The organism is Nocardia callitridis, from assembly GCF_039543305.1.
GTDB classification, from domain to species: Bacteria; Actinomycetota; Actinomycetes; order Mycobacteriales; family Mycobacteriaceae; genus Nocardia; species Nocardia callitridis.
Genome location: NZ_BAABJM010000001.1, coordinates 1989705 through 2041235 on the forward strand (window position 1 = coordinate 1989705; position 51531 = coordinate 2041235).

52 protein-coding genes and 1 pseudogene (1 of these 53 cut by a window edge) are annotated in these 51531 nt (G+C 66.4%); 32 read left to right on the plus strand and 21 right to left on the minus strand.

Annotated elements, in window-relative coordinates; translation table 11 throughout:
* Positions 1-36, plus strand: partial view of a TetR/AcrR family transcriptional regulator gene (locus ABEA50_RS08555; protein WP_345494532.1) — the final stretch only. The gene continues 888 nt to the left of window position 1, outside the view; only the last 36 of its 924 coding nucleotides appear in the window; its start codon lies off the left edge, out of view; it ends in the stop codon at positions 34-36.
* Between the two features lie 115 nt (positions 37-151).
* On the opposite strand, the gene ABEA50_RS08560 is transcribed toward ABEA50_RS08555, so the two are convergent.
* From ABEA50_RS08560 to ABEA50_RS08570, 3 genes are all read right to left on the minus strand, one after another.
* Positions 152-424 carry a hypothetical protein gene (locus ABEA50_RS08560; protein ID WP_345494533.1) on the minus strand — a complete coding sequence of 91 codons (273 nt, stop codon included), beginning with the start codon at positions 422-424 and terminating at the stop codon, positions 152-154.
* Between the two features lie 201 nt (positions 425-625).
* Entirely contained in the window at positions 626-817 is a 192-nt protein-coding gene (locus ABEA50_RS08565) for a DUF397 domain-containing protein (RefSeq protein WP_345494534.1), read from the minus strand.
* The gene (locus tag ABEA50_RS08570; RefSeq protein ID WP_345494535.1) at positions 807-1694 is read right to left on the minus strand and encodes a helix-turn-helix domain-containing protein; all 888 of its coding nucleotides are present in this window, start codon (positions 1692-1694) and stop codon (positions 807-809) included. The genes ABEA50_RS08565 and ABEA50_RS08570 overlap by 11 nt, the downstream gene beginning before the upstream one ends.
* A gap of 1080 nt (positions 1695-2774) precedes the next feature.
* Here ABEA50_RS08570 and ABEA50_RS08575 point away from each other — a divergent pair.
* Positions 2775-3200, plus strand: a complete 426-nt coding sequence (locus tag ABEA50_RS08575; RefSeq protein ID WP_345494536.1) for a DUF4254 domain-containing protein — start codon at positions 2775-2777, stop codon at positions 3198-3200.
* 194 nt (positions 3201-3394) lie between these two features.
* Entirely contained in the window at positions 3395-3868 is a 474-nt protein-coding gene (locus ABEA50_RS08580; protein ID WP_345494537.1) for a hypothetical protein, read from the plus strand.
* Positions 3869-3975: 107 nt separating this feature from the next.
* Here ABEA50_RS08580 and ramB read toward each other — a convergent pair whose 3' ends face one another.
* Positions 3976-5382: an acetate metabolism transcriptional regulator RamB gene (gene ramB / locus ABEA50_RS08585; protein ID WP_345494538.1), complete on the minus strand. Its 1407-nt coding sequence runs from the start codon at positions 5380-5382 to the stop codon at positions 3976-3978.
* Positions 5383-5476: 94 nt separating this feature from the next.
* On the opposite strand from ramB, the gene ABEA50_RS08590 reads away from it, so the two are divergent.
* From ABEA50_RS08590 to ABEA50_RS08610, 5 genes are all read left to right on the plus strand, one after another.
* Complete coding sequence (locus ABEA50_RS08590; RefSeq protein ID WP_345494539.1) at positions 5477-6988, plus strand: ATP-dependent DNA ligase; 1512 nt, start codon at positions 5477-5479, stop codon at positions 6986-6988.
* A gap of 100 nt (positions 6989-7088) precedes the next feature.
* On the plus strand, positions 7089-8291 hold the full coding sequence (locus ABEA50_RS08595) for an inorganic phosphate transporter (protein ID WP_345494540.1): 1203 nt from the start codon (positions 7089-7091) through the stop codon (positions 8289-8291).
* A gap of 11 nt (positions 8292-8302) precedes the next feature.
* Positions 8303-8587 (plus strand): hypothetical protein, encoded by a 285-nt coding sequence (locus tag ABEA50_RS08600; RefSeq protein WP_345494541.1) that lies wholly within the window; start codon positions 8303-8305, stop codon positions 8585-8587.
* Between the two features lie 10 nt (positions 8588-8597).
* Positions 8598-9170, plus strand: coding sequence for a DUF3349 domain-containing protein (locus ABEA50_RS08605; protein ID WP_345494542.1), 573 nt, complete (start codon positions 8598-8600; stop codon positions 9168-9170).
* Positions 9171-9179: 9 nt separating this feature from the next.
* Complete coding sequence (locus tag ABEA50_RS08610) at positions 9180-9458, plus strand: DUF3349 domain-containing protein (RefSeq protein ID WP_345494543.1); 279 nt, start codon at positions 9180-9182, stop codon at positions 9456-9458.
* Positions 9459-10295: 837 nt separating this feature from the next.
* On the opposite strand, the gene ABEA50_RS08615 is transcribed toward ABEA50_RS08610, so the two are convergent.
* The 5 genes from ABEA50_RS08615 to ABEA50_RS08635 are packed head-to-tail and all read right to left on the minus strand — an operon-like array spanning position 10296 to position 15178.
* Positions 10296-11123, minus strand: a complete 828-nt coding sequence (locus ABEA50_RS08615) for a class II fructose-bisphosphate aldolase (RefSeq protein ID WP_345494545.1) — start codon at positions 11121-11123, stop codon at positions 10296-10298.
* A gap of 55 nt (positions 11124-11178) precedes the next feature.
* Complete coding sequence (locus ABEA50_RS08620; RefSeq protein ID WP_345494546.1) at positions 11179-12129, minus strand: hexose kinase; 951 nt, start codon at positions 12127-12129, stop codon at positions 11179-11181.
* Positions 12126-13274, minus strand: coding sequence for an N-acetylglucosamine-6-phosphate deacetylase (locus tag ABEA50_RS08625; RefSeq protein WP_345494548.1), 1149 nt, complete (start codon positions 13272-13274; stop codon positions 12126-12128). The genes ABEA50_RS08620 and ABEA50_RS08625 overlap by 4 nt, the downstream gene beginning before the upstream one ends.
* A complete protein-coding gene (locus ABEA50_RS08630) occupies positions 13271-14206 on the minus strand; it encodes an ROK family protein (protein ID WP_345494549.1) in 936 nt (311 codons plus the stop codon). The genes ABEA50_RS08625 and ABEA50_RS08630 overlap by 4 nt, the downstream gene beginning before the upstream one ends.
* Before the next feature lie 57 nt (positions 14207-14263).
* Entirely contained in the window at positions 14264-15178 is a 915-nt protein-coding gene (locus tag ABEA50_RS08635; RefSeq protein ID WP_345494550.1) for an SIS domain-containing protein, read from the minus strand.
* Between the two features lie 158 nt (positions 15179-15336).
* Here ABEA50_RS08635 and ABEA50_RS08640 point away from each other — a divergent pair, with 158 nt between their 5' ends.
* Genes ABEA50_RS08640 through ABEA50_RS08655 form a run of 4 tightly spaced genes read left to right on the plus strand, consistent with a single transcriptional unit; the run spans position 15337 to position 19202 of the window.
* Positions 15337-16587 carry an extracellular solute-binding protein gene (locus tag ABEA50_RS08640; protein ID WP_345494551.1) on the plus strand — a complete coding sequence of 417 codons (1251 nt, stop codon included), beginning with the start codon at positions 15337-15339 and terminating at the stop codon, positions 16585-16587.
* Position 16588: 1 nt separating this feature from the next.
* A complete protein-coding gene (locus ABEA50_RS08645) occupies positions 16589-17497 on the plus strand; it encodes a carbohydrate ABC transporter permease (RefSeq protein ID WP_345494552.1) in 909 nt (302 codons plus the stop codon).
* Entirely contained in the window at positions 17494-18405 is a 912-nt protein-coding gene (locus ABEA50_RS08650) for a carbohydrate ABC transporter permease (RefSeq protein WP_345494553.1), read from the plus strand. Before ABEA50_RS08645 ends, ABEA50_RS08650 begins: the two co-directional genes overlap by 4 nt.
* On the plus strand, positions 18402-19202 hold the full coding sequence (locus ABEA50_RS08655; protein WP_345494554.1) for a DeoR/GlpR family DNA-binding transcription regulator: 801 nt from the start codon (positions 18402-18404) through the stop codon (positions 19200-19202). Before ABEA50_RS08650 ends, ABEA50_RS08655 begins: the two co-directional genes overlap by 4 nt.
* Here the strand turns inward: ABEA50_RS08655 and ABEA50_RS08660 are convergent, their stop codons facing one another.
* The 3 genes from ABEA50_RS08660 to ABEA50_RS08670 all read right to left on the minus strand — a co-directional run bounded on the left by ABEA50_RS08660 (position 19203) and on the right by ABEA50_RS08670 (position 22906).
* Positions 19203-20453: a saccharopine dehydrogenase family protein gene (locus ABEA50_RS08660; protein ID WP_345494555.1), complete on the minus strand. Its 1251-nt coding sequence runs from the start codon at positions 20451-20453 to the stop codon at positions 19203-19205. It lies immediately after the preceding gene.
* 16 nt (positions 20454-20469) lie between these two features.
* Positions 20470-22002: an ABC1 kinase family protein gene (locus tag ABEA50_RS08665; protein ID WP_345494556.1), complete on the minus strand. Its 1533-nt coding sequence runs from the start codon at positions 22000-22002 to the stop codon at positions 20470-20472.
* 160 nt (positions 22003-22162) lie between these two features.
* Complete coding sequence (locus tag ABEA50_RS08670) at positions 22163-22906, minus strand: TetR/AcrR family transcriptional regulator (protein WP_425577576.1); 744 nt, start codon at positions 22904-22906, stop codon at positions 22163-22165.
* Between the two features lie 363 nt (positions 22907-23269).
* On the opposite strand from ABEA50_RS08670, the gene ABEA50_RS08675 reads away from it, so the two are divergent.
* The 5 genes from ABEA50_RS08675 (at position 23270) to ABEA50_RS08695 (ending at position 27357) form a co-directional block, all read left to right on the plus strand.
* Entirely contained in the window at positions 23270-24487 is a 1218-nt protein-coding gene (locus ABEA50_RS08675; RefSeq protein WP_345494727.1) for a DUF445 domain-containing protein, read from the plus strand.
* Between the two features lie 102 nt (positions 24488-24589).
* Positions 24590-25168, plus strand: coding sequence for a helix-turn-helix domain-containing protein (locus ABEA50_RS08680; RefSeq protein WP_345494558.1), 579 nt, complete (start codon positions 24590-24592; stop codon positions 25166-25168).
* Complete coding sequence (locus ABEA50_RS08685; RefSeq protein WP_345494559.1) at positions 25165-25842, plus strand: heparin-binding hemagglutinin; 678 nt, start codon at positions 25165-25167, stop codon at positions 25840-25842. The genes ABEA50_RS08680 and ABEA50_RS08685 overlap by 4 nt, the downstream gene beginning before the upstream one ends.
* A 68-nt stretch (positions 25843-25910) precedes the next feature.
* Entirely contained in the window at positions 25911-26216 is a 306-nt protein-coding gene (locus ABEA50_RS08690; protein ID WP_345494560.1) for a DUF2516 family protein, read from the plus strand.
* Between the two features lie 91 nt (positions 26217-26307).
* Positions 26308-27357: an alpha/beta fold hydrolase gene (locus tag ABEA50_RS08695; RefSeq protein WP_345494561.1), complete on the plus strand. Its 1050-nt coding sequence runs from the start codon at positions 26308-26310 to the stop codon at positions 27355-27357.
* A gap of 317 nt (positions 27358-27674) precedes the next feature.
* On the opposite strand, the gene purU is transcribed toward ABEA50_RS08695, so the two are convergent.
* Positions 27675-28595, minus strand: coding sequence for a formyltetrahydrofolate deformylase (gene purU, locus ABEA50_RS08700; RefSeq protein WP_345494562.1), 921 nt, complete (start codon positions 28593-28595; stop codon positions 27675-27677).
* Between the two features lie 129 nt (positions 28596-28724).
* Here purU and deoC point away from each other — a divergent pair, with 129 nt between their 5' ends.
* Entirely contained in the window at positions 28725-29393 is a 669-nt protein-coding gene (gene deoC / locus ABEA50_RS08705) for a deoxyribose-phosphate aldolase (RefSeq protein WP_345494563.1), read from the plus strand.
* An 8-nt stretch (positions 29394-29401) separates the two neighbouring features.
* Here the strand turns inward: deoC and ABEA50_RS08710 are convergent, their stop codons facing one another.
* A complete protein-coding gene (locus tag ABEA50_RS08710; protein ID WP_345494564.1) occupies positions 29402-30136 on the minus strand; it encodes an LmeA family phospholipid-binding protein in 735 nt (244 codons plus the stop codon).
* Positions 30137-30247: 111 nt separating this feature from the next.
* On the opposite strand from ABEA50_RS08710, the gene ABEA50_RS08715 reads away from it, so the two are divergent.
* A complete protein-coding gene (locus tag ABEA50_RS08715) occupies positions 30248-30883 on the plus strand; it encodes a type IV toxin-antitoxin system AbiEi family antitoxin domain-containing protein (RefSeq protein WP_345494565.1) in 636 nt (211 codons plus the stop codon).
* Between the two features lie 2 nt (positions 30884-30885).
* On the opposite strand, the gene ABEA50_RS08720 is transcribed toward ABEA50_RS08715, so the two are convergent.
* From ABEA50_RS08720 to ABEA50_RS08730, 3 genes are all read right to left on the minus strand, one after another.
* Positions 30886-31698, minus strand: coding sequence for a class I SAM-dependent methyltransferase (locus ABEA50_RS08720; protein WP_345494566.1), 813 nt, complete (start codon positions 31696-31698; stop codon positions 30886-30888).
* Complete coding sequence (locus ABEA50_RS08725; RefSeq protein ID WP_345494567.1) at positions 31668-32189, minus strand: DUF2505 domain-containing protein; 522 nt, start codon at positions 32187-32189, stop codon at positions 31668-31670. Before ABEA50_RS08725 ends, ABEA50_RS08720 begins: the two co-directional genes overlap by 31 nt.
* A 143-nt stretch (positions 32190-32332) precedes the next feature.
* Entirely contained in the window at positions 32333-32818 is a 486-nt protein-coding gene (locus tag ABEA50_RS08730; RefSeq protein ID WP_345494568.1) for a DUF2505 domain-containing protein, read from the minus strand.
* A 39-nt stretch (positions 32819-32857) separates the two neighbouring features.
* Here ABEA50_RS08730 and ABEA50_RS08735 point away from each other — a divergent pair, with 39 nt between their 5' ends.
* Both ABEA50_RS08735 and ABEA50_RS08740 read left to right on the plus strand, forming a co-directional pair.
* Complete coding sequence (locus ABEA50_RS08735) at positions 32858-33937, plus strand: UDP-N-acetylmuramate dehydrogenase (RefSeq protein WP_425577577.1); 1080 nt, start codon at positions 32858-32860, stop codon at positions 33935-33937.
* Positions 33938-34021: 84 nt separating this feature from the next.
* Complete coding sequence (locus ABEA50_RS08740) at positions 34022-35245, plus strand: L,D-transpeptidase (protein WP_345494729.1); 1224 nt, start codon at positions 34022-34024, stop codon at positions 35243-35245.
* On the opposite strand, the gene mscL is transcribed toward ABEA50_RS08740, so the two are convergent.
* Both mscL and ABEA50_RS08750 read right to left on the minus strand, forming a co-directional pair.
* Positions 35242-35736 carry a large conductance mechanosensitive channel protein MscL gene (mscL, locus tag ABEA50_RS08745; RefSeq protein ID WP_345494569.1) on the minus strand — a complete coding sequence of 165 codons (495 nt, stop codon included), beginning with the start codon at positions 35734-35736 and terminating at the stop codon, positions 35242-35244. The two genes, ABEA50_RS08740 and mscL, sit on opposite strands and share 4 nt — an antisense overlap.
* A gap of 307 nt (positions 35737-36043) precedes the next feature.
* On the minus strand, positions 36044-36778 hold the full coding sequence (locus ABEA50_RS08750; RefSeq protein WP_345494570.1) for an SDR family NAD(P)-dependent oxidoreductase: 735 nt from the start codon (positions 36776-36778) through the stop codon (positions 36044-36046).
* 95 nt (positions 36779-36873) lie between these two features.
* Between ABEA50_RS08750 and ABEA50_RS08755 the strand changes: the two genes are divergently transcribed.
* From ABEA50_RS08755 to ABEA50_RS08790, 8 genes are all read left to right on the plus strand, one after another.
* Entirely contained in the window at positions 36874-37695 is an 822-nt protein-coding gene (locus tag ABEA50_RS08755; RefSeq protein ID WP_345494572.1) for an alpha/beta fold hydrolase, read from the plus strand.
* Between the two features lie 68 nt (positions 37696-37763).
* The gene (mshA, locus tag ABEA50_RS08760) at positions 37764-39212 is read left to right on the plus strand and encodes a D-inositol-3-phosphate glycosyltransferase (protein WP_425577550.1); all 1449 of its coding nucleotides are present in this window, start codon (positions 37764-37766) and stop codon (positions 39210-39212) included.
* Complete coding sequence (locus tag ABEA50_RS08765; RefSeq protein WP_425577551.1) at positions 39209-39712, plus strand: type III secretion system chaperone family protein; 504 nt, start codon at positions 39209-39211, stop codon at positions 39710-39712. Before mshA ends, ABEA50_RS08765 begins: the two co-directional genes overlap by 4 nt.
* Positions 39713-39776: 64 nt before the next feature.
* Positions 39777-40682, plus strand: coding sequence for an ROK family protein (locus ABEA50_RS08770; protein WP_345494573.1), 906 nt, complete (start codon positions 39777-39779; stop codon positions 40680-40682).
* A gap of 58 nt (positions 40683-40740) precedes the next feature.
* Positions 40741-41478, plus strand: coding sequence for a phosphoglyceromutase (locus ABEA50_RS08775; protein WP_345494574.1), 738 nt, complete (start codon positions 40741-40743; stop codon positions 41476-41478).
* Between the two features lie 190 nt (positions 41479-41668).
* Entirely contained in the window at positions 41669-43714 is a 2046-nt protein-coding gene (locus ABEA50_RS08780) for a CocE/NonD family hydrolase (RefSeq protein ID WP_345494575.1), read from the plus strand.
* Between the two features lie 260 nt (positions 43715-43974).
* Positions 43975-45210, plus strand: a complete 1236-nt coding sequence (locus ABEA50_RS08785; protein WP_345494576.1) for a sensor histidine kinase — start codon at positions 43975-43977, stop codon at positions 45208-45210.
* Positions 45207-45896, plus strand: coding sequence for a response regulator transcription factor (locus ABEA50_RS08790; protein WP_345494577.1), 690 nt, complete (start codon positions 45207-45209; stop codon positions 45894-45896). Before ABEA50_RS08785 ends, ABEA50_RS08790 begins: the two co-directional genes overlap by 4 nt.
* Positions 45897-46003: 107 nt before the next feature.
* On the opposite strand, the gene ABEA50_RS08795 is transcribed toward ABEA50_RS08790, so the two are convergent.
* Both ABEA50_RS08795 and ABEA50_RS08800 read right to left on the minus strand, forming a co-directional pair.
* Positions 46004-46336, minus strand: coding sequence for a hypothetical protein (locus tag ABEA50_RS08795; protein WP_345494578.1), 333 nt, complete (start codon positions 46334-46336; stop codon positions 46004-46006).
* Positions 46337-46428: 92 nt separating this feature from the next.
* Positions 46429-47265 carry a hypothetical protein gene (locus tag ABEA50_RS08800; protein ID WP_345494731.1) on the minus strand — a complete coding sequence of 279 codons (837 nt, stop codon included), beginning with the start codon at positions 47263-47265 and terminating at the stop codon, positions 46429-46431.
* A 109-nt stretch (positions 47266-47374) separates the two neighbouring features.
* Here ABEA50_RS08800 and ABEA50_RS08805 point away from each other — a divergent pair, with 109 nt between their 5' ends.
* From ABEA50_RS08805 to ABEA50_RS08815, 3 genes and pseudogenes are all read left to right on the plus strand, one after another.
* On the plus strand, positions 47375-48403 hold the full coding sequence (locus ABEA50_RS08805) for a Ppx/GppA family phosphatase (RefSeq protein ID WP_345494579.1): 1029 nt from the start codon (positions 47375-47377) through the stop codon (positions 48401-48403).
* 1622 nt (positions 48404-50025) lie between these two features.
* Positions 50026-50280, plus strand: a pseudogene (locus ABEA50_RS08810) (hypothetical protein); the annotation flags it as partial.
* Between the two features lie 86 nt (positions 50281-50366).
* Complete coding sequence (locus ABEA50_RS08815; protein ID WP_345494732.1) at positions 50367-51233, plus strand: sugar phosphate isomerase/epimerase family protein; 867 nt, start codon at positions 50367-50369, stop codon at positions 51231-51233.
* The last annotated feature ends 298 nt before the right edge of the window (positions 51234-51531 follow it).

Consider the following 51531-nt stretch of genomic DNA (forward strand, 5'->3'; position numbering starts at 1 on the left):
GTGGTGCTCAAGCTTTTGGCGAACAACGCAGGGTGAGCCTCCCGCCCGGTGGAGAGCTAGGTCCCGACCCACCGCTCGGCAAATGGTTGGCTGGGCACCAATACGCCGACTGTCGGAAGCGACGCGATGGCGTCGTGACGTCGGCCAGAATTTACGCGGTGCCGGTGAATTCGGTGTCGTCGTCGATCGTCGGTATGCCGTAGACCACGAGCGGCTTTTCCGGAAGTAGCCGGGTCGAGGTGTTGTGCACGGCCTCGCGCAAGTACGGAGTCACGTCGGCGACACCGATATTCGCGAGACGGATGGACCACTTTTGTCCGATTGCTTGCAGATACGACTTGGTGTCTTCGACGTTCCCCGACTCGGAAGGTTCGCCAAGGATCAAGTCGGCCAACTCGTAAACGGCGATGATGCGGGCGTACACGGCGCGAGGGTGCTCATCACGAACGCGGCCCCACTCTGCGCGGTTCGCGAATACGAAACCGTCACCAAAAGCCGCTGAGTACGCAAAGTGTCGCGTAGCTCTCCCAGATGATCACCAGGACATCGGCGCAGCGATTGTCGGAAGGAGGCGCCGGGATGTCCTGGTGATCTTGGTAGGCGGGTGGTGGGGAGATGTGATGGGCTACTTGGGGTTTGGTGTGGTCTTGAGGAAGGTGGTCCACTCGGCGGAGGTGAAGATGAGGGCGGGGCCGGTGGGGTTTTTGCTGTCGCGTACGCCTACGTGGTCTTGGAGGAAGGCTACTTCGACGCACTCTTTGGTGCCCGAGGAGCGGCTGCTCTTGAACCACTGTGCACCGGACAGGTCAACGCTCATTCTCGTACTCCCTTGCAATCTTCCGGAACGCCTCGCGGGTCGCAACTTCGTTGAGCGCCTTTGCCTGAAGCGCCTGGTGCGCATGATAATAGCGGTCGACAGCAACTGGTTTCTCCAGATACAGGTCGCCCAAGAGATTCTCCAGATAGACAACTGTCGGCTCTACAGGTTTGCCATTCGATGACTCTCCGAACGCGAGGATGACGAACGGTGAGATCGAGGCACCCAATGGTGTACCGGCAGCGAACGGCAGGACGCGAATGGTGACGTTCGGCATCGTGCTGGCGTCTGCCATATGCCGCAGCTGTGCCGCCATGACCTGCGGGTTGCCGACAACGCGGCGTATCGCAGCTTCGTGCACGACCACTTCGAGGGTGGCTGGCGTCCTGGATCGAGTGACTATCGACTGTCGGCGAACTTTAATCTGTGCACGACCCGCGAGCTCTGCGGCCGAATCTGTTGGTGATGCGATGCTTGCGAGGATTCGCGCGTAGTCCACGGTTTGCAGGAGGCCTGGCACCAAATCGGGCTGATACGCGGTCAAGGTCCGGGCTGAAGATTCCAAACCGACATAGACGCTGAAATTTTCGGGTATCAGTTCACCAAATTCATGCCACCACGACTTCACGTGCGCCTGCTGGGCAAGACCGACGAGCGCGGCTGTCATCTCCCTACTCACGTCATACAACTGGCACAGCTCGCGCACATCCCGCCAGCGGATTTTCTCCGCATTCCCGGTTTCCAAGCGCTGCAATGTGGATTCGCTCCACTGCATGAGGTCCGCCGCCTGGACGATCGTCAGATTGTTCTCTTGTCGAGCCTCTCGGAGATACCGTCCGAGTTGCCGTCGAGTCAGAGTCGATCCTGTTTCACTCATTGATTCCCCCACGGTGAATGAGGTCGAAACCCCTGATGAATGATGAGCTGAATCCGCTGGAGCCGAGCTCTGCGGAGACCGAAGAGTTTTCTCGAAGCTTCACGAACGACATTGTGCGGCAACATGGCTCGTGATGTTCTTGGTTTCGTGATCGGCGCGAAATCGCGCCGCCGACGCATTCGAGACACCTGCTCTGTGATCGGAGAAAGATCTTCCATGAACCACATTCCCTTTGGCGACACCCCAGAGGATCGATGCCACTATTACCGCCGGGTCTGCGATCTCCCCGCCGTAGTGGAACCCCCCGATTCGGACCGAATCATGATGCGTGCGGGCCGAGTAACCGGCATGGCCATGCCCGCCCGATTCGGCCACTGGTTGCGAACGCATTTGCGCGACCTCGGCCATGCGACGGGACCCATTGTGGGACACCCACGCTCGAGCAGGTGGACATTTCTCGTCCGACCCGACGCCCCGAACGAACTGTCCCTCGATGTGGAAATGCTCCGATTCAACGTCTCGATAATCCGAAGCGGCGCCATGATCGCCTTACCCTCGCCCACCACCCAACCGGGCGCGATCCGCCAATGGATCGAACCACCCCGCAGCACCTTCCGTCCCTCCGCGAGCCTCCTGATCACCGCAGTACGCGCCTCGACCATGGTCCTGTGGCACCGTGCGTCGACTGAGCAGCGGCGCCGCGATGTCGGATAGCGCGGGTGCGATAGCGGATCGTGCGATGCCGGATGGCGCGGCCGTGCTGGTGGTTGGTGCGGGTGCGATAGCGGATGGCGCGACGTCGGATGGCGTGGATGCGATAGCGGATGGCGCGATGTCGGATGGCGTGGATGCGATAGCGGATAGTGCGATGTCGGATGGCGCGGGTGTGCTGGTGGTTGGTGCGGGCGCGGCGGTGGATGGTGCGTGTGCGATGTCGGATAGTGCGGTCGTACTGGTGGATAGTGCGGGCGCGATAGCGGATTGCGTGCGCACTGCGATCGAACCACCACGAGTACAACCGCGCGGCACGCATTCCCAAGTGCGCGGAGTCACCGTCACGGCAACGGGTGGGTCGGCGACGTGATCCCAGTATTCCCGCCGAAAAACGCACTCCTGCAAGCTTGTCGAGGAACAATCACCGCCGACCACCCCCTCTTACATTGGGCCCACCAACTCACCGAACTCCACGAACGCAAACGCGCGGCCCCGGAGTCCACCCACCCCGACGTCGACCGCCACCGCACCACCCTGATCACCACCATCGACCACTGGATCACCAACAACCTCCCACCCACCCACGGCAGCGCCATGATCCACACCGAATCCGCAGGCACAGTAATAGACCGCCTAGCCAACCTCACCTCCCACGCCTACGCCGCCCTCACCAGCCCCCACGAACAAGACCTCTGGAAAACCTGGGAACACCTGGCCCAGTTGGCCATCGGCTACGAAGACCTAGCCACCGACGTTCACACCGGCCGCCGCCGCCTACCCGGCGCGCGATGAACACCTGCGTCGCTACTTTCCGGGCCGAGCGCCTGACTGTGCGGTCATACGTTCCGGCCTAGATCAGCACTTGCCGTGCACAATCCACCGCCGCGGGTGTTCCAGCCTGGCACGCAGGGAAACGGCGTCCGGTGGCCCGGACTAAGCCGCAGAATGTGTGCGTGAGGGCTGGCTCGAAACCACCGTTGTTGTTCTTGGACGTCGATGGGACGTTGCTACCGCGTCCTGCGGCGGCGCCTTCAGTAGAGGAGATCGACTGGTCTGCATGGCAACAGCCGACGAACCCGGCCTTGTCCGGGTTGACTCGGGTGCTCGGCGACAGGCTGCTGGGGTTGGGGTGCGAATTGATGTGGGCTACCGGGTGGGGTGACGACGCCAACCGTGTCATTGCCCCGATTCTCGGTCTGCCGCAGCTTCCGGTAGCGAGGTTGCCTGAGTATCCCGGCGGCGACTACTACGACGATGAGTTGCACTGGAAAACCCGGACTTTGGTCAGCCTGGCCGAGGGGCGCCGTTTCATCTGGATCGATGACGAGATCAGACAACAAGACATGGCCTGGGTGAGAGGCAACCACTGTGGCAGGGCTTTGCTTCATCGAGTGGATGGATTTCGCGGGCTGCTCGACACGGACTTCGCGGTCCTGACCGAATGGCTGCTGGCAACGTAGCTGGTGGCCGAGAGCCGTGCCGCTCCAGCTGTTCGTCCATTGGTACCGCGTGGTCGACCTCGTTGATGCCGGGACACAGGAGAGTGTGCGCCCGACCGAGTGACGTGCTACTTCAACACGTATGGCGATACTGAACTCCGATGCTCACTGATATCGAGCACCTTCCCCAAGGGCGGAAACGCGCGTTGCGGACAGTTCGCGCGCTCACACACGCGACACCCGGCGCCGATCGGAGTCGGCTGCACTTGGTCGAGGTCGATGCCGTCGGCGTAGGTGACGCGTCCGGCGTGGCGTAGTTCGCAGCCGAGGCCGATGGCGAAAGTCTTGCTGGGTTGGCCGTAGCGGGTGGCGCGGCGTTCTACCGTGCGGGCGATCCAGAGGTATTTGCGTCCGTCGGGCATCTGCGCGATCTGGGTCATGATCTTGCCGGGGTAGGCGAAGGTTTCGTAGACATTCCAGAGGGGGCAGGTGCCGCCGCTGGAGGAGAAGTGGAAACCGGTGGCGGACTGGCGTTTCGACATGTTTCCCGCGCGGTCTACGCGGACGAAGGAGAAGGGGACTCCGCGTAGTTCGGGGCGTTGCAGGGTGGAAAGGCGGTGGCAGATGGTTTCGTAGCTTTGGGCGAAGAACGCGGAGAGGCGTTCGATGTCGTAGCGGAATTTCTCGGCGACCTCGTGGAACTGGGAATACGGCAGGACCGTCGCGGCGGCGAAGTAGTTGGCCAAGCCGAGCATTGCCAGGCGGCGAGTGTCTTCGGACGCGAAATTGCCTTCATCGACCAGCTTTTCGAGTAGTTCACCACATTCGAAGTAGGCCAATTCGGCCGCTAGCTTGAAGGTGCGCTGACCGCCCGAGAGGTGCGGCGCGATCTCGAGCTGCCTGGTGGCGGGGTCGTAGCGGTGCAGGACTCCTTCGCCGAGGTCGATGCGCTCGATGATGTGCACGTCGTGCGAACGCAGGGTGCGGGCGATCTCGGTTTTCACGTCGCCGCCGTGTAATCGGATACGTGCGGTGAGTTCCTCTGCGGCGGTATCCAATTCGTGAATGTAGTTCTGGCGTTGGTAGAAGTAGTCGCGCACTTCCTCGTGTGGCTTGCTGATCGCACCGCTGCCCGCGCCGTCGGCGAAGCGATCCTCGGTGGCGGCGGCCAACTGGGCGGAGGTATTGCGGTAGCGGTTGTGCATGTTGACCAGGGCGCGCGCCATGGTCGGATGCGCCGACACGATATCCGCGATCTCCTGGGTGTCGGCCTCGATGCCGAGCTCCTGGTCCATCGCGACCTCTTGGAGTTCGGCGATGAGTCTGGTGTCGTCCTGGGAGGAGAAGAAGGTCGCGTCGACGCCGAAGACGTCGCCGATCTTGAGCAGCACCGGCACCGTCAGCGGGCGCACGTCGTGCTCGATCTGATTGAGGTAGCTCGCCGAGATCTCCAACTTCTGGGCGAGTGAGATCTGGCTGAGCCCCCGCTCGGTGCGCAACTGGCGAAGGCGCGCGCCGACGTAAGTCTTGGCCATGTGACCGAGAATATGCCTGTTTCGCAAGCTTGCCAAGAAAGCATTAACAGCTGATTGCCGCACATTGTCATACCGACCGGCTACCGTCGAGTTCGTGCTGTTCTCGCATGTCGTCCGCGTTTCGGCGGCCGTCCGCGCCACCACCTCGCGCAAGACCAAGATCGCGACGCTGGCCGAGCTGTTGGGATCGGCCGCCCCGGAGGAACTCGCGCCCGTAGTCGCGTGGGTGTCGGGGGAGCTGCCGCAGGGGCGCCTCGGCATCGGCTGGCGCACCCTGACCGCGCTGGAACACGGCGCCGCGCAGGACGAGCAGTTGTCGGTGATCGAGGTGGACGATGCGTTGCGCCGCATCGCGGAGACGAAGGGCACAGGCGCGCGCGCCACCCGCGTCGAGTTGCTCGCAGGACTGTGGGCTACCGCGACGCGGGACGAGCAGAGTTTCCTGCTGCGCCTACTCAGTGGCGAATTGCGCCAGGGCGCGCTCGCCGCCCTCGTCGTGGAGGCCGTGGCGGTGGCCGCGCGCGTACCGGTCGAGCTGGTCCGCCGCGCCTACATGCTCTCGGGGCAATTGCCGATCACGGCCGCCGCCGCGCGTACCGGGGGCGAGGCGGCCCTGCGCGAATTCCGGTTGGAGGTGGGCCGCGCGGTGCGTCCCATGCTGGCCGCACCCGGTGCCTCGCTCGAGGAGGCGATGGCGGAGTTCGACGGTGCGGTGAGCGTGGAACACAAGATGGACGGCGCGCGCATCCAGGTCCATCGCCGCGGCGCGGAGGTCTGGGTCTTCACCAGGACCCTGCGTGATATCACCGGCGGTGTCCCCGAACTCGTCGAATTGGCGCGCGGCCTCGACTGCGAGAGCGTGGTGCTGGACGGGGAAACCCTCGCACTCGATGACGCCGGTCGGCCGCGACCCTTCCAGGAAACGATGAGCCGCTTCGCCGAAGTGAGCTCCACTCGCGAGCTACTGCTGCATCCCTATTTCTTCGACTGTTTGCACCTCGACGGCGTTGATCTGCTGGACGCGCCGTTGCTCGAGCGCCGGGCGGCACTAACGAAAGTCGCTCCCACACAGAGCATTCCAGCGATCATCCGACCCGACAACGAGGTGGTCGAAGAATACTTCGACGGTGCGCTCGCCTCGGGGCACGAGGGGGTGATGATCAAAGCGCTCGACGCGCCCTACGCGGCGGGTCGGCGCGGGCGAGCGTGGCAGAAGATCAAACCCACGCACACCCTCGACCTGCTGGTACTCGGCGCGGAGTGGGGTTACGGCCGCCGCACCGGATATCTGTCCAACCTGCACCTCGGTGCGCGCGACGGCGAAACGGGTGAACCGGTGATGGTCGGCAAGACCTTCAAAGGACTCACCGACGCGCTCCTGCAGTGGCAGACAGTCGAATTCCCCCGTCACGAACGCAGCAGCGACGAGCACACCGTGTATCTGTGGCCGGAACTGGTGGTCGAGATCGCACTCGACGGGGTGCAGGTGAGTTCGCGCTATCCGGGTGCGGTCGCGTTGCGGTTCGCTCGCGTGGTGCGCTACCGACCGGACAAGCGTCCCGAGGACGCCGACACCATCGACGCGGTCCGGCGATTACTGCCATGAGCGGGGGATTGGCGACCGAACAGAAGAGTTGCCAAATCCCTGCCAACTGTTTACCGGATGGTGCCTGAGGATCGTATTTGCGGTGCCGCACACTGTAGGGGTGACCGTCGAATTACTGATTCTGCTGATAGTCATCGTCACCGCACTGGCTTTTGATTTCACCAACGGCTTCCACGACACCGCGAACGCGATGGCGACCTCGATTGCCACGGGAGCGCTGCGGCCCCGCGTGGCCGTGGCACTTTCGGCGGTTCTCAATCTCGTCGGCGCGTTTCTCTCGGTGGCCGTCGCGGCCACCGTGGCCAAGGGCATCGTTCGGCTCGACGCCGTCAGCGGCAACGATCTGTTGATCATCGTGTTCGCCGGATTGGTCGGCGGCATCCTCTGGAACCTGGTCACCTGGCTGTTCGGTCTGCCGTCGAGTTCCTCGCACGCACTGTTCGGCGGACTGATCGGTTCCACCCTCGCCGCGCTGGGCTGGAGCGGCGTGATCTGGGCCGCCGGATCCGACGGCGTGGTCGTCAAGATCATCCTGCCCGCGGTGCTGGCGCCGATCGTCGCGGGGCTCGTCTCCGCGATCGGCACCTGGCTGGTCTACCGGATCACCGAGAGATCCGATCCAGGCAAGGTCGAAGAGGGGTTCCGGTGGGGGCAGATCGGTTCGGCCTCGCTGGTCTCGCTCGCGCACGGCACCAATGACGCGCAGAAGACGATGGGCGTGATTTTCCTCGCGCTCGTCGCGCACGGCACGCTCACCAAGAACGACGACATGCCGCTGTGGGTGATGGGGGCGTGCGCCCTCGCTATCGCCGCGGGCACCTACCTCGGTGGCTGGCGGATCATTCGCACCCTCGGGCGTGGGCTGGTCGAGATCGATTCGCCGCAGGGTTTGGCCGCCGAATCGTCCTCGGCCGCGATCATTCTCACCTCCGCGCACTTCGGTTTGCCGCTGTCGACCACGCAGGCCGCCACCGGTTCGATCCTCGGCACCGGCATCGGTAAGGGCGCCGAGGTGCGCTGGGGGGTGATGGGCAGGATGGCGGTCGCCTGGCTGCTCACCCTGCCGCTGGCCGGTGTCGCCGGTGCGTTGTGTTGGGCCATCGCGCATTTCATCGGCGGTTTGCCCGGCGTGCTTGTGGTGTTCGCGATCCTGCTCGTGCTTTCGGCTCTGATGTATGTGCGCTCGCGGCGTGATCCGGTCGACACCAGCAATGTCAACGAATGGCCCGGCGACGGCGCACCACAGCCGGTGCAGCTGCCGACCTCGTTGTCGGAATCGACGACCCACTCCACTCGGGCCTAGGAGGAGTAACCGTGCACACGCTCATCACGAATCTCAACGCCCTGTGGCAGGTGACGCTGGCCGGGTTGATACTCGGTGCTGGGTTGCCGATGATCTTCGCCGTCGGTGTGCGATTCTGGTCGATCGCCGCGCCAGTCACCGAAGCTGGCCGTGCGGGCCAGCGCGCTTACCCGGCGCTGCTGGTCGCGCTGTTGTGCTTCGGACTGGTGCTCGCGGCGATCGTGGTCGGAATCCTTTACACCGCGAAAGCTTTCATCGCCGCCAAGCTCGGAATTCATCTGTTCGGCGAGTCCTGAAGGGATATCCGTGACTGACCAAGCGAAGACCGACCAGGCGAAATCAGGGTCGGTGCGGCCCAACCTGTTGCACAAGATCGTCGGGTGGTTGCGTGCTGGGTATCCGCAGGGGGTGCCGCGTTCGGACTATGTCGCACTGCTCGCGGTTTTGCACCGCCACCTCACCGATTTCGAGGTGGCCGCGATCGCCGAAGAGTTGATCGCCGCGTCGGGGACCGAGGCCGAGGACACAGTGGGCTCAGCGGGCACCGAGAACGCAGCGGGCACCGAGAACGTGCAGGCCCCCGAGAACATCGAGTCCGCCGGTCCGCTCGCGTCCGAGTCCGCCGGATTCATCGCTGCCGAGCCGAATGCCGCCGAATCGAATGCAGGCAGGGCCGATGGTCGGGCACCCGGCGACGCCCCGGCTGACACCACCGCCGACGACACCGTGCTGGCCACCGCGATCAGCCACGAGGAGATCGTCGAGGCGATCGAGCGCTACGCCAAACTGCGACCCTCCGACAGCGATATCGCCCGGGTCGCCGCGCATCTCGCCGCGGGCGGATGGCCGCTGGCCGACCCGCCCGCCGATTCGGACTGAGACGATCGCATGCCGCCGTTCCTCAACACCATCATCGAGTGGCTGCGCGCCGGGTACCCCGACGGTGTCCCCGAAGCCGACTACATCCCGTTGCTGGCATTGCTGCGCCGCCGCCTCGCCGACGACGAGGTGCGCGAGATCGCCGCGGAACTCACCAGATCCGGTGAACTCCCGGCCGACAAGACCGACATCCTGGTGATGATCACCAAGGTCACCAACGAAATGCCTTCGGAGACGGATGTCGCGCGCGTGCAGGCCCGGCTACACGCCTGGCCGCACGACGAGTGAGCGCCAACAGCTCTCAGCCTCCTCACATCCGCATCCAGGGATTTCCACAGGTGCCACAGCCAAAGTGAATATGTCGGGGAAGCGTTCCGACATTTCACCGGTGGGCAGCTGCCCTTGTCCCACCACGGTCGACGGCGCCGTCCCCCTCCGGCGCCGTCGACCACCCTCGTTTCCGGGAGTCGCTGCCGCGCCGAGTTCACCGGCCGCACCGATTCGGAACATTAAGCGCGACAAGGCTTTCGGCTGCGCGGTGCATGCAGCTGTTGCGGCCGAACGGTATCGCGTCCACCTGTCGGGGTCGCGATGGTCAGGGTGTTCGCGCCGTGGTTGATTCAGTAGTGCGTCCCCGACCACCCGCACCGGGACCTGCCGGACCAATTGCGAGGAGCGCACCTTCCTCGGGCGTGGACTATCCGCAGGATGGCGCGAGCAGTCGGGCGCGTGCGACTGCGGCTTGCCCGCGCAGACGGCGTGCGCAGCTGCCGTTTGGGTGCCGGTCTAGGCGCGTCGGGCCGGTCATGACGGGAAGGGGCTGTGGTCGTCACGGCGCGAGCTCGTCGTCGGCCCGAGTGGCGTCGGTGATCTTCGAACGCGACGGCTCGACCGTGGTCGACGTCCGGAGTGAGTCGGAAGTCCAAAGGCGATATGTCACCGTGGCAGTCGCGAGCGCGGCTCGAGCCGAGGGCTCGCTCGTAGGCGCGATGTGCCGGTCAGTAGGCGGGGGGCGTTCGGGTTCGGTGCGTATCGTGCCGGTCTTGGCTGCTTCCCAGTAGTGCGTGCGGCGGGTGCGACCCATGGCGTGGGTAAACGCGTGAGGTCCCCGGCACGAGAAACAGTTCAGGCAGCCAGCAAGCGCAGCAGGCGTTCGGTTTCGGTGTGGACCGCGTGGCGGGCGGGGGTGAGGTACTTCCTCGGGTCCGACAAGGCCGGTGAGTGGGCGAGAGTTGTTCGGATGGTGTCGGTGAGCTGGATGTTCAGGCGGGTGGCGATGTTGATTTTGCGCATGCCGTTGGCGACGGCGGCGCGCAGACCCGCGTCGGGGACGCCGGAAGAACCGTGCAGCACAAGGGGAACCGGGACCTTCGCGGCCAGGCGGGCGATCAGCTCGTTGTCGAGTTCCGCGTCGCGGGTGTGCATGGCGTGCGAGGAGCCGACGGCGACGGCGAGTGCGTCGATGCCGGTATCGGCGACGAACGCGACGGCCTCGTCGGGGTCGGTGCGGGCACCGGGTGCGTGCGCGCCGTCCTTGCCGCCGACCTCACCCAGTTCGGCTTCGATATGCACGCCACGATCGCGGCACCAGCGCGCGAGTTGGGCGGTGGTGGCGACATTGGCGGCGTAGTCGAGGGCCGCGCCGTCGTACATCACCGAGTCGATTCCCAATTCGACTGCGGTGTATACCAATTCTGGTGTCGTAGCGTGATCGAGATGGACCCCGACGGCGGCGGTGCTTTCGGCCGCGATGCGCAGGCACGCGAGCGCGAGTGGCGCGAGGCTGCCGTGATAGCGCGCGGTGTTCTCCGAGAGTTGGATCACCACCGGCAATTTCGTGGATTCGGCGGCCGAGGCTATCGCCTCGGCGTGTTCGAGAGTGATCGCGTTGAACGCGCCGAGACCACCGGGACGGCTGGCGGCGATCAGGTCGGGAACCGGCGTCAACGGCACGGCGAGGTCTCCTGGAGGTAGGGCCGACCCCACGTGCGCCGAGACGCCGTGTGAGTCACGAGGCTTCTTGGCGGCTGGGTAGTTCCACTTGTTCGACGAGCACGGTCGGGGATAGTCGCTTGCGCAGGGCGCGGTCGATCTCGCCCGCCACCGGGATGACCACGGCGGCGGCGGAGGTCGCGACGGCGTCGACCAGGATGGCGGGCCAGTCCGGGGTGCCGCGATCGGAAAGCCCCGCGATCACCGCCGCGGTCGCGGAATCGCCCGCGCCGGTGGGGTTTCCGGCGATCGGTTCGGGCAGCGCCGCCGACCACGCGCCCGCCTTCGTGACGGCAACGATGCCCGCGCTGCCCCTGGTGGCCACCACGGCGCGAACACCGTTGTCGATCAATGGCTGGGCGGCCTCGAAAACTTCTGCGGCGCCTGCGGATTCGACACCCGTGAGCAGCCGGAGCTCGTCGACATTGGGGGTGAGCACCACGCCGGGTACCTGCGCGGCCAGGCGCAGCGCGTCGCCGTCGATATCGCACAGGGTCGGCACATTGGCGGCGATAGCGGCGCGCGCGATCTCGGCGGGCAGGCTCGGGTCGATGCCACCTGGCAGCGACCCGGAGATGACGAGACCGTCGATATCGGGCAGCAGGCCGGTCACCCGGACGGCGAGCTGCTCGGCCGCGTGCGGGTTGGACACCCGCGCGCCGGGTTCCCAGAGCGCGGTGGCGGTGGCGTCGTCGGATTCGCTGATCACCACCGTGCGCCGCACCCATGGCAGGGCGTGCACGAAATCGACCGGCATCTCCAGTTCGGCGGCGGCGGCGAAGGCGTGGTCGGAGAATCCGGTGGCACGCGCGTACTTGCCGAGCTGGTTGAGCACCCGGGTGACATTGATGCCTTTGCCGCCGAGGCGCTGTTCCACCGAACGGACCCGGTGCGCCTGGCCGCGTTCGAAGTGCTCGACACGGTAGGTCATGTCGTAGGCGGGGTTCATCGTCACGGTGAGGATCACGACATCAACGATCCACGTCTGAGCACGCGACGCAACTGTAAGTTGTCACCGACGATCAGGAGATCGGCGTATTGCCCTGGCCGCAGGTCGCCGATATCGGTGCGTCCGAGCACGGCCGCGGGAGTCGATGTCGCCGCGCGGACCGCCGCGCGCAGGGGAATGCCCGATTCGCGCACTGTCCGCGCCAGACACGACAGCAGCGTGCTCACCCCGCCCGCGATCGAACCGTTGGCGATTCTGGCGACGCCGTCGCGCACCGTGACAGCCTGGGGTCCGAGTCGATATTCGCCGTCGCTGAGACCGGCGGCCTGCATGGCGTCGGTGATCAGCGCGACGCGATCGGGTGCGGCCGCGAAGACCAACGCGGCGAATCCGGGGTCGACGTGGACGCCGTCGTTGATCAGTTCGACGGTCACGTTTCCGGCCGCCGCGGCCACCAGGCTCGCCGCGACCGGGCCGGGAGCGCGGTGGTGCGTCGGCGGCATACCGTTGGCCAGGTGCGTGACCAGACCGCCTGAACCCTTGGGGCGCAGGGCATCCGAGAAGGTGGCGAAGTCGGCGTCGCTGTGCCCTAGTGCGACGACGACGCCGCGTTCGGCGAGCTGCCGCGCGAGCGCCGCGTAGCCGGGGCGCTCGGGGGCGAGCGTCATCACCCGGAGCTGACCACCGCCCGCGGCGAGGAGTTGTTCGGCCGTGGCGGGGTCGGGGTCGTGCAGAAATCGGGGGTCCTGCGCGCCGCAGCGAGCGTGCGAGAGGAAGGGGCCTTCGGCGTGAATCCCGGCGAGCACACCCTCTCGTGCGAGTTCGCCGAGCATGGCGATCTGGGCGACCATCTCCTCGACCGGCCCGGTGACGACGCTGGCGAGCAGCGTCGTCGTTCCGGTCGCGTGGTGGTAACTCGCCGCCGCACGCGCCTGTGCGTGATCGACCGAATCGAACCGATGCCCGAGTCCGCCGTGATTGTGAAGGTCCACAAGGCCGGGCAATATGGTCCCGGAAAATTGTGGTTCGGGGGAGTGCCGGTGTGTCGAAGACCACTCCACGAACGGGGTGACGGACGCGATGCGTTCACCCCGCACAGAAATAACTCCATCGTCCAGTTCGATGCTGGCCGAGACGATGCGGCCGCGAATCTCGGTGCTCATCCGATGGCACCCTGTCGCGCCAGTCGCGCCGCGCCGACCAGTCCGGCGCGGGCGCCGAATTCGCCGACGACGACCCTCGGCGCTGGCACCAGTCGTAGGCGCTCGGTGAGCGCGCTGTGCAGTGGCTCGGTGAGTACGGTCGCGGCACCGGCCAGGCCGCCGCCGAGGATGAGCAACTCGGGGCAGGCGGCGTGGACGATGCCGAGTAGTCCTTCGGCGAGTGCGTCGACCGCGTCGGCTACCACGGCGGCGGCATCGGCATCGGTGTCGATGATGTCGAAAACCTTTGCGGCGCTGTCGATAGTGGTACCGGTGCGCCGGGTATACGCCCGGCTGATCGCCGCGCCGGATGCCACGGTCTCCACACAGCCGGTATTGCCGCACGCGCAGGGCAATCCGCCGCCGCGCCGGATCGGCACGTGGCCGTATTCGCCCACCTGCCCGTAGGCGCTGCGCACCAGTCGACCATCGACCGCGAGGGTGCCCGCGATGCCGGTGCCGAGGATGAGCACGCACACGGTGCGGTGGCCACGGCCAGCGCCGAATCGCCATTCCGCCCAACCCGCAACGGCCACATCGTGTTCGATCACCGTCTCGATGCCCCAGCGCCGGGTGAACCGGTCGCCCAACGCGACGTCGTGCCAACCGATATTGCTGCTGAATACGGCGATCGAGCGCTCGGTGTCCACGATGCCCGGCATGATGAGCGCGCCGCGCGCGACCCGATCCCGTTGCGGGCCGGTGAGTTCGGTGAGCAGGCGGTCGCCGAGTTCGTCGACGGCCTCGAATGCGCGCTCTCCGAACGGTGTCGGCACGGTGTGCGCGGCCAGCACTGTGCCGTCGGCGTCGGTGATCTCACCTTTGATGGTGGTGCCACCGACGTCGATGCCGAGCACCGACGCGTCCTCGGCGAGCGCCGCGGTGTCAACCACGACGGCCCGCATGCGGTGCGCGGCGGGGGCGCGGCCAGGCCAGTTCGGCGTGCGGGTTCACGGCTTCAGTAGGACCGAGCGCGCGAGACTGCGCGGATGATCGGGGTCGAGACCGAGATCGGCCGAGCGCAGCAGGCACAGTTGGTGCACGCGCAGCAGATCCGCCATCGGATCGATAGCGCGATGTTCGAAGTGTGCGCCGGTGGCGGCCACGTCGTCGGCGAAGTTCTCGACCAGTGGGCCGAACGCCCACACCGCGCGTCCCGGCGCGGAAATGCTGATCGGGCCGTGCCGATATTCGGTGGCGGGGTATGCCTCGGTCCAGGATTGGCAGGACTCGCGCAGCTTGAGACCCGCCTCGTCGGCGATCGCGGCGGCGAATCCCATGCCGACGAAGCTGATCTGCGCCGCGGCGCGCACCTGCGCCAACGAGACCGAGGGATCTTCGGCGAGTACCGCGCGGCCCTGCGCGATGACCGGTGTCAGGTCTTCGCCGAGGTGGCTACGCAGGATCGCGAGTGTCGTTGTCGCGAAACGGGTTTGCACGACCGACTGTTCGTCCACCTGGTCGATGAGGATCGGCTCGGCGAGATCGAGTACCGGAGTGCCTCGGCTGGAGCAGATCACCGCGCGCGGGACATCGGCGGGAAGCGCGCGCATCGCCTCGACCACCTCGGTGGTGGTGCCGGAACGGCAGATCACCAGGTAGCGGTCGTAGTCGCGGGTGTGGTGCACATCGCTGGCCGACCACGCGTCGGTGACGCCGTGACCGGAGGACTCGCGCAGCGCCGCGAACGCGCGAGACATGAACAGCGAAGTGCCGCAGCCGATTACCGCGACACGTTCACCCTCGCGGGGCAGGATGTCGCGGTGTCGCGTGGCGATGGCGTCCGCGCCGGCCCAGTCGTCGGGCTGGGTGGAGACCTCGGCGGCCAGGTAAGGCGCTGGGCGGGAACGGTCGGAATTCGGCACGACAACAACAATCGCCCCGGTGATCGTTCATGTCAACTTAACAACGAAATCGGTCACAGATGATCATCGTTGGCGTTAGATTGAGAACCGGTCGATCAGTTCGATCCATCATCGGCCCTGCGCTGTCGCCGGGTGTGCATTATCGAAAGGTTCTACTCGTGAAAAGAACACACCACGGCATGCTCGCGGGGTTCGCGATGGTCACGGGGCTCGCGTTGGCGATCAGCTCCTGCGGTTTCGGCTCCACCGATTCCGGCGACTCCGACACCACCATCAACTTCCTCGCACCCACCTACAGTGACGGCGATACCGGCACAAAAGCCTTGTGGGACGGCATCATCGCCGACTTCCGTGCCGAGAATCCCGACGTCACCGTGAATCTCGAGCTGGAATCCTGGGATTCGATCAACGACGTGGTGCGCACCAAACTGCAATCGGAATCGACGACACCCGACATCCTCAATATCGACGCCTACGCGAGCTTCGCGAGCGACGACATGCTCTACCCGGCCCCCGAGATCGTCTCCGACCAGGTGCTTTCCGATATTCAACCCGGATTCGCGAAGAACGCCTCGATCGAAGGCACCCAGTACGCGCTGCCGCTGTTCGCCTCCACGCGCACCCTGTTCTACAACAGCGAGCTGTTCGAGCGGGCGGGCATCGCCACACCACCCAAGACCTGGGCCGAGTTGACCGAGGCCGCCAAGAAGATTCAAGCCCTCGGCGGCGGAGTGTCCGGCTACGGCCTGCCGCTGGGCAGCGAGGAAGCCCAGGGCGAGACCTCGATCTGGACCTTCGGCGCCGGCGGCAGCTGGTCCGAGGGCGACAAGGTCACCGTCGACACTCCGCGCAACCTCGAAGGCGTGCGTGCGATCCGCGCACTGGTCGATGCCGGTGCTACCCAACCGAATCCGGGCGCCACCGACCGCAAGGACGTGATCAACGCGTTCATCCAGGGCAAGATCGGCATGATCGAGGGATTGCCACCGACGATCGGTCAGATCGCGGCCAAGAACCCCGGCTTGCGCTACGCGACCGCGCCATCGCCCACCAAGACCGGCGAACCCGTCACCCTCGGTGTCGCCGACCATCTGATGGCGTTCAAGAAGGACGGTAAGAAGGCCGCCTCGATCAAGAAGTTCCTGGACTACTTCTACTCGCCGCAGGTGTACGCGAATTTCGTCAGCCACGAGGGCTTCATTCCCATCACCAACAGCGCCACCGCCGTGCTCGCCGACGACCCGGTGACCAAGGCCTTCGCACCGACCCTGCCGGTTGCCGAGTTCTATCCGAGCAACAACGCGAAATGGGCTGCCGCGCAGGGTGCCATCCGGCAGCAGATGGGCACGATCGCGCAGGGGGCCGACCCGGCGCAGGTGCTCGGACGGATTCAGGAAGCCGCGAACTGACGTGTCACGCAGTACATCCCGGGTAACGTCCACGCCGGGCAAGGCGCTGGCCGCGATACCGTGGATCGGTCCGGTGCTGATCCTGATCGCGGCCGTCGTCGCCTTCCCCGCGGGCTACATGGTGTGGACGAGCACCAGGGACCTCAGCTCCTACGGCCAAGACCGCGGCGGTGCGGGGCTCGCCAATTTCCGCACCCTGTTCGACATTTCCGAACTCGGTGGTGTGCTCGTGCACACGGTGGTGTGGGTGGTCGCGGTCGTGCTGATCACGCTGGTGCTATCCGCGGCGCTCGCGCAATTTCTGAACAAGGATTTTCCCGGACGCACCGCGGTGCGCCTGGCGATCCTGGTGCCGTGGGCGGCGTCGGTGGTGATGACGACGACGATCTTCTACAACATGCTCGACCCTGATGTCGGCATCGTCAATCGATTCCTCGTCGACATCGGCGTGCTCGACCGCGGTTTCGGCTTCACCAAACAACCGGGACCCGCGTTCCTGGTGGCGATCGGGGTCGCGGTGTTCGTCTCGATCCCGTTCACCACCTACACCATGCTCGCCGGGCTGCAAGCGATTCCGGCCGAGATGCACGAGGCGGGGCGCATCGACGGTGCGAGCGCGTGGCAGCGCTACCGCTTCCTCACCCTGCCGCAACTGCGACCGGCGATCGCGGTGGCCACGATCATCAACATCATCAACGCGTTCAACTCGTTACCGATCCTGCAGGTGCTCACCGGCAGCATCGCGGGATTCTCGGCCGACACCACGACCACGTTGACCTTCAAGCTGATTCGACAGAATCAAGAGATCGATACCGCCGCCGCGATGAGCGTGCTCAACTTCGCGCTGATCATCGTGATCATCGCGGTGTATGTGAAGCTCGTGCGGCCGGTGAAGGGGGTCGACGAGTGACCACATCCACCGTGACCGTCGACGCGCGAAAGTCCGCGGTGCAAGGCAAATCGGTCCCGGGCTCACGCGGCGGGCGGGTATGGACCAGGCGTAGGCGGTGGGAACTCACCGCCGCCGGCGTGCTGATCGCCGCGCTGTTCCTGATCCCGTACGTGGTGATGGTGCTGGGCTCGCTGAAAACCAGCGCGGAGATCCGGCGCATCCCGCCGACCTACCTGCCCGAGACCTGGCACCCCGACAACTACGCCACCATGTGGGACACTCCGGAATCCCCGCTGCCGTTCAACCTGGTGAGCACGGCCATCATCGCGGTCTTCGCCACGGTGCTCGTGCTGCTGGTGGCGATACCGGCCGCGTATTACACCGCGCGGCACCGTTTTCCCGGTCGCGCGGTATTTCTCGGGGTGGTGCTGGTGACCCAGATGCTGCAACCCACCGTGCTGGTGACCGGACTGATCCGGGAATTCTTCGTGCTCGGGATCAACGACACGTGGCTGGCGATGATCCTGGTCAACGCCGCGTTCAATCTCTCGTTCGCGGTGTGGATCCTGCACAGCTTCTTCGCCTCGATCCCGGTGCAGATCGAGGAGGCCGCGATGCTCGACGGGCTCAACCGCCGCCAGATCCTGCTGCGGGTGAGTTTGCCGCTGGTCTGGCCTGGCATCGTCACCGCGACGATCTTCGTGCTGGTGTCGTGCTGGAACGAATTCGCGGCCAGCCTGGTGATCTTGACCAGCCCGAAGAATCAGCCGATCTCGGTGGCACTCACCAAATTTATCGGACAATACGACACCGCATGGCATTACGTGTTCGCCATTTCGACCGTCGGTATCGTTCCGGTGGTGATCTTGTTCGCGTTCATCGAGAAGCGGCTGGTCGCGGGACTCACCGCGGGCAGCGTGAAATGACGTCGGCGACCGGGCCGACCAACCGTCCGCAACGCTGGAACCGGCTGCTGGAACTGCTCGCCGAATCGGGACGGCTCTCGGTGGAAGAGACCGCAGAACGCCTCGGCGTCTCCGCGGCCACCGTGCGGCGCGACTTCACCACCCTGGCCGAACAACAATTGGCGACCAGGACACACGGTGGTGTGGTGGCCACCTCGGTCGCCTACGAGTTGCCTGCCCGCTATCGGCAGACCGCCGACGCGGCCAAACAACGCATAGCCGAACGTGCCGCCGCACTGGTCGACGCCAGGTCGGTGGTCGGAATCAACGGCGGCACCACGACAACGGTCGTCGCACGGGCCCTGGCCGGACGCACCGACCCCGAACTGTCCGGCGATCAACAACTGACCCTGGTGACGAACGCGCTGAACATCGCGGGGGAGATGGTGCTGCGGCCGCACATTCGCACCATCGTGCTCGGCGGTGTCGCGCGGCGCGAATCCTATGAACTACACGGTCCTTTGGCCGAACGCGCGCTGGCCGAACTACGCCTGGACGAGCTGATCCTCGGCGTGAACGCGATCTCCGTGGACGGCGGCGCGCAATGCAGGCACATCGACGAAGCCGGGGTCACCACCGAGATGGTGCGCCGCTGCGGGCGCGTGCTCGTGGTCGCCACCTCGGACAAGTTGCAGCGCAGTGCCCTTGCCAGGATCTGCGGGATCGACGAGGTGGACGTGCTAATCACCGACGCCGACGCGGACCCGGCCGCCGTCACCGCGATGGAGGCGGCCGGGGTGCGCGTGGACGTGGTCTAGTCAGGCGCGCTCGACCTTGATGGTCATTCCGGCCGCGCGCAGCCGCTCGGTCAGCGCGTCACCCATCGCCGTGGCAGGGGTGAGTACGCCGGACAGTTCCGGCTGCTTGTCGGTGTCGAAGGCCAGCGAGAGTCCGCTCTCGCCGAGCAGCACGGCGGTGGCCTGGTAGCCGGGGTCGCCGGTGCCGGCGAATGTCGCGACGTATTTCGCGCCGGATGTGGTGCGCGCGAAGGTCTTCATTTTGAACCATCCACTGGTGCGGGCGCTTTCGCTCGGCCCGGTGCCCGGCTTGGGCAGCACGCGGTCGAGCACCTTGCGGCCGACCGACACTCGCGACAGCAACGCGCCCGCCGCGAGCCCCGCGACGATTCCGCCCGCGATACCCGCCGCCACCAGCGGAGCCGTTGGTGAACTGCCGGCGCTCATCACCTCGCGGTAGCGGAAGTTCTTGCCGTACACCCAGCCGAGCAGGCCGTTGCTGCGTCGCACGATCTTGGTGTTGTGCGCGGCCATCACGAACGTGCTCACCCAGCCGTCCAGGCTCGGGTCGATCGCGCTGGCCCGCGCGAGCGCCTGATCGGTCTGGCGGCCCACCTCGGGATCCATCGACTTGTCCGGGCTCAGCGAATACGGGTGCGCGAGCACCGATCCCTTGGACGAGTCGGCCGCGACGGCCTCCATCATCGCCCGGCCCGAATCGATCGTCCCGCCGCTGACGCCGCCCTTCAAGGTGGCTACCAGGGTGGTGTCCGTTAGCTCGCCGGTGTTGTCGTCCACCGAGCTGCGGTAGAGCTGATACACGCTGAGGTCCGAGGGCACCGAGTCGTAGCCGCAGGAATTCACGATCTTCGCGCCGGTGCTCGTCGCCTGCTCGTGGTAGCCGTCGATGGCGTCGCGGACGAAAAGCGGTTCGCCGGTGAGATCGGCGTAGTGCGTGCCTGCCTTCGCGCAGGCCGCCACCATCGGCAGGCCGTAGCGCAGGTACGGGCCGACCGTGGTGACCACGACCCTGGTGCGTTCTGCCAACGCGTCGAGCGCAGCCTGATCGGTGGAATCGGCCACCACCAACCCCCAGTCGGCGGCCTCGGGTCCGAGGTCGGCGCGCACTGCGGTGAGCTTGTCCAACGAACGGCCCGCGAGTGCGATCCGCGCCGAATCCGGCGCTGCCCCAACCAAATAGGCGGCGGTGAGTTTGCCGACGAAGCCGGTCGCGCCGAAGAGGATCAGATCGAATTCTCGGGTGTCTGCCATGGTTTCCGTTCTGCCACTAAGCCTCGCGGCGTAGCTCGGCGGCATCGCTCGAGCTCGCACCGGTCGGTGTCGCGGCGGTGTTGTCGGTGGTCTTCGTTGTCGATGCCTTCTTGGCACGCGGCTGCTTGCTCGCGGTGGTTTTCTTCGGCTTCCTCGCCGCGGCGGTATTCGCTTCCCTCGGTTTCTCGGCAAGCCAACGGTGGTGTGCGACACCGAGTTCGGTGACCGGTTCTTCGTCGTAGAGCCATTCACGGGAAACGCGATGCCAATTCGCGGTGCAGCCGAGCTGACCCAAGGTGCCGAAGGTGAGGAAATCGGCGCGACGGGAGAACAAATGCTCCGGCGGCAGATTCTGATGTTTCATGCCCGCGAACTCGCCCGCCCTCGGGTCGACCGCGAGCAGGAAAGCGCCGCTGGCCAATTCGGGGGTGATGGTGAGCTCCTCGTCGATCAGGCACCACTCCGAGGCGGAAAGTACGTACTCCAAACAGTCCTCGGCGGTGATCTCCTCCGGCGAACTGATCACGCCGCGCTCGATCATCAACTGCCGCAGGTCTTGCGCGCGTCCCTCGCAGGCGGCACGCAGGCACGCGATCTCCAAGCGGACGTGCTCCGGGCCCATCCGATTGAACAGGCCGAAATCGAGAAATCCCACGCGACCGTCGTCGGCGAGCAGCACATTACCGGGATGCGGGTCGCCGCAGAACTCGTGGAAGGTGAACAACGAACCCACATAGAAGCGGTAGATGATCTCACCGATCCGGTCCCGCTCCCGTTCGGGTAGCTCGCGGACCTCGGCGAAACTCTTTCCCGGCAGATACTCGGTGACCAACACCCTGGTCGAGCTCAGTTCCGGTACCGAACGCGGAACCACGATGAACGGATGACCGGCGTACAGATCCGCGATCTGCGCCTGGGTCTGCGCCTCGGTCCGATAATCGAGTTCGCTCTCCAGATTCAGCCGAAGCTCGTCGAGCACCGCTGGTGTCACCCACGGCAGCGCCGATTGCAGCATCTTCCGAAACATGGCCAGGTTCTTCAGGTCCGCGCGCACGGCCGTATCGATGCCGGGATACTGCACCTTGATCGCGACCTGTCTGCCGTCGTGCAGCCTGCCGCGATAGACCTGACCGATCGAGGCCGCCGCCACCGGCTCGGGCTCGAACTCCGCGAACAGCTGCTCGAGCGGCTTGCCGAAATCGTCCTCGATGACCTTGCGCATCGCCTCGAACGAGACCGTCGGTGCCGCGTCACGCAGTACCGCCAGCCGCTGCTGGAATCGTTCGCGATGATTCTGCGGCACCAGGTCCAAATCGAGCACGGACATCATCTGTCCGAGTTTCATCGCGACACCCTTCATGGTGCCGAGCACCGCGACCACCTGCTCGGTGGTGCGAATCATGGACTCCTCGGCCATCTTCGCGCGGACCGCCTCCGACCTGCCCCGCATGGTCAAGCGGGTGCGCTGGGTTCGAATCACCGAACCGGCGGCGACCGCACCTAGTTTGGTGCCACGAGCAAGTCGAGAAGTGGGGACCTGCTTCGCCATCGAGGTACCTCCATTGGTGCCGACGCGGGCGGCCGCTCGGCGCCCGAGTCGAACTGGGGCCGGACCGCTCGGGGTTCAGACTAACCAACCTTGCGGCGATGTCGAGTCGCGCGATCGCCTTTTGCTAGCGCCCCAGCTAGCACCCGTGTCGACACGCGGGTCAGGACTCGGTGGCGGCGTCCTCGGTCCCCGCGGCGTCGGTCTTCTCGCGCGCCGCGACGGCGTTCTTCGCGTCGAGCGCGGGGGTGGGTAGCACATGCGGCTGGTTGTTGAACGTCTCGCGCGAACCATTGGCGCGGGCCATGCCCTCGATGGCGCTCCAGGCCATCATGGTCAGGTAATCGATCACTTCCTCGCGGGAGATCGACTTCTCCGTCGTCCACCAGTGCGTCGCCAGCTGAATCCCGCCGACCAGCACATACGACCAGAGCAACGCGCCGTCGGTCTCGATGCCCTTCTCACCGGCACGCGCGGTGATCACCGCGGCGACCACCTCCGCGAACAGCTTCTCGAACTCCGCCAGCGAGGACTGCTCGTTCGAGCCGTTGCCCATGATGAACCGATAGACCTCGGGGTCCTCGTCCACCGTGCCGACATATTCGGCCAACGCCGAGCGGGTGAGTTGATATTCGTCGGCGTCCAGGCTGATCGCGCCGTAGACCCTCGGCATCAGCGTGGTTTCGATGAACCGCTGCATCGTCGCGCGGACCAGGTCGTTCTTATCGGAAAAATATCGATATAGCACGGTTTTGGAGACGCCGATCTCGGCGGCGATCTCATCCATCCCCGCGCCGCTACCTCGGGCGCGCACCGCGGCGAGAGTGCCGTCTACGAGCTCCTCGCGACGATCGATCTTGTGTTGGCGCCAACGACGTTTGCGACCGTCCGGTCGGCCGGTGCGCACCGCCGACGGTCGCTCGGCCCGTTCGCCGACGTCGACGATGTCTTCGGTGGACAGCGTGAGCTCCTTATGTTGCGTGTGTCGACCTGTTACGTGTCCTGATGTCCCCAGCTTATGTCCCGGCCACCGTCGATTGTCACGATTGGGGTCGGTATGCGTCACGAACCACACTTGTCCGCCTCGCACCGGCCGTACGCGCCGGAGCACAGCAGAATGGTCGCTATGCAGAATGCTCCCGACAACAGCACGGTCGTGGACACCCCCGCCGCGTCGAACACCTCTGTATCGAACACCTCCGCACCCGAACCGACGAGCGCGTTCGCCGCAGTGCTCGACGAAGAGGGCAAGCGCCGCGACCTGTGGCGGATGAAGGCCTTCGCGACCGGCCTACTCGCGCTGGCGACGGTGATCTACCTGTGCTGTCGCTGGCTGGAATCCTCCGACGACGCGGGAGCCTGGGTGGGCTACGTGCGTGCCGCCTCGGAGGCGGGCATGGTCGGCGCGCTCGCCGACTGGTTCGCGGTGACCGCGCTGTTTCGGCATCCGCTCGGCCTCCCCATCCCGCACACCGCGATCATCAGGAAGAAGAAGGATCAGCTCGGTGCCAGTCTCGGCACCTTCGTCGGCACGAATTTCCTTGCTCCCGAGGTGGTTTCGGCCCGGGTGAGCGCGGCGCAGGTGTCCTGGCGGGTCGGTCGATGGATGGCCGATCCCGAGCACGCCGCACGGGTGGCGCAGGAGAGCTCGACGATTCTGCGCGCCGTGGTTGGCGCGTTGCGTGACGAAGACGTCGAGCAGGTCATCGACAACACCATCGTCAAGCGGATCGCCGAGCCGCTGTGGGGGCCGCCGATCGGGCGGGTGCTCGCGGAATTGTTGGCCGACAATCGTCAGCTGGCGCTGTTGGACATGCTCGCCGAGCGGGCGCACCAGTGGGCGCTGGGTTCGCAGGAGACGATCGACAAGATCGTTCTGCGTGAGGCGCCGCAGTGGGCGCCGAAATTCGTGAATGTGTTGCTCTCGGAGCGGGTCTACCGCGAACTCGTCGAATTCACCTGGAAGATCAGGGCCGACCCGGAACACGATGTGCGCCTGGCGGTCAACGGTTTCCTCGAGGAGTTCGCCGAGGACCTGCAACACGACGAGGCCATGATCACCAAGGCCGAGCGGATCAAGTCACAGATCATGGGGCGCGAGGAGATCACCGGAATGGCCGAGGCTACGTGGCGTGCGGCCAAGCGTTTGATCCTGGAATCGGCCGATGACCCCGACAGCACATTGCGCCGCAAGGTCGCCGAGAACGTGCAGCAGTTGGGTGAGCGGTTACGCGACGATGACGGCATGCGCGCCAAAGTCGACAACTGGATCGATCGCGGGGCACGCTACCTCGTGGAGAACTACGCGGGGGAAATCACGACCCTGGTTACGGATACGGTGGCGAGGTGGGACGCCGACGAGGCGAGCAAGAAGATCGAATTGCAGGTCGGTCGGGATCTGCAATTCATCCGTATCAACGGAACGGTGGTCGGTTCGCTTGCCGGCCTGCTGATCTACACGATTTCGCAGCTGATGTTCGGCGGCTAGTCCTCCGGCACGAACACGCCGCGTAAAGAGTGCTTACAGACTGCTTGCAATAGTTAGCACCCTGTCCTATCATCGATTTCGTACAACGCCAGAAGGTGAGTGATGGCTGAAAAGCCCGAGGTTTCCGCCGAGTACACCGACAACGAGTCCGAGCAATCGGCAGGAGTTGGCGACAAGGCGGCCCGCGTGGTGAACGCGGCGCACGACATCGGCGGTTTCATCAGGTCGCAGCGGGAGGCCGCACAGGTCTCGCTGCGACAGCTCGCCACCCTGGCCGGAGTGAGCAACCCCTATCTCAGTCAGATCGAGCGGGGATTGCGCAATCCGTCGGCCGAGGTACTCGCGCAGATCGCGAAAGCGCTGCGGGTGTCCTCGGAGGTGTTGTACATCCGGGCCGGCTATCTCGAACAGCGGCCGCACAGTCCGGTCCGGGACGCGCTGCTCGCCGACACTTCGATCAGCGAGCGGCAAAAACAGGTGCTATTGGATATCTACGAATCGTTCCGCCGGGAGAACGGCGGTGACGAGTCCGACGAGCCGGTGGCGCCGACCGGAGGGGGAACCGAATGGGACAGCGACGTTCCGCGCACGGACGGTCAGAGCGCCGAAACCGTGTCGACGACAACCGAATCCGTGGATAACGCGGCTACCGCGCCACGCCAGGAGGACGAACCATCATGACCGAGAAGAACCCCACCGTCACCAGGTCACTGCTCGCTACCGTCGGTGCGGGTGATGCCCTCTACGCCGCCGTCACCGATGTGGTGACCCAGGTGCGCGAGCGCGCGAGCACCACCGATGTCTCCGGCAAGGTGGAGGAGGCGCGTGAGCGTTTCGCCACCGTCCCCGCCGACGTGCAGGCACAGTTCGAGTCGCTGCGCGAGCGGCTGTCCGAGCTGCCGTCCGAGCTGCCGGAGGACCTCGCCGAGCTGCGCGAGAAGTTCACCCCCGAGGAACTGCGCGCGCTGGCCGAGAAGTACTACCGTCAGGCGCTCGACGCCTACACCGACCTCGCCGACCGCGGCGAGGAAACCGTCGACCGGCTGCGCAACAACCACCTGGTCGAAGACCGGATCGAGCGCGTCGAGGTGCTCTACACCGACGCCGTCAGCCGGTTCAACGGATTGCTCGGGCGCCCGGGTAAGGCCGAGTCGAGCAATGGCGACAGCGACGAGGTCGTCGACGCCGAGGTCGTCACGGTGACCACCGAGGCCGAGCCCGTCGCCGAGCCGCAAGCGCCGAGCGAGCCGGTGGCCACCGGTGGCGCCACCGCGGCGCCGAAGAAGGCGCCCGCCGCCAAGCGCGCCGCCGCCAAGAAGACCGCCCCGAAGAAGGCCGCGCCCAAGCAGGTCTGACCCGGTCGGCCGTCGTTCGTTCGTGACGTCCCCGCGCGCCCTCGGTGCGCGGGGACGTTGCTCCTATCATGGGTCCTGTGGATACAGCGCAAAGTTTGACCGGGGTAATTCTTCTCGTGCTGTGGCTCGCCGCGTTGGGGGCGGCGATCTTCGCGCTGATCCACGCGGTGCGGCAACGGCCGGACGCGTTCACCGCGGTGGACAAGATGACCAAGCAGATCTGGTTGGCGATTCTCGGTGTCGCGATCCTGCTGCTGCTGATCGCGCCGTTCAGCTTCGGGCTGCTCGCGTTCATCGCCATTGTCGCCACGGGGGTGTACATGGCCGACGTGCGTCCGAAAGTCGATGAAGTGCAACGCGGTCCGCGCTGGTAAACACGCATGACGGCGGGGTTTGCGGGGGCCACCCTGGTGGTTTCCGCGCATCGGAGTTACTGTATCTAGCAGTAACACAAAGGAGTGACCGATGCGCGCAATGTCGCCGAACGCGTTGGTGCCCGCTCGAGGGGGCGGCCGATTCGCCGACCATCGTGCGAAACTGCGCACCAGGACCTATCAGACCGCGGCACTGAACCCGCCGACCGCGCCGCGTGAGGTCATTCCGGTCACCGCCCGTGACGGTGCCGAGCTCCGAGTGCACGCCTACGGTCCCGAGGACGGCCCCGCGCTCGTTCTCGCGCACGGGTGGACCTGCTGCCTCGAATACTGGAACCCCCAGATCAACGCCTTCGCCGACAAGTACCGCGTGATCGCCTACGACCAGCGCGGTCACGGCGACAGCGACTTCGGGTCGAGTCCGCTGAGCATGGACCTGCTCGCCGACGACCTGGCCGATGTGCTCGCGGCGGCGCTGGCACCGGGGGAGAAGGCGGCCCTGGTCGGCCACAGCCTTGGCGCCATGACCGTGCAGGCGTGGGCCGGTCGCTACCCACATCGGGTCGCCGAACAACTCGACGCCGTCGTGTTGACCAACACCGGACCGGACAGTCTGGTCGCCGAGACCACGCTCCTGCCACTGCTGAACAAGCCGCTCGGGTCGCGCGCACGACGGATTCCGATGCCGAGGTGGCTCGGGCGGATCGGACTCGGCATGCCGCTGCTGTTTCCGCCCATCGCACCGTTTCGCCGCCTGTTCGCCAACGGCATCATGAGCAAGGCCGCGACCGGCGATGTGCTCGACTTCAGTCTGTCGATCGTTCGCTCGTGTCCCGCGTTGGTACGCGCCAAATACGGTGTGCTGCTGAGCCGAATGGATGTGGGACAGGCGGCGCGCAAGCTGGTCGTGCCCACCACCGTCATCGCGGGCGAATTCGACGACCTGACCCCCGCGGTGCACGCGGAGCGGATCTGCCGCATGCTCGCCGACACGGGCAGCCTCGACGCGTACCGGTTGCTACCGACCGGTCATCTCGGCAACGCCGAGGCCTACGCGGAGTTCAACCTCGAGTTGGCGCGGGTGCTCGAATCGGTGCGCGATCGCGGACAACCGGATGCCGACGTAGAAATCGCGGGCTAGATTCCGCCGCAAGAGGTTTAGCTGTTCAGGAGTCCATGACGGCCGGGCCTGCCCGGCGAGCCGGTGTGCCCGGATGTCAGCGCGCACGTAGGCGCGGTCAGCGCGATATGTTGCCGTGGAAACCGCGGGATAGCTTCGTCTGCAACGTGTTTCGAGTGGTGTTCAGGGGTCCGTGCCGACGGGACGCTACGCGCGCGAAGCGCGTCTGTCCGGGTGGGGCGCACCGCACGCGCGGTTCAGTGCGCGGCAAAACCGGATGTCGACCCAGCAGTCGCGGGATCGGCGACGGCGACGCGCTCGAGTGATCGCGGCGCGGTTCAGGAGAACACGACGGTGCGGCGTCCGTGCACGAGCACCCGGCCTTCCAGATGCCAGCGCAGGCCACGCGCTAGCACCACGCGCTCGATATCGCGGCCTTGGCGCACCATGTCGCGCACGTCGTCGGCGTGATCGATGCGGGTCACGTCCTGCTCGATGATCGGTCCCGCGTCCAATTCCGGGGTGACGTAGTGGCAGGTCGCGCCGATCAGCTTCACCCCGCGCGCGAACGCCTGATGGTAGGGCCGCGCGCCGACGAACGACGGCAAGAAGCTGTGATGGATGTTGATCGCCTTGCCCGCCCAGTGCGCGCACAGCGCGGCGGGGAGCACCTGCATGAACCGGGCAAGCACCACCGCGTCCGGGTCGTGCTTGTCGACCAGTTCGCGCACCTGCTCGAAGGCGGGACCGCGTTCGGCGGGGTCCTTGGGGAACCGCACGTGATGAAACGGCACGCCGTGTGCCTCGGTGATCGCGCCGAGATCGGGATGGTTGCCGATCACGGCGGCGATATCGGCGGGCAGCTCACCGCTGCTCGCCCTGCCGAGCAGGTCGTGCAGGCAGTGACCGTCCTTGCTGACCAGCAACACCGCCGTGCGGCGCGCACCCGAATCCAACAGCTGCCATTCGGTTTCGGGCCCGAATTCCTCGGCAAGCGCCGCGAATCGCGCGCGCAACCGTGCGAACTCGAACGGCACGGTCGCGGCCTTGATCGCTTGCCTGGTGAAGAACCACCCGGTGTCGGCATCGGAGTGATACCCGGCCTCGACGATCGAACCGCCGAACTCCGCGATCAGCGAGGTGATCCGCGCGATGACGCCGGGCCGATCCAAGCAGCCGAGGGTCAGCACGAAACGGCGATCGTCCTCGTCGGGCACGCGTGAACCCAGTGAGACGGAACTCGGCGACACAGAACTCATGCGCCCATACTCCCAGGTCGAAAGCCTGCGATGAGGCTCGCACCTCGCCGCTGCGGGTTACCGATCGTAAAACGGCTGTGCGTAACGGAATTCGGCTGGGGTGTCGCAGGTGTGTCAGACTCTGACCTCATGGCAAGCTCCCTGTCGCTGACCAGGTCCGAAGTGGCCGCGATGATCGACCACACCCTGTTGGCGCCGGAGGCTACGGCCGCCGATGTCGCGTCGTTGATCGAGGACGCCCGCGCGCTCGGGGTGCTGGCGATCTGCGTCTCGCCCGCGATGCTTCCGGTGCGCGCGTCGGGATTGGTGGTGGCGACGGTCACCGGATTTCCCTCCGGCAAACACCACTCGCTGGTGAAGGGTGCCGAGGCCCGGCTGGCCGTCGAACAGGGCGCCGCCGAGGTGGACATGGTGATCGACGTCGGCGCCGCCGTCACCGGTGACTACAACGCGGTCCTGTCCGACATCGTGACGGTGCGCGAGGCGATCGGAGATCGAGCAGCGCTCAAGGTGATCATCGAATCCGCCGCGCTCTCGGACGAGGCCATCGTCGGCGCGTGCCGGGCCGCGCGGACCGCGGGCGCCGACTTCGTGAAGACCTCGACCGGATTCCACCCCGCCGGCGGCGCGAGCGTGCATGCGGTGCGGCTGATGGCCGAGACGGTGGGCGGCCGACTCGGCGTCAAAGCCAGCGGCGGCATCCGCACCGCCGAAGCCGCCGCGGCGCTGATCGACGCGGGCGCGACCAGGCTCGGCTTGTCCAAGTCACGCGAGGTACTCGACGGCTTCGGCGGCTGAACGCCGACTCAGCAGCGGATTTCGGTGTTCTGGCCCGGCTGCGCCGGTTGCAGCTCGGAAGGTCCGCCGGTGAGCTTCACCGCGATCCCGGAGTCGGTGACCTCCGCCTCCGTCGGCCGCAAGCCCAGCGGATAGGTCTGCAAGCTCTCGGAGAAGGTGTCGACGATGCCCTGCACCAGGTCGTTGGGCAGACCCATTCCCAGTAACTGCGCCGACTGGGTTTCCACCTTCACCGCACCATTGGTGACCACCGGTTTCACCTGGAGCTGAGCGAGGCCGCCGAGCACGTCGAGGCTCAGCGAGTCCGAACCCGACGAGGAGTGCACGCCGCTGACCAGGCCGCCGAGGGTCTGCTTGATGCCGTCGTCGCTCCAGTCGATGTCGGCCGACGAGCTGCCGATCGTGCCGCCGCCCGCGCCACCGCTTTGCAGCTCGATATCGTTGAAGACCGCGTGCACCTTCATATCGACGGCGGGGCCGAACTTGGTGTCGTCGCTGTCGACGGTGAGCTTGCCGATCTTGTTGTCGAGCAGGGTGATCAACATCGGTTTGGCGCCGAAACCGACGTCGATCTTGGAACCGATCTCCTGTTCGAATTGGGTACTGACGCAACGGGAAAGCTTGTGTCGGGCGTAGACCTCGCCGCCGACCAGGACCGTGGCCAGCAGGAGCACGATCACGACCAGGGCGATCACCAGGGTGCGTCGCTGGATGGTTCTCGGGGATCGAGCCTCGGTACTCATGCGGCCGATTCTTCCCGATGTTTCTGTGCCGGTTCTGTGGGGCCGATGAGGTCGGTTGTGACTTGCCTCACTGTGACACATGGCACATGCTTGCGGCGTAGCCTTATCGTCATGGCTGGCGATGAGGCGGGCCGCGCGCTCGATGGTGTCCCTGGTTCCGCGACGGAACAGCGGTGGCGAGTGCTGCGGCGTATCGCCGGTCGTCACGCCGGATTCTTCACCACCCGGCAGGCGTGGCGCACCGGATGCGCGGCGCGGGTGCGCTCCGCGATCGGCGAAGGTGCTGTCACCGAGGGCGAATCGGGACTGTTGCGGCTGGCCGAATGGCCCTCGGGACCGCTCGATGAGTACGCCATGTGGGCGGCATGGTTCGACGGCGCGGTCGCGGTGTCACATCACAGCGCCGCCGAACTGCACGGTCTCGGACGCTTGCGGCCCACGTTTCTGCACGTCGCGGTGCGCGGCCCTGGGGCGAGTGCGCGCACAGCGAGCGTGCCGCCGCGACTGGTGGTGCGGAAGGGATTCTCGCTCGGCGAGGTGGAATCGGCGGGCCCGTTCCTGGTGACGACCCCGGTGCGTACCGTGCTCGACTTGGCCGCCGCCGACATCGGCCAGCTGGCGCTGAACGAGGTGGTTGCCGACGCGGTGGCGATCCACCGCTGCGCGGGCGAGGAGATCCGTTGCGCGGGAGAACGATCCGCGCCACCGGTGGCCGAACGCCTGCGTCGCGCGCTGGCCGCCGCCTGAGGCTACTGCGGTGACCACCCGTTCGGCGCGACACTGTTCCACGGCACCGAGAGCACGCAGTCGCGCATCCTTCGCCGATAGTTCCGTACCGGAAAACCCTGTGCACGCAAAGAATTCGTTGCCGCACGCCACCGCACTCGCGGCCCGAACGGCGCCACCGCCGCGGCGTGCTCCCATGCGCGGTCGGCGGCGGTCAGCAGGGTATGGATCGGTTCACCCGCGATATTGCGATGAATCAAGACCTTCGGTAGCCGTTCGGCGATGTCGGAGGGACGTTCGACGGTGAACGGATCCCACGCCATCGTGAACGAACGCGGACCGGATCGGTCGAGCAGCACCCACGCGCACCGGCGGCCCAGCTCGTCGCAGGTGCCGTCGACGAGCAGACCGTCGGGGGAGAGGCCGGACCTGAGCGTCGCCCACGCCTGACCGACCGCCGTCTCCGGATACTGCCGCAACACATTGAACGCACGCACCAGATCAGGACACAGGCCCGCCAGCTCGAACCCGCCACGTGCGAAACGCACACCGTCGCGATCGGCGACCACACGCTGCGGATCGATCTCCAAGCCGACCACCCGCACACCGGGATTGACCGTGCGCAGCCGCGCCGCCAACTCCAGCGTCGTCCACGGTTGCGCGCCGTAACCGAGATCGACGACCAGCGGATCCTGGCGCGCCCGCAATCGGGTGCTGACCATGTCGTCGTGCACCAACCAACGGTCGCTGCGGCGCAGCCGGTTGATGCCGGTGGTGCCGCGGGTGATGGTGCCGAGCGGTTTGGTCAGCGCACCGACAGGTTTTCGTCCAGCCATTGCACGGTGAATTCGGCCTCGGCGCGAAACAGATCGACCAGGTTGACCAGCATCAACTGTTCGAGTCGAGGGCCGACCATCGGAATGAACACCTTCGCCACCGAGGAGTAGCGCAGGGTGCAGCCGGTGTCGGTGGGGAACAACCGGATCGTCCCGCCGAGGCTGCCCGGTCCCGCGGGGATCGACGCCGAGTACTTCCCCTCGGTTTCCTCCGCATCGAACGGCTCGTAGCTCTCCTTGCGGGTGATCACCATGTCCTTGCGCATCACCGCTTGCGCGATCTCCGGCAACATCTCGCGGGTCAGGATGTGGTGCAGCTCGACCGAGATGCCGCTGTCATCGGCCTCGAACTGCGCCACCTCGTTACCCGGTGCGTACTTTTGCATTTCGGCCATGCGCGCGTGCCAGTAGTCGCGGTTCGACAACGCCGCGTACAGCTCCTTGGTGCTGTGCAGCGGGTAGCGCGCGGAGTAATCCAGTCGACGGGCCATGGCTGGACACGTTACCGGGACCGGTGTCGGTCACAGCGTTCGGCGCGAAACGTTGCCAGTGAGCACAAAACACGCGCGGCCGGATGTTGAACTCGCCCAGTGGAACTGGTTCGGCGGCGCGTGCTTCGGATCGCTGGCCTCGCTCAGTGCTCGGCGAGCCAGGTGTTGGTGAACTCTTCCTCGCGCTGGAGCAACTCGGTGAGGTGCTCGACGATCGCGGATTCGATCTTGCCGCCGAACAGCGGAACCTTGACCTCGACCGATCCCGCGGTTTCCGCGATCGAACCCGCGCCGTCGGCGCGCAGGGTGATGGTGCCGCGCAGCTCGGCGGGTGCGCCTTCGACGCGCGCCTCGAAGCTGGCTGCTTCGCCGTTCCAGGTCTCGACCCGAGGAATCACCAGATCACCGGGGCGGACCGAGGTGATGGCGCTCGGTAGGTGCTCGGCGGCGATGGCCTGCACGATCTCGACGCGAACCTGATCACCCTCGACGGTGATCGCGTCCAATCGTGCGTTCGGGCCGCCGACCTCGTCCAGCCGGTCCTTCCAGTACTGGTCGTTCGCGAAGGCCGCGCGTACGGCGGCGACAGAAGATGAGTAGCGGGCCGTGTACGCCAGCGGTGTAGCCATGATCGGACACGCTACCGTCTGACCGTGCGAAGTTCACGGGTGGAGCCGACGGAACTCCTGGCAGACACGGGCGCGCGAATTCGGGCTTCGGTCCCGCTCGCGGAGCTGACCACGTTCCGGGTCGGCGGGCCAGCGACCGTCGCCGAGTGCGCGACGACCGACGCGTTGGTGGCCACCGTGCGGGCACTCGATGCCGCCGGCGTTCCCGTGCTCCTACTCGCGGGCGGTTCCAACCTGTTGATCAGCGATGACGGCTTCGACGGCGTCGTGGTGACGATCCGCGGCGACGGCATCCGCCTGACCGAGAATTCCGTGATCGCCGAGGCCGGTGCGGTGTGGGACACGGTGGTGGCCGCGACGGTCGAGGCGGGATTCGGTGGGCTCGAGTGCCTGTCCGGCATTCCGGGATCCGCGGGAGCGACCCCGGTGCAGAACGTCGGCGCCTACGGTGTCGAGGTCGCCGAACTGATCGAACGGGTGCGATTGCTGGACCGGGCCAGCGGCGAGATTCGCTGGGTCGACCCGCACGAGCTCGGATTCGGGTACCGCACCAGTGTGTTGAAGCATCGCGACGACGCGGTGGTGCTCGCGGTCGAGTACGCGTTGCGCGCGGACGGTTCGAGTGCGCCGCTGCGCTACGGCGAGGTGGCCAAGGTGCTGGATGCCGCCGAGGGGCAGTCGCGACCGTCGGCCGATGTTCGTCGCACCGTGCTGCGGGTGCGCGCTGGCAAGGGCATGGTGCTCGATCCCATCGATCACGACACGTGGAGCGCGGGCTCGTTCTTCACCAATCCCGTCGTGGCGGACGCCGCGGTGGAGCGGGTGCGCGCGGCGATCACGGCGCATGTGGGCGATGTCACGGTGCCGACCTATCCTGCGACCGGCGGGGTGAAATTCTCCGCGGGTTGGTTGATCGAACGCGCCGGTTTCGGCAAGGGGTTCCCCGGTGCGGACGCGGTGGCCAGGTTGTCGACGAAACATACGTTGGCCCTGACCAATCGAGGTGCGGCCAGTTGTGCGGACCTGGTGTCGTTGGCACGCACGGTGCGCGACGGAGTGGCCGAACGATTCGAGATTCGCCTGGAGCCGGAGCCGGTGACCGTGGGGGTCCGGCTGTAGCGCGACAGCGGACACCACGGCCTCGGCTGCGGTAAACGGTCGGACCCGACGCGTAAATTCGATCTGGTGAATCACCGCCAACGGATGCGCAGGCCGGCCGTCCTGCTCCCCCTCTCGGCCATAGTTTTCGCCATGGTCGCGTTGCTGGCCGCCTGCACCGGCGACGGGGCCGGTGGGCCCGCGGCCGAGCCCGACCCGATCGCCAAGGTGAGCTTCGAGCCCGGCGACGGTGCCGACGATGTCAACCCCGCCGCGCCCGTCGCGGTGAGCGTGGCCGATGGAATCATCACCCAGGTCGCGCTGAGCAATGCCGACGGCAAGCAGGTCAAGGGTGAACTGAGTCAGGACCGGCACAGCTTCCGCGCGACCGAGCCGCTCGGCTACGACGCCACCTACACCTGGTCGGGCACCGCGGTGGGTACCGATCAGAAGCCGGTCCCGATCGAGGGCAAGCTCAGCACCCTCGCGCCGGACAAGACCGTTCCCGCGACGCTGAACATCGGCGACGGTCAGGAAGTCGGCATCGCGGCGCCGATCATCCTGCAATTCACCGCGCCGGTGCAGAACAAGGAGGCGGTGGAGAAGGCGCTCACCGTCACCACCGAGCCGAACACCGAAGGTGCGTGGGCCTGGTTCCCCGACGACAACGGCGGCTCTCGGCTGCACTGGCGGCCCAAGGACTACTGGGTACCCGGCACCGCCGTGCACCTGTCGGCCAAGCTCTACGGCGTCGACCTCGGCGGCGGCAACTACGGCGACTCCGACCTGACCACGGATTTCCGGATCGGGCGCAGCCAGATCGTGCGGGCCGACGCGCCGAGCCACCGCATGCAGGTGGTGCGCGACGGTCAGGACGTGTTCGATTTCGGCGTCAGCTACGGCGAAGGCAATGAGCCGCGCAATGTCACCAGGTCGGGCGTGCACGTGGTCACCGAGAAATACGAAGACTTCATGATGTCGAACCCGCCGTTCTACGAGAACGTGCGCGAACGCTGGGCGGTGCGCATCTCCAACAACGGCGAGTTCATCCACGCGAACCCGGAATCGCTGTCGGCGCAGGGCTCGTCGAATGTCACCAACGGGTGCATCAACCTCTCGCCAGGTGACGCGCAGCAGTTCTTCCCGACCGCGCTCTACGGCGACCCGGTCGAGGTGACCGGCACCTCGATCGCGTTGTCGGCCGCCGACGGTGACCTCTACGACTGGACCATCGACTGGGACACCTGGAAGAGCATGTCCGCGTTGCAGGGGGAGCCCTCGCCCGTGGTGACCGCGACGCCGGTGCCGCCGAAGCCCGCGGGCGGTTAGGCCCGGTCGGTCGCGGTCCTGACGCTGCTCGTGGTCTGGTCGTTGCCCGAATTCTGTTCGGCGTCTTCGCGTTCGATCGCCAGGTCGGTGGCCAACTGTGCGGCGACCTTGTCGTGGCGCCCCGCGAGCAGGTCGCGGATCTCGATCAGCAGCTCGGTCTCGGTGGGTTCGGCCGTTTTGGAGGTGCCGAACCGGTTCTTGAGTGTCTTCATCGGCAGCATCAGCACGAAATAGAGTACGGCCGCGACCAGAAAGAAGTTGATCACCGAGGTGATGATCGGGCCGATCCCGATGAAGGTCGCGGGTTTGCTGCCGATCAGCTGCACGCCGAGGCCGAGCTCGTTGGTACTGCCGAACACCGCGAGCAGCGGGTTGATGATGCCCTTGGTCACCGCCGTGACGACGGTGGTGAACGCGGTGCCCATGACCACCGCGACCGCGAGGTCTAGCACGTTCCCGCGCATCAGGAACTCTTTGAACCCCTTGATCATGGCCGATCGACTCCAATCTCCGCTCGCTTGCTTTCGACCGCCCCGATGCTAACGGTGTTTTCGACGGCTGGCGCCGCGGGTTCGCGGCCACGGAGTCTCGCGTTCGAGTACCGGTTCCTGCTCGTCCGGCACGGACGAAACGGGCACGGGAGTGCGGAATTCACCGCGCTGACCTCGCTGCGAGGGGAGTCGGCGTTCGGGCGGCCCGAAGGTATGGCCGAGTTCCACCGGATGGTTGCGGTGCTGTCGCCGGCACGCTGCCGGTAGCCGAAAACCGCGGAGATATGCTGTCTCGCTATGAAATACCTCAGGCGCGGCGGGCGAACCTTCCCGCGTCGGCCTGGTCGCGGGGTTTGACGATGATCTGGTCGAGGTTCACATGCGAGGGCCGCGACGTGACGAAACCGATGATCTCGGCGATATCCGCGGCGACCAGCGGGTCGATGCCCTCGTAGACCTTGTCCGCACGCTCCTGGTCGCCATCGAAGCGAACGAGCGAGAACTCCGTCTCCACCGCGCCCGGCGCGATCTCGGTGAGCCGGACCGGCTTGCCGAGCAGTTCGCCACGCAGGGTGCGATGCAGCACACCCTGGGCGTGCTTGGCGGTGGTATACCCGGAACCGTTGTCGTAGGCCGTGAGCGCGGCCACCGAGGTGACGGTGACGATGATGCCGTCGCCGGAATCGATCAGCTTGGGCAGCAGGGCCTTGGTGACGCGCAACGTGCCGAGCACGTTGGTTTCCCACATCCAACGCCAGTCGTCGAGGTCGGACTCGGCGACCGTGGCCATGCCCTTGGCGCCGCCCGCGTTGTTGACCAGCACATCGACGCGCTCGATCGCGTCGACGGCGGCGCGCACGGAATCCTCCGAGGTCACGTCGAGTTCCAGTGCGGTGCCACCGATTTCGTCGGCGAGCCGGCGCAGTCGGTCGACGCGACGGGCACCGACGTAGACGTGGAAGCCCTGTGCGGCGAGTTCGCGGGCGGTGGCCTCCCCGATGCCGGAACTGGCCCCGGTGACGACGGCGGTACGAGTGCTCATGTGCTCGATCTTAAGTGGGCACGGCCCGCTGCTCGGATCCCCCCGTGTGCCCGAGGGTGGGCGCGCGCGGCGAAACGCGCGTTAACCTCGGCGGCATGGCAATACGCGACGTGGTCAGTGTGGATGGAACCGAGATCGTGTACCGGGTGAGCGGCCCGCCCGAGGCGCGTGCGCTGGTCTTGTTGCACGGTTGGTCGGCGGACCTGCGGTGTTGGGGTGATGCCGCCGACGATCTCGCCGAGCGTTTCCGGGTGATCGCCGTCGACCTGCGTGGGCACGGCTACTCGGGCAAGCCCGCGACCGGCTACGACGATCCGAAGAACTGGGCGGGTGATGTCGCCGCCGTGCTCGCGGCGGAAAAGATCACCGCCGACGCGGTATTGCTCGGCTGGTCCTACGGCGGCCTCGTGCTGAGCGATTACCTCGCCGAGCACGGTGCCGGCGCGCTGGCCGGGGTGATCTACAGCGGTTCGATGGCCAATATCGGCCGCGACGTTCCCGGCGCCGAGGTCGGCTCCGCCATGGCCGCGGCGATACCCGGCGTCTTCGAGGAAAGCGCCGGCCGCGCGGTGCGCGCCTTCGCCGCGTTCGGCAACGCCAATACCGGGCCGGGTGCCGACAAGGGGCCGGCGGCGCAGCGGTTGTTCGGCGCCAGCCTCGCCACCCCGCCCTCGGTGCGTAAAGGGCTGTTCTACCGCACCGTCGACAACACCGAAACGCTTCGCGCACTGGATATTCCGGTCCTTGTGCTGCATGGTGCCGACGATCCGGTGGTACCGGTCGCCAACGGTCGCTACGTCGCGGAGACGGCGCCGAAGGCCACCGCCTCGATCTGGGAAGGCGCCCAACACGGGTTGTTCATCGAAGACCGTGCCCGGTTCGTCGCCGAGGTTTCCGGGTTCATCGACAACCTGTGACGGTCGCGCTTGTGATAGCTCTCACTTGCCCCGGTGACGATGCCGGGGCGTAGGACCCACCGTGCACTATGGATAGTGTGAGTGAACGCCATGGGCTACGGCCGAACCGTATCGCCGTACTGTCGGTCCACACCTCACCACTGGCTCAACCGGGCACCGGCGACGCGGGCGGAATGAACGTCTACGTGCTGCAAACCGCTTTGCAACTGGCGCGGCGCGGCATCGAGGTGGAGATCTTCACCAGGGCCACGTCATCGAACGTGCCTCCGGTGCAGGAAGCCGGTCCCGGTGTCCTCGTCCGCAATGTGATGGCGGGGCCGTTCGAGGGACTGGACAAGCACGATCTGCCCACCCAGCTGTGCCCGTTCGCCGCGGAGGTCATGCGCCAGGAGGCCAGACACCGGCCGGGCTACTACGACCTGGTGCACTCGCACTATTGGCTATCCGGGCAGGTCGGGTGGTTGACGCGGGACCGGTGGCGCGTGCCGTTGGTGCACACCGCGCACACGCTGGCCGTGGTGAAGAACGCCGCGCTCGCCGAAGGCGACTCACCGGAACCAGCGACCAGGGAGATCGGCGAGAAGCAGGTGATCGCGGAGGCCGATCGACTGGTCGCCAACACCGCCGAGGAAGCGCGACAGCTGATCGAGCTCTACGGCGCGCAACCCGATCGCATCGATGTCGTCCCGCCCGGCGCCGACCTGGCCAGGTATCGGCCCGGCGACAAGGCGGCCGCGCGCGCGGAACTCGGGTTGGCCACCGACGAACGGATCGTCGCGTTCATCGGCCGCATTCAACCGTTGAAGGCGCCCGACGTGCTGGTGCGGGCCGCCGCCGAGGTGGTGCGCCGCGACCCGACGCGCAAGGTGCGGGTGCTTGTCGTCGGCGGACCCTCGGGGACCGGGCTGCAACGGCCGGACGCGTTGATCGACCTCGCCGCCGAACTCGGCATCGCCGACCGGGTCACGTTCCTGCCGCCGCAACCGCCGGACCGCTTGGCGCACGTCTACCGGGCTGCGGATCTGGTCGCTGTGCCCAGCTACAACGAGTCCTTCGGGCTTGTCGCGATCGAGGCGCAGGCCAGCGGAACACCGGTGCTCGCGGCGAAGGTCGGCGGACTCGGTACCGCGGTGCGGCACAACGAGACCGGGCTGCTCGTCTCGGGGCACCGGATCGATGAATGGGCCGACGCGCTCGGCCACCTGGTCGACAACCCCGAGTCGTTGCGACGGATGGGTGCCCGCGCCGTCGAGCACGCGGCCGAGTTCTCCTGGGAACACACCGCCGACGGACTGCTCGACAGCTACACGGCCGCCCGCATGGATTTTCGCGCCATCCGAGGTCAGCTCGGCATCGGCCCGTTGGTGGACACCGAACGAGTCTCCCGAGGCGGCGTCGTGTTGCCGCGCGAGGACGACTGGGCCGCCGAGGAACGCACTAGCCTGGCGACCGGCCCCGAATCGGGCCAGACCAGACCGCGGGCGCTGCGACGGCGCCGGATGGGAGTGCGTCGGTGAGTGCGATAGAGCGGACGACCGCGTTGATCGACGAGACGCTGCGCGAGCGGGAGATCGAATACACCCACCCGTCGGAGGAGACCTTCGTGGTCATCCTGCCCGGCGAACGCAAACTGAAGACCACCGTGATGCTCACGGTCGGCACCCATGGTGTGCGCAGCGAATCGTTCGTCTGCCGTAAGCCGGACGAGAACTTCGAGGGCGTGTACAAGTTCCTGCTTCGGCGCAACCGCAGGCTCTATGGTGTCGCCTACACCCTGGACAATGTGGGTGACATCTATCTGGTCGGCAGGGTCGCCGCGCACGCGGTGACCGCCGACGAACTCGATCGAGTGTTCGGCCAGATCCTCGAAGCCGTCGACGCCGATTTCAATGTGCTGCTCGAGCTCGGCTTCGCGGAATCCATTCGCAAGGAATGGAAGTGGCGGGTCTCGCGCGGCGAGTCACTGAAAAACCTGCGCGCCTTCGAACATTTGGTGGATTCGGCCGACAAACCCTGACCCTCGGCTACCGTCCTGGCTCGGTGACAATCGCTTGGTGGTTCGAGACGGCGGAGGCGGCGCGATGACAGTTCTCGCTCTGGATATCGGTGCGACGAAGTTCGCGGCGGGTGTGGTGCGCGACGGTGTCGAGGTACACGACGTGCGCAGGGTCGATGTGCCGCCGAGTGGGGTGTGGGAGGCGTGCGCGGGTCTGCTGCGCGAGGTGGCGGCCGCGGCCGGTGACGTCTCGGCGGTCACCGCGGTCGGTATCGGCTCCGCGGGGCCGGTGGATGTGCGTATCGGGGTCATCAACCCGTTGAACATCCCGGAGTGGAAATCCGGCTTCGCCGTCGTCGAGGCCGTGGCGGCGCTGTTCCCCACGGCCACGGTGCGATTGGCGATCGACGGCGCGTGCCTGGCACTGGCCGAATTCCACGTCGGCGCGTTGCGTGGGGTCGCGAACGCGCTGGCGATGACGGTGTCCTCCGGGATCGGTGGCGGCATCATCGAAGATGGCCGGGTGGTCGTCGGCAGGACGGGTAATGCCGGGCACATCGGGCACATCGTGGTCCCCGGCTGGGATGTGCCGTGCGCGTGCGGTGGCGTGGGGTGCGTGGAGGCGGTGGCCAGCGGCATGTCGTCGGTGCGGTGGGCCCGCTCGCAGGGGTGGACCGGCGATACCGGCGTCCAGTTGGCCGCGGCCGCGAACGAGGGTGACGAGATCGCGGTTGCCGCGCTGCACCGCTCCGGTACCGCGCTGGGGCAGGCGATCGCGTCGGCCTCGGCATTGCTGGACATCGATACGGTGGTGATCGGCGGCGGGTTCGCGGAATCCGGTGCGCTGCTCTGGGATCCGCTGCGCGCGGCGGTGCGCGAGCACGCGGGCCTGCAGTACCTGCGTGAGCTGCGGGTGTTGCCTTCGCGCGTCACGCACGGTGCGACCCTGGTCGGTGCCGCGGCGCTGGCTCGATCCGAGGACCTGGTGTGAGCCCGCGCGCCGCGGCGAGGGTTGCGAGCCGCTTCGGTGGTCGTGCCAGAATGACCGAATGACCAACACCCTCGTGCTGCTGCGCCACGGCGAGAGCGAATGGAATGCCCTGAACCTGTTCACCGGTTGGGTGGATGTACACCTGACCGACAAGGGTGTCGCCGAGGGCAAGCGCGCGGGCGAGTTGTTGGCCGAGCACGCCATCCTGCCCGACATCGTCTACACCTCGCTGCTGCGTCGCGCGATCAGCACCGCGAATTTCGCGTTGGACGCCGCTGATCGGCACTGGATTCCCGTGGTGCGGGATTGGCGGCTCAACGAACGTCATTACGGCGAGTTGCAAGGCAAGAACAAGGCGCAGATCCGCGACGAGTACGGCGACGAGCAGTTCATGCTGTGGCGTCGCAGCTACGACACACCCCCGCCGCCGATCGATCCGGCCAACGAGTACAGCCAGGACGGCGACCCGCGTTACGCGGGCATCGAGGTGCCCAAGACCGAGTGCCTGCTCGATGTGGTGAACCGGATGGTGCCGTACTGGGAGTCCACGATTTCGGCCGACCTGCGGGCGGGCAAGACGGTGCTGGTGGCCGCGCACGGTAATTCGTTGCGCGCCTTGGTCAAGCACCTCGATCAGATCTCCGACGACGAGATCGCCGGGTTGAACATTCCCACCGGTATCCCGCTGCGCTACGAACTCGATGACGATCTTCGTCCGGTGCGTCCGCGCGAATACCTGGATCCCGAGGCTGCCGCCGCCGGTGCCGCCGCGGTCGCTGACCAGGGCGGTAAGTAGCACCCACCCGCTCGGCAGAGGGATCGGACACCGGCACGGTGTTCGGTCCCTTCGTCGTTTCCCGCACCGCTGACCGATGTTGCGCCGCAACCGCATTCCGCCGGCTCGCGCTGTTGTTACCGAATGGTAGGTATACACTGCTGAGCGTTCGACCAGTCTGAGAGGCGGATCACGTCCGATGAAGAACGCGATGCGAGTCACAGTGGCGGCGGTCGCCGTCACACTGTTCGGCCCCTTCCTGGCCGCGGGCGCGAATGCGGCTCCGCCCGCTCCCGGCCCGGACGGTGGTGCGGCGGGGGCGAATTGGCTTGCGGCAGAGGACGGCCCGCAGCAGTACCCGAACATCAACATCCAGTGGGACGTGCCCATCACGATGAGCGACGGAACGGTGTTGAAGGGCAACGTCTATCGCCCCGCCGACCCGTCCGGCCGTCCGATCGACGCACCGACTCCGACGATCGTCAACCTGACGCCGTACTCCAAACTGGTGTCCAACCTGATGGACCACGCGCAGTCCATTCCCGGCCTGTCCGACGCGCTACTGGAATTCGTGCGCGGGATCGACATGAGCGGCACCCCGCTGTCGGGCGTCACGGATCTCACCAAGGCCGTCGCCGGTGGCGAACTGCGCAACTTCACCGTCGACCGCCAGTTCATCAAGAGCGGATACACCCAGGTCGTCGTCGACGTGCGCGGTACCGGTTTCTCCCAGGGCACCTGGGACATGCTGCGTGATCGCGAACAACAGGACACCGTCGAGGTGATCGACTGGACCAGGCAGCAGCCGTGGTCCAACGGGCGGATCGGCATGAACGGCCTGTCCTACTCGGGCATCAACCAGGTCCAGGTCGCGGCGAAGCGACCGGAGGGGTTGCAGGCGATCTTTCCCGTCGTCCCGGGTAGCGACCTGATCAACGACGTGCTCGCCCCAGGCGGTGGGTTCGGGTTCAACTTCATTCCGCTGTGGTTGAGCCTGGTCAATGGCATGAAACTGGTGCCGGATGTCGCGTCGGCGTTCAACGGAACCTTCGATATGAAGTGGCTCGCCGATCGTGCGAAAGACCCGCTTACCTTCATGGATGTGCTGGTCAACGCGTATACGACAACACGTTTGGACGATCTCGACCCGCGGGCGAAGGAGTTGCTCAACCAGAATTCCGGTCCGCGCCAGGCCTGGCTGGGTGACCCGAGCCGGATTCAGATCCCCACCTTCGTTTCCGGCGGCTGGCACGACCTGTTCACCTACTCCGAATCGAAGATCTACAACGCGATCGACGTTGCGCCGGGACAGAAGCAGCTGTTCATGGGCAACACCTACCACCTCACCTCCGGCAACGAATACGGCAAGCCCGGCCTGCCGCCGCGCCTGGATGTGTTGCAGCACGCCTGGTTCGACCGGTGGCTCAAGGACATCGACAACGGCATCGACAACTACGGTCCGGTCACGCTGCGTCAGCAGGGCGGCGGCTGGATCAGTACCGATTCGTTCGCCGAACCCGAAGAGGGCACCGGCAGCGACGATCCCGAGTACCGCAGGATGTACCTGTCCGCCAACCACACCGGGACCGCCACCAGTGCCTACGACGGTGCGTTGACCGCCGACGCCACCGGCGACACCGACCGACTCACCGTCGGCCCCGGCTTGACCGGCGTGTGTTCCAACGACTCCTCGCAGGCCACGATGGGTTTGCTGGCGGTGTTCGTCGCGTGTGGCGCCGACTCGCGCATCCAGGAGACCAACGGACTCACCTTCACCAGCGAGCCGGTGGCCGAGCCGACCACGGTGTCCGGGCGAATAGCGGTGCGGCTCAATACGGTTCAGGACGCGGCCGACGGTTATTGGGTGACAACGGTGAACGACGTCGCGCCCGACGGGCAGTCCTCGGTATTGTCCTCCGGGCAACTGATGGCCTCGCTACGCGATGTCGACGAGGACAACAGCAGCAAGTCCGCCAACGGCGACTACACCGACCCCCGGCCGTTCTCCTCGCTCGATCACCACCGGCCGACGACTCCGGGCGAGGCGACCACGCTGGACATCGGGTTGCCCGCCACCGAGGCGGTGCTGCAACCGGGGCACCGGCTGCGGGTCGATGTGTACGCGGGTAACTTCCCCAAGGGTCTGCCGATCCTGCCGATGCTGATCGACACCGGTCTGCAACCGCAACACCTGCAACTGGACCCGGAGCAGCCGAGCTTCGTGAACGTGCCGATCAAGGGCAACCCCGGCTGGTAATCGGTCGGGTCCCACAGCGGATCTCGCGGGCACGTGTTCGGCGCACCGCCGACACGTGCCCGCGTCGCTGTGTGGGGGAAGGCCGTTTACTGCGACACGCCGATGTCGACACACGGCTGGGCGGTCGATGCGACCGCGCCGAAACCCAAACCCGAACAGGGCGTAAACATTCGGCTAACACCGCAGTAAGTGGTCATGACCTGCACGAAACTTCACCAACCCGGAGTTGGCTAAGCGGTTGGCGACCGTACGATTCATCTGTGAGCGTTCCACAGGCCGTACTGCTGGCAGTCCTTGCCGCCGTTGTCGGTCTCGGAGTCGGTGGGCTGCTCATTCCCTACGTGAACGCCAGACAGGCGGCGCGCCGACAAGCCGACTCCGGACTCACCATGTCGCAGGTGCTCGACCTGATCGTGCTCGCCTCCGAGAGCGGGATCGCGGTGGTCGACGAATACCGCGACGTGGTGCTCGTCAACCCGCGCGCCGAAGAACTCGGCCTCGTGCGCAACCGACTACTCGAGGAACGCGCGTGGGCCGCGGTGGAGAAGGTGCTCGCCACCGGCGAATCCGCCGAATTCGACCTCACCGCGAAAAACCCGGTGCCTGGACGCGGTCGCATCGCGGTGCGCGGAGTGGCGCGACATCTCTCGCGGGAAGACACCAACTTCACCGTCCTGTTCGCCGACGACGACTCCGAACAGGCCCGCATGGAGGCCACCCGCCGCGACTTCGTGGCGAACGTCAGCCATGAACTCAAGACCCCGGTCGGCGCGATGAGCCTGCTCGCCGAGGCCATGCTCGAGTCCGCCGACGACCCGGAGGCGGTGCGCCACTTCGGGCAGCGCGTGCTCGGCGAATCGCGACGGCTGGGCAAGATGGTCACCGAACTCATCGCGTTGTCGCGTCTACAGGGCGCCGAAAAGCTCCCCGAACTGGAAGTGGTCGACGTGGACACTCTGGTGGCCGCCGCCGTCGACCGCTCCCGCACCGCCGCGGAGGCAGCCGGCATCACCGTCAGCACCGACCGCCCCAGCGGGCTAGAGGTGCTCGGCGACGAGACTCTCCTGGTCACCGCATTGTCGAACCTGGTGGAGAACGCCATCGCCTACTCACCGAGCGGCTCGCACGTCTCGGTCAGTCGATCGCTGCGCGGCGACTGCGTCGCGATGGCTGTCACCGACCGAGGCATCGGCATCGCCAAGGAAGACCAGGAGCGGGTGTTCGAACGGTTCTTCCGTTCCGACAAGGCACGCTCGCGCGCCACCGGCGGCACCGGCCTCGGCCTGGCTATCGTCAAACACGTGGCCGCCAATCACAACGGTGAGATCACCCTGTGGAGCAAGCTGGGGACCGGGTCGACGTTCACCCTGCGAATACCTGCCCACCACGAGGCCGACGGAGAAGAGGATTCCGCCGGTCGAGTGGTGAGTGTGAAGGAAACAAGCCCGCGACCCTCAGGGCCGGGCCGACCGAATGGTGTGGAGGCACGCAGATGACGAGTGTGTTGATCGTCGAGGACGAGGAGTCGCTGGCCGACCCGCTCGCGTTCCTCCTGCGCAAGGAGGGCTTCGAGGTCACCGTGGTCGGTGACGGGCCGTCCGCGCTTGCCGAGTTCGATCGGGCGGGCGCCGACATCGTGCTGCTCGACCTGATGCTGCCCGGCATGAGTGGAACCGATGTGTGCAAACAATTGCGCACCCGCAGCGGGGTCCCGGTAATCATGGTGACCGCGCGCGACAGTGAGATCGACAAGGTGGTCGGCCTCGAACTCGGCGCCGACGACTACGTGACCAAGCCGTACTCGGCACGCGAACTCATCGCCAGGATTCGCGCGGTATTGCGCCGCGGCGCGGGCGACGAACTCGACGTGGGTAACGAGAACGGCGTGCTCGAAGCAGGACCGGTGCGAATGGACGTCGACCGGCACACCGTGCTCGTCAACGGCAAGCCGGTCACGCTGCCGCTCAAGGAATTCGACCTGCTGGAGTACCTGCTGCGCAACTCCGGTCGCGTGCTGACCCGAGGCCAGCTGATCGACCGGGTGTGGGGTGCGGACTACGTTGGCGACACCAAGACCCTCGACGTGCACGTCAAGCGGCTGCGCTCGAAGATCGAGGGCGACCCGGCCAAGCCGGAGCACCTGGTGACCGTGCGCGGGTTGGGATACAAGCTGGAGGCGTGAGCGCTCCCGAAACGGCGTTACCCCTGACGCACGCACCGCGACAAGCGGTTTCGTAGGTCAGGGGTAACTCTCGCCGTATTGCTCGCGACCGTGCGAGCGGGGCTGACTTACGGGAAGTAGGTCCAGGTGGGGCCGATTCCCGGCACGTCGACCTTGTTCAGGGTGATCCACCCGAGGTCGTCTTCCTGCATGCACTCGTAGAAGTCCGCGACACCGGTGCCACGGCATGCGATGGTGTGCGAGGTGCCGTAGGGGCTGAGGATCAGCGCCTTACCGTTGGCGGTCGCATTGAGGGCTTCCTGGGTGTTGGCCGGCACGAAATCCGCGGTGAATTCGGCGTATGCCGCCGGATCGCCGTTCGGTGCCGCGCCGGCGATTCCGGGGAACGAGAGCGCGACGCCGACCGCGGCGACGGCAATGGTGAGAGCTTTCTTGGACATGATTCGATATCCAACCCGAATCGGGTGAAGCTCGCGTGGCCGGTAGGTGAACCGGGTGGCCCACGATGAGCGAATCTCTGCGGCGGGAACGTTCAGTGTCCGTTGTCGGATGTTTCGGGTCGGCTTTCGGGTTCGCGCAGCCGATCGGCATGCACGGTCGCCGGATGGATCGCGACCAAACCTAGCCCCGCACGTCGACGACAATGCCGCGCCAACTCCTCGTAGGCGGGGACGCCGAGCAGTTCGGTGAGTTCGGGGCCGTAGGACTGCCAGACCTGGCGCTCGCCGACATGCGCGTCGGGCGATCCGGAGCAGTACCAATCCAGGTCCTCGCCGCCGGGACCCCAGCCACGTCGGTCGTATTCGGTGATCGTGGTGCGCAAGATCTGCACGCCGTCGGGCCGATCCACCCATTCCTGGGTCCGTCGAATCGGCAACTGCCAGCACACGTCCGGCTTCACCTCCAACGGCTCGATGCCGCGCTTCAATGCCATGCTGTGCAGGGCGCAGCCGGGACCGCCCGCGAAGCCGGGACGGTTCAAGAAGATGCACGCGCCCTCGAAGCGCCGGGTGCGCAGCGCGGGCTCGTCCTCCAACTCGTCGGTCTCCAGATACCCGCGTTTGGTGACCTTGCCGTCGGCGTTGGTCGCCTCGTCGTACAGTTGCCAGTCCTGAGGTGTGAGCATTTTCACAGCTCGTCCCAGGCGTTTCTTGTCGTCGTCATCGGAGAGGAACGCGCCGTGCGAGCAACAACCGTCGTCGGGTCGATCGCCGAGGATCCCCTGACATGCCGGTGTGCCGAAAACGCACGTCCAATGGGAAAGCAGCCAGGTCAAATCGGCGGCGATCACATGCTCGTCGTTAGCCGGATCGAGGAACTCGATCCATTCGCGTGGAAAATCCATGTCGACTTCTGCCGCCGGAACGATCTTTCCCGCTGGTCGTCGGCCGCTCGTTGATGCGCCTACCGTCACACCTCGAGACGCTAACAGCTCGGTCGCCGGGGCCGCCGCGTCGGATCACCAGTACCGTGTTCATGTGCGCCTTGGGGTACTCGATGTCGGAAGCAATACCGTTCACCTGCTCGTGGTGGACGCGCACAGAGGTGGCCACCCGCTGCCGATGAGCTCGACGAAAGCCACGCTGCGGCTGTCGGAAAACATCGACGACGCAGGCAGGATCACCGAAGCGGGCGCCAAGCGGCTCATCTCGACGGTCGCCGAATTCGCCAGCATCGCCGAGACTTCCCAGTGCGTCGAGTTGATGCCGTTCGCCACCTCGGCGTTGCGCGAGGCGGCCAATTCCGAGGAAGTGCTCGCGCGTGTCCGTAGGGAGACCGGCGTCGGCCTGCAGGTGCTCTCCGGTGTCGACGAGGCCAGGCTGACGTTCCTCGCCGTGCGTCGCTGGTACGGCTGGAGCGCGGGACGCATCCTCAATATCGATATCGGCGGCGGCTCGCTCGAGGCGAGCAACGGTGGCGACGAGGAACCCGATGTCGCCGTCTCCCTGCAATTGGGCGCCGGTCGATTGACCAGGGACTGGATGCACGAGGACCCGCCGGGCAAGCGCAGGATCGCGGTGTTGCGTGACTGGCTCGAAGCCGAACTGGTGACACCGTCCAAGCAGTTGCTCGACGCGGGCAAACCCGATCTCGCCGTTGGCACTTCGAAGACCTTCCGTTCGCTGGCCAGGCTCACCGGTGCCGCGCCGTCGGCCGCCGGCCCGCGCGTGCGACGTACACTCACCAGTTCGGGTCTGCGTCAGCTGATCGCCTTCATCTCGCGGATGACGGCATCCGACCGCGCGGAACTGGAAGGCGTGAGTTCTGATCGGTCACAGCAACTGGTGGCCGGCGCATTGGTCGCGGAGGCGAGTATGCGGGCACTTTCGCTGGATTCCCTCGAGATTTGTCCATGGGCACTGCGCGAAGGACTGATTCTGCGCAAACTGGATACCGACATGAACAATGGACCCCGAGCGACACGCTTGCCGGGCGCCGACGAGCAATCGCCGGGGCCGGGCGGTGGTACCGCACTATCCGGACCGATCGGAACGGTGTCGCAATGAGCGATGACTCCAAACAACTTTCGGTCGCCGAACTGCTGGCCCGCAACGGCCAGGGTGCGGCGGCCTCCGGTGGTGGCGGCCGCCGTCGCCGTGGTGGGCGCGGAATCTCCGTCGCCGAATTGACCGGCGACCTACCCGCTCTCGGCAGCGGGCAGTCTTCGCACGCGCGGCCTGACGCCGCCGACGAGCCCGCCTACGAAACGCCGTCGTATGAAACGCCGTCGTACGAGACGCCGTCCTATGAAGTGCCGTCGTATGAGGCGCCCGCCTACGAGCAGCCGTCCTACGACGAGCAGCCTGCGCGGTACGCGCCCACGTCGTATTCGACACCGTCTTACGAACCGCCCGCCGCCGTGCCGGACCCTTACTCCGCTGCGCAGGACGCGACGTCGTATTCGCCGATGTCGGGCCCGATTTCGATGTATGACCCGCTGGCGCCCTACGCGCCCGAGGGCTCCGCGCGTCCCGGTTCGCGACACGGCGCTCCCGATGACCTGTTGTCGGTGCGTGGCGCGTCGGATTCGTACGGGCCGTCGCAGGACTCGTACGCACCCGGGGACCCGCAGCCCCTGCCCACCGGGCGCAGGCGCAGGCGCGACGAGCAGGACATCGACCAGCAGGAGTCCACCGAAGTTCGGCCGATGCCGGAATTCGGGCCTTCGGATGCCAACGGGTTCGGCAGTGACGGCTCCAACGCGTGGATCTCGCGCGAACCGATCGAAGCCAAACCGCCGCTGCCCGAACGCAACGGGATGCGTGGTGGCAGAGCCGCGCGCCGCCGCGAACTGGAGGCCGACGAGCCGCAGGAGGCGGGACCGTCGACCGCGCCGTGGTCGCCGTCCGGCGGTGGTTTCCCCGCGAACGACTTCGAGTCCGACAGCGCGCGCTCGAACGGATTCGGACCCCATGGTTTCGGACCGAACGGTGTCGGTCGCAACGGTGCCGGGCCGAATGGTGCCGGGCCGAACGGTGCCGGACCCCATGGTTTCGGGCTCAACGGTTTCGGCGGCAACGGGTTCGCGCCCAACGGCCAAGAGCCGGGCTTCGGCGGCGACCAAGGCGATTTCCCCGAACAGCAGGGACCGCAGCGTCCGCGACCGCGACCCAACGGCGAAGGGGCGCTGCCCGCATGGTCGCAGCGCCGCCGCCAATCCTCGGTGCCGCCGCGCAACGGCCCATCCGCCGGGCCCGAGGGTGGGCCGAGCGCCGGATGGTCGTTGGCCAGCCAAGATCAACAACTCGTCGCCGGCGCGACCGTCGCCGGTGATCTCCTGCGCGACGACGCCGAACGTGCTGGACGTAATGGTGCGGGCAAGCGCGGCGGCAGGGCCGGCGCCCCCGCGATGTACGACGGCAAAACCGATGTGTACGCGCCCATCTCGCCGGCCGAACTGGACGATGACCTCGACGAGGAGGACCTCGACCTCGACGACCTCGACGACTTGGACGACCTCGACGAGTTCGAGGACGACGAGCCGAACAAGCTGCGCGCGCTCACCACGAAGTTCGCCGCATTGCCAGCGCTGGCCACGTCTTCCTTCGGGAAGGTCTCGCTGGGCAAGGCCGGGCTGGGCGGCGGCAGTGGCTCGGGTGAGCGGAAATCGCTCGACGAGATCAACCGTCGGCAGTGGATGATCCTCGGCGGGCAAAGCCTCGGCGCCGCCGTCGCGGGAATGCTGCTGTTCAAGGGATTCGAACGGATGTGGGAGATGCTGCCGTGGGTGGCGCTCGCACTGGCGATGATCGTGATCCTCGGGTTGGTCGCGATGGTGCGAATCCTGCGCAAGACCGACGACATCCTCAGCACCGTGATCGCCGTCGTCGTCGGCAGTTTCGTGACCCTGGGCCCGCTGGCCTTCCTACTCAGTACGAACTGAATGCGGTGACCGTGTCCGACACGCCCTCGCACGCCGCACCGGACTCGACGCGACAACCCGCGTCGTCGGCGCGACCATCGATCCCGATCGGACTGTCCACGGCGTCGGTGTATCCGCAGAACGCCGAGGCGGCGTTCCGCTACGCGGCCGAACTCGGTTACGACGGTGTCGAATTGATGGTGTGGGCCGAAGCGGCCAGCCAGAGCATCAGCGCCGTGCAGACGCTCAGTCGCACCTACGACGTTCCCGTGCTCGCCGTGCACGCACCGTGTCTGCTCATCTCGCAGCGCGTGTGGGGCGCCGACCCCGTCGCCAAGCTCACGCGCAGCGTGCGCGCCGCCGAAACATTCGGCGCGAGCACCGTCGTCGTGCATCCCCCGTTCCGCTGGCAGCGCCGCTACGCCATGGGATTCGCCGAGCAGGTCCGCGAATTGGAAGACAACAGCGCCGTCGCCGTCGCCGTGGAGAACATGTTCCCGATGCGCGCCGACACCCTGTTCGGGCGCGGCGAGAAGTCGGTACAGCGCCTGCAACGCCGCGGCGGGCCTGGGCCGGGTCTCACCGCGTTCAGCCCGTCCTACGACCCCACCGACACCGGGTTCCGCCACTACACCCTCGACCTGTCGCACACCGCGACGGCGGGAACCGACGCACTGGCCTTGGCCGCGCGCATGGGCGGCAATCTGGTGCATCTACACCTGGCCGATGGGCGCGGGGCCGCGCATGACGAACACCTGGTGCCGGGCGAAGGCACGCAACCCTGCGCGGAGGTGTGTGCGACCTTGGCGCGCAAGGGGTTCGCGGGGCAGGCGGTGGCCGAGATCAATACGCAGAACGCGCGTACCACCCAGGAGCGTGCGGCGATGCTCGCGCGCACCCTGGCGTTCGCGCGTGAGCATCTCGGTGGGGGCGTGCGGCCGACACCGACACCGCCTCGGGCTGATCACGTCTGATCTCGGGTGCGTCTGAGTACTCGTGCGGTTGGTTGTCGCATTGTTCGCGGGCTTTGCGGTTTGGTGGTTTCGCGCGGTGTGGTTGTTGGGCGATCTTGGTGTGTGCTCGAGAGTGCGGGGGTGAGAAGTGCGGGGTGGTACGCGGGGGCGAGTGCTTCCTCGCTGTGTTTTTTGGCGGCTGGCGCCGCGTGGTTCGCGGCCCTGAGTCTCGCTGTTGAGTACCCGTTTCTTGCTCCTTCGTCGCCTACGAAACGGGCACTCAACAGCGAGACGGCCGCGAACTTGCCGTGCCGGTCTC

Coding starts and splice junctions, on each gene's coding strand:
- ABEA50_RS08740 (WP_345494729.1), top strand. CDS start 34,022: ATGCGCAGGCCGGCCGTCCTGCTCCCCCTCTCGGCCATAGTTTTCGCC.
- ABEA50_RS08625 (WP_345494548.1), bottom strand. CDS start 13,274: ATGAGCACCGAGATTCGCGGCCGCATCGTCTCGGCCAGCATCGAACTG.
- ABEA50_RS08755 (WP_345494572.1), top strand. CDS start 36,874: ATGGCAATACGCGACGTGGTCAGTGTGGATGGAACCGAGATCGTGTAC.
- ABEA50_RS08680 (WP_345494558.1), top strand. CDS start 24,590: ATGGCTGAAAAGCCCGAGGTTTCCGCCGAGTACACCGACAACGAGTCC.
- ABEA50_RS08695 (WP_345494561.1), top strand. CDS start 26,308: ATGCGCGCAATGTCGCCGAACGCGTTGGTGCCCGCTCGAGGGGGCGGC.
- ABEA50_RS08795 (WP_345494578.1), bottom strand. CDS start 46,336: ATGTCCAAGAAAGCTCTCACCATTGCCGTCGCCGCGGTCGGCGTCGCG.
- ABEA50_RS08730 (WP_345494568.1), bottom strand. CDS start 32,818: ATGGCTACACCGCTGGCGTACACGGCCCGCTACTCATCTTCTGTCGCC.
- purU (WP_345494562.1), bottom strand. CDS start 28,595: ATGAGTTCTGTGTCGCCGAGTTCCGTCTCACTGGGTTCACGCGTGCCC.
- ABEA50_RS08770 (WP_345494573.1), top strand. CDS start 39,777: ATGACAGTTCTCGCTCTGGATATCGGTGCGACGAAGTTCGCGGCGGGT.
- ABEA50_RS08720 (WP_345494566.1), bottom strand. CDS start 31,698: ATGGCTGGACGAAAACCTGTCGGTGCGCTGACCAAACCGCTCGGCACC.
- ABEA50_RS08570 (WP_345494535.1), bottom strand. CDS start 1,694: ATGAGTGAAACAGGATCGACTCTGACTCGACGGCAACTCGGACGGTAT.
- ABEA50_RS08565 (WP_345494534.1), bottom strand. CDS start 817: ATGAGCGTTGACCTGTCCGGTGCACAGTGGTTCAAGAGCAGCCGCTCC.
- ramB (WP_345494538.1), bottom strand. CDS start 5,382: ATGGCCAAGACTTACGTCGGCGCGCGCCTTCGCCAGTTGCGCACCGAG.
- ABEA50_RS08715 (WP_345494565.1), top strand. CDS start 30,248: ATGGCTGGCGATGAGGCGGGCCGCGCGCTCGATGGTGTCCCTGGTTCC.
- mshA (WP_425577550.1), top strand. CDS start 37,764: ATGGATAGTGTGAGTGAACGCCATGGGCTACGGCCGAACCGTATCGCC.
- deoC (WP_345494563.1), top strand. CDS start 28,725: ATGGCAAGCTCCCTGTCGCTGACCAGGTCCGAAGTGGCCGCGATGATC.
- ABEA50_RS08710 (WP_345494564.1), bottom strand. CDS start 30,136: ATGAGTACCGAGGCTCGATCCCCGAGAACCATCCAGCGACGCACCCTG.
- ABEA50_RS08690 (WP_345494560.1), top strand. CDS start 25,911: ATGGGTCCTGTGGATACAGCGCAAAGTTTGACCGGGGTAATTCTTCTC.
- ABEA50_RS08665 (WP_345494556.1), bottom strand. CDS start 22,002: ATGGCGAAGCAGGTCCCCACTTCTCGACTTGCTCGTGGCACCAAACTA.
- ABEA50_RS08790 (WP_345494577.1), top strand. CDS start 45,207: ATGACGAGTGTGTTGATCGTCGAGGACGAGGAGTCGCTGGCCGACCCG.
- ABEA50_RS08725 (WP_345494567.1), bottom strand. CDS start 32,189: ATGGCCCGTCGACTGGATTACTCCGCGCGCTACCCGCTGCACAGCACC.
- ABEA50_RS08780 (WP_345494575.1), top strand. CDS start 41,669: ATGCGAGTCACAGTGGCGGCGGTCGCCGTCACACTGTTCGGCCCCTTC.
- ABEA50_RS08660 (WP_345494555.1), bottom strand. CDS start 20,453: ATGGCAGACACCCGAGAATTCGATCTGATCCTCTTCGGCGCGACCGGC.
- mscL (WP_345494569.1), bottom strand. CDS start 35,736: ATGATCAAGGGGTTCAAAGAGTTCCTGATGCGCGGGAACGTGCTAGAC.
- ABEA50_RS08610 (WP_345494543.1), top strand. CDS start 9,180: ATGCCGCCGTTCCTCAACACCATCATCGAGTGGCTGCGCGCCGGGTAC.
- ABEA50_RS08775 (WP_345494574.1), top strand. CDS start 40,741: ATGACCAACACCCTCGTGCTGCTGCGCCACGGCGAGAGCGAATGGAAT.
- ABEA50_RS08685 (WP_345494559.1), top strand. CDS start 25,165: ATGACCGAGAAGAACCCCACCGTCACCAGGTCACTGCTCGCTACCGTC.
- ABEA50_RS08655 (WP_345494554.1), top strand. CDS start 18,402: ATGACGTCGGCGACCGGGCCGACCAACCGTCCGCAACGCTGGAACCGG.
- ABEA50_RS08750 (WP_345494570.1), bottom strand. CDS start 36,778: ATGAGCACTCGTACCGCCGTCGTCACCGGGGCCAGTTCCGGCATCGGG.
- ABEA50_RS08675 (WP_345494727.1), top strand. CDS start 23,270: ATGAAGGCCTTCGCGACCGGCCTACTCGCGCTGGCGACGGTGATCTAC.